This window comes from Micromonospora sp. DH14, from assembly GCF_029809455.1.
Taxonomy (GTDB): domain Bacteria; phylum Actinomycetota; class Actinomycetes; order Mycobacteriales; family Micromonosporaceae; genus Micromonospora; species Micromonospora parva.
In genome coordinates this window covers 1-48,865 of record NZ_JARVKT010000043.1, presented here as the reverse complement: position 1 = coordinate 48,865, position 48,865 = coordinate 1, and the positions used below count along the sequence as shown (strand labels likewise).

Below are 48,865 nucleotides of genomic sequence, written 5' to 3'. Positions count from 1 at the left end.
GACCGTGCCCACTCCGGGCGGTCAGGCTTGATCCCTGCGTGGGCACGGTCGGCCGCAGCCCTGACGTGGGGACCTGGGTGAGCCCGCGCCGGGTTTGGGTCAGCTCAGGGGTGACCGCCTCCGCATAGGCGCTGGTCAGAGCGGCGGCTGTTTCGGCGGGATCCTCTGCTCGCATGAGCGCGCCCAGGATTGCTACTCCGGTGGCTCCTGCCCGGATGCAGGCAGTCACCTGTTCTGGTCTTTCGATGCCCCCGAGGGCCAGCACGGGCACCGGGCTGCTTCGGACCAACGCCCGCAGCCCCGCAACGCCCACAGGTGGGCCGTAGCCCGGCTTGGTCTTCGTTAGCCAGATCGGGGAGACCGTCGCGTAGTGCTCGGTGGTCAGGCGGGCCAGCTCGGCCTGGTTGTGGCAGGAGCGGCCGACCAGCTGGTGGGTCGGCGGCGGGTACGGGCCGGCGGCGGGCAGGTGCACGGCGTCGCCGCCGAGCGGGTCGGGGCCGGCCACGACGAGGGTCCCGCCGACGTCGGTGAGGATCGCGCGCAGGTCAGCGGCGAGGGCGGCACGCTCGGCGCGCGGCAGGTCCTTCTCCCTCAGCACCACCCAGCGCACGCCCCCGGCCACGGCCCCCGCCACCACCCGCTCAAGCCCGCCAAGCGCGACGCGCCGGTCGGTGAGAACGACAACCCCCAACGGGATCTTGGAAGGAACGGGCCCCTCCAGGGGCAGATTCCTTCCAAGATCTGCTGACGGCTGAGGTGTGGGGTGGGGGGCCAGGTGGGGTGTTGAGGGGGCTCGTCTGGGCGGCGCTGTCACAGCTCGGGTCTTCCCTCGTCGGGGGTGGAGGCGAGCGCGTGGAAACGGCGCTCGATCCGGCCGGCACCGGCCGCCAGCCGGCCCGCCTCGACCGCGTACCGCATCGCGGTGGCCATCGCCACCGGGTCGGCCGCCCGGGTGACGGCACTCGCCAGCAGCACCCCGTCACAGCCCAGCTCCATCGCCAGGGCGGCGTCGGACGCGGTGCCGATGCCGGCGTCGAGGATCACCGGCACGTCCACACCCTGCCGGATGAGCCGAATGTGGTGCGGGTTGCCGACGCCGAGCCCCGAACCGATCGGCGAGCCGGCCGGCATCACCGCGGCGCAGCCCACGTCGACGAGGCGGCGGGCGAGCACCGGGTCGTCACTGGTGTACGGCAGCACGGTGAAACCGTCGGCGACCAACTCCTCGGCGGCGCGGAGCAGCTCCACCCCGTCGGGCAGGAGCGTCCGCTCGTCGCCGATCACCTCCAGCTTGACCCAGTCGGTGTCGAACGCGTCCCGGGCTAGCCGGGCCACCTTCACCGCCTCGGTCGCGGTGTGGCAGCCGGCGGTGTTCGGCAGCAGGCGTACGCCGCACCGGTCCAGCAGTTCCAGCAGGCCACCGGTGGAGCCCGGCGCGGTGCCCACCCGCCGCAGCGCCACTGTGACCAGCTCGGTGCCGGACGCCCGGATCGCCTGCTCCAACACGTGCAGGTTCGCGGCGCCGCCGGTGCCGAGGATCAACCGTGAGGTGAAGGTCGCCCCACCCAGCTCGAAAGGCACGCCGCTCACCCACCCTGCGCCGCGGTGAGCACCTCGACCCGGTCACCGTCGCGCAGCGTTCGGGCCGGCCAGCCGGTGCGCGGCACCACCTCGCCGTTGACCGCGACCGCCACCCCCCGTGGGTGCGGCACGATGTCGTCGACCAGGTCCGCCACTGACGCGCCGGCGGGAACGCTGCGCCCGGCCCCGTTCACCGTCAACTCCACGGGTTCCCCTCCATCGTCGGTCCAGGTCCGCCCACGACGGCACCGGTCGGGCCGAAGCGGTCCGCCCGCAAGGGCGTGAGCAGTGGGTCGGGTCCGCCGCCGAGCACCAGGTCGGCGATCAGGTCGGCGGTGATCGGGGTGAGCACGATGCCGTGCCGGTGATGCCCGGTGGCGGCCAGCACGTCCGGCCGGTCGGGCAGCGGGCCGAGGATCGGCGCGTTGTCCGGGGTGCCCGGGCGCAGCCCGGCGACCGCCTCGACCAGGTCGTACTCGGCCAGTTCGGGCAGCAGGTCGACCCCGGCGCGCAGCAGCCGCTGCACCGCGCCTGCGGTGACTGTGGTGTCCGACCGCTCCTCGACCGTCGCGCCGAGCACCACCTCGCCGTCGGCGCGGGGCACCAGGTAGACGTGCTCGCCGTCGGCGTACCCCCGGATCACGTGCCGGAAGCCCGGCGCGAGGCCGTCGGGCGCGCGGAGCCGGAGGATCTGACCCTTCACCGGCCGCACCGGCAGGCCGGTGAGCGCGGCGGCCCCGCAGCCGGCGGCGACCACCGTGACACCGGCGTCCAGATCGGACAGCCGCCGGACCGGTTGCGGCACGAGCACCACGCCGGCCCGCTGCGCGGCCGTGCGCAGCGCCGGCACCAGCAACCGGGGATCGACCTGGTGGTCGGTGGGCGCGAGCGCGCCGCCGCGCACCCGGGGGGCGAGCGCCGGTTCGCGGTCGCGCAGCTCGCTGGGGCGCAGCGGCGTCACCGGCAGGCCCAACCCCTGCTGGTACGCCCAGAGCCGGCGCGCCTCGGCCAGGTCGTCGCCGGTGAGGCCGACCATCACTGTGCCCTCGGTCCGGTAGCCGATCCCGACCCCGGTCGTCTCGGTCAGCTCGGCGGCGAACGCCGGCCAGCGCTCGGCGGACGCCACCAGCAACGCGGTCAGCTGCCGTTCGCCGAAGTACGCCTCGGCGACCGGGGAGAGCATGCCGGCGGCCACCGACGACGCCCCCGAGCCGGGTGCGGGATCGTGCACCGCCACCCGCAGCCCTCGCGCGGCGCAGCGCCAGGCGATCGCCAGCCCGATCGGCCCCGCCCCCACCACTGCCACGTCCGGCCGGACCCGGTCGCTCGACGGCGCTGACGGGAACCGGCCGGTCAGCACGTCAGGGCCTCGATCAGCGCGGCGGTCGCCCGTGCCGGGTCGGCAGCGGCGGAGACGGCACCGACCACCGCCACCCCGTACGCCCCGGCGGCCCGCAGCGCCGGCACCCGGGCGGCGGTCACTCCACCGATCGCGATGACCGGCACATCGACGGCGTCGACGACGGCGCGTACCCCGGCGGGCCCGATGGGATCCGGCAGACCGGTCTTGGTGCTGGTGGTGTGGCACGGTCCGACGCCGAGGTAGCTGGCTCCCGCCGCGACGGCCTCGCCCGCGGTGCCCGGCGCGCGGGCGGTGGCGCCCAGCACGCCGGTGGGGCCGAGCACCCGGCGGGCGGCGGCGACCGGCAGGTCGTCGGCGCCGACGTGGCCACCGGCGGCGCCCACCGCCAGCGCCACGTGCAACCGGTCGTTGACCAGGCAGGACGCCCCGTACGAGGTGCACAGCGTCAGCACCCGTCGGGCCAGGTCGTACGCCTCGCGGTCGGTGGCGGAATCCTCCACCCGGACCTGCACCACCAGCTCGGCACGGGCCGCGCTGAGGGCGGCCCGGACCACGGCGAGTGGGTCACGCCCGGGTCGGGTGTCGGTGATGAGATGCAATCGCCCCAGGGACGGCACGGCAACACTCCTCCCTGCGCCGGCATTACCCGGATCAGGTTCGACGGTCGGGGGCTGTCAGCCCCCCTCTCAGCCCGGTACACCGGGCTCCCGTGGGTTACTTGCGTGTCACCGTACGACAGATCCGCCGGACTGCCAAGGTGCCGGGTCGGCGGCGACCGGCAGGCCGGACCACATCAGAACGATCAAGATCCATGGGGCACTTCATGCGGTCCTGTTCGGAATGTCGCCCGCCGTTGCAGAACCGTTACCCGCCCGCATCTTGCCCGACATCGAGCCAGCCGAATTAATTTGTTCAGCGATTCGACAAAATGTCGGTGGGGGCACCCTGGCACGGCGTCACCACCGGCTCCATCAGGGACGGCCTTCGGCGAGCCGACTCCCGCGAGCTCTGTCACTACGACACAGGAGGCGGCGTGTCCCGTTCTCGTCGTGCCCGCGTACCCATCACCGCAACCCTGATCTCCCTGGCCATGGCCTCGACCACCCTGTTCGGCACGCCCGCCCAGGCGGCCGCCCAGGTCCCCCCACGGGATGCGAAAGCCGCAGCCCCGGTCAGCCAGGTGGCGCCGAAGGCGCCAAAGGCCGCAGCCGATCCCTACTCCGTCCTGATCTTCTCCAAGACCGCCGGCTTCCGGCACGACTCCATCCCCACCGGCATCGCCGCCATCCAACAACTCGGCGCGGCCAACGGATTCACCGTTGACAACTCCGAGGACGGCGCCGCATTCAACGACGCCAACCTGGCGAAGTACAAGGCGGTGATCTGGCTCTCCACCACCGGTGACGTGCTCAACGCCGAGCAGCAGGCGGCGTTCGAGCGCTACGTGAAGGCCGGCGGTGGTTACGTCGGCATCCACGCCGCGTCGGACACCGAGTACAGCTGGGCCTGGTACGGCGACCTGGTCGGCGCGTACTTCGCCAACCACCCGCAGAACCAGACGGCCACCGTCAAGGTGGAGGACCACGCCCACCCGTCCACCGCGGAGTTGCCGGACCGTTGGTCCCGCTTCGACGAGTGGTACAACTACCAGAGCAACCCCCGGCCGGACGTGCACGTGCTGGCCAGCCTGGACGAGAAGAGCTACACCCCCGGCGCCGGCGCGATGGGTGCCGACCACCCGGTCGCCTGGTGTCAGGACTACGACGGTGGCCGCTCCTGGTACACCGGTTTGGGGCACACCCGGGAGTCGTACGCCGAGCCCGGCTTCCTCTCCCACCTGCTCGGCGGCATCCAGAGCGCCGCCGGTGTGGTGGACGCCGACTGTGGCGCCTCGAAGACCTCCAACTTCGAGAAGGTCTCGCTGGACAGCAACACCAGCAACCCGATGGAGCTGGACATCGCCCCCGACGGGCGGGTCTTCTACATCGAGCGCGACGGTCGGGTGCAGATCATCAAGCCGGACACCGGCAACACCGTCACCGCCGTGGACCTGGACGTCTTCACCGGCAACGAGGACGGTCTGATCGGCATCCGGCTCGACCCGGGCTTCGCCACCAACAAGTGGGTGTACCTGTACTACGCCCCGAACGACGGGGTCACCCGCAACCTGCTGTCCCGGTTCACGGTGACCGGTGACACCATCGACCCGGCCAGCGAGAAGCAGGTGCTGCGGGTCGACACCCAGCGCAACACCTGTTGCCACGCCGGCGGCAGCATGACCTTCGACGGCGAGGGCAACCTGTACCTGGCCACCGGCGACAACACCAACCCGTTCGAGTCGAACTCGTACTCGCCGATCGACGAGCGGGCCGGCCGCCAGGACTACGACGCGCAGCGCACCTCGGCCAACACGAACGACCTGCGCGGCAAGGTGATCCGGATCCACCCGGAGGACGACGGGACGTACACCGTTCCGGCCGGCAACCTGTTCGCGCCGGGCACCGAGAAGACCCGTCCCGAGATCTACGCGATGGGCTTCCGCAACCCGTTCCGGATCGGCACCGACCCGAAGACGAACACCCTGTACGTCGCGGACTACGGGCCGGACGCCAACTCCGACAACCCGAACCGCGGCCCTCGGGGCCTGGTCGAGTGGAACATCGTGACCCCCGGCAACTACGGCTGGCCGTACTGCACCGGGACGAACGAGGCCTACAACGACTACACGTTCCCGTCCGGCCCGAGCGGCGCGAAGTTCGACTGTGCCGCGCCGGTGAACAACTCGCCCAACAACACCGGCCTGACCAACCTCCCGCCGGTCGTCCCCGCGACCGTCGACTACGGGTACGCCGGTGACGCGCGTTACCCGGAGATCGGCGGCGGTGGCGCACCGATGGGTGGCCCGGTCTACCGCTACGACGCGGACCTCAACTCGACCCGCAAGTGGCCGGCGTACTACGACGGCAAGGCGCTGCTCGGCGAGTGGAACCAGAACAAGATGTACACCATGCAGCTGACCCCCGACGGCAAGTCGTTGGTGGACATCAACCAGCTGCTCACCGGCATGAGCATGATCCGGCCGATGGACTTCGAGTTCGGCCCCGACGGCGCGTTGTACCTGATCGAGTGGGGCAGCGGCTTCGGCGGCAACAACGACAACTCGGGCGTCTACCGGATCGACTACACCGCCGGGGACCGCGCACCGATCGCTGCGGCGTCCGCCACCCCGACCTCGGGTGCGGCACCGTTGACGGTGACCTTCTCCAGCGCCGGATCCCGGGACCCGGACGGCGGCACGCTCACCTACGCCTGGGCCTTCGGTGACGGGCAGACCTCCACCGAGGCGAACCCGACCCACACGTACGCCACGGCGGGCAACTACACCGCCCAGCTCACCGTCACCAACCCCAAGGGCCGTACCGCGGTGGCCAACGTGCCGGTCACCGTGGGCAACACGGCTCCGACGGTGACCATCGAGTTCCCGCCGGACGGCGGGTTCTTCGAGTGGGGCGACCAGGTCCGCTACTCGATCAAGGTGACCGACCCGGAGGACGGGGAGATCGACTGTGACCGGGTGAACCTCCAGGTGCTCCTGGGTCACGACGAGCACGCCCACCCGTTGGAGCAGCACACCGGCTGCACCGGCACCGTCCAGACGTCGCTCGCCTCCGGGCACGGCGCCGAGGCGAACGTCTTCGCGGTCTTCGAGGCCACCTACACCGACGACGGTGGCGCCGGCGGCGCCAGCCCGCTCACCGGTCGGGTGATCGAGGTGCTGCAGCCCAAGCGCAAGCAGGCCGAGTTCTTCACCGCCACCGGGCGGGCACCGGTGAGCACCGGCGGCGGCGACGCCGGCGTGCAGCGGGAGACCGGCGCCGACACCGCCGGCGGCGGTCAGAACATCGGGTTCATCGAGGACGGCGACTGGTGGTCGCTCGCCCCGGCGGACCTGACGAACATCACCGAGATCCGGTTCCGGGCCGCCTCCGCCGCCGCTGGCGGTCGGATCGAGGTCCGCGCCGGTGCGGTTGACGGACCGGTGGTCGCCACGGCCACCGTGCCGGCGACCGGCGCGTGGCAGACGTACACGGACGTGAGCGCACCGGTCACCGGCGCCGCGAGCGGCTCGCTGTACTTCCTCGCCCGCGACCCGAACGGCGGATCGGGTTCGCTGTTCAACGTCAACTGGATGGACTTCGTCGGCCGCGGTGTCACCGAGAACGCGCCGCCGGTGGTCAGCGCCACGGCCACCCCGGCCACCGGCACCGCACCGGTCACCGTCGCCTTCGACGGCACGGCCACCGACGCCGAGGGCGACACCCCGCTGACGTACGCCTGGGACTTCGGTGACGGCGGCACGGCGACCACCCTGGACGCCAGCCACACCTACACCAGCGCGGGCACCTTCACGGCCACCCTCACGGTGACCGACAGCAAGGGCGCCAAGTCGTACGCCACGGTGCCGGTGCGGGTCGACGCGCCGGACACGTCCTGCTTCGGGGCGCGTTCGGACGACTTCAACGGCAACACGCTCGACAAGGACCGCTGGACCAGCGTGATCCGGGAGAACCAGCTCTACTCGCTCAGTGATGGCGCACTGCGGCTGCCCACCGGCGTGGGTGACCTCTACGGCGCACGCAACGACGCCACCAACCTGGTGCTCCAGGCGGCTCCGACCGGCGCGTGGGAGATGACCACCAAGGTCACCCTGCCGGTGACGGCCAACTACCAGCAGGCCGGCCTGCTGGTGTACGGCGACGACGACAACTACGCCAAGCTGGACCTGCTGTACAACGGCAGCCGGCGGGTGGAGTTCATCCGGGAGACGGCGGGCACGCCGCGCAACGAGTCCGCCGACGCCACCAACGCACCGGCGGGTGACACCGTGTACCTGCGGGTCACCAGCGACGGGACGAACCTGACCGCGTCCGTTTCGAGCGACGGCCAGACGTTCACCCCGGTCGGCCGTTCGGCCGCGCTCGCCGGCATCACCAACCCGCGGATCGGGGTCTTCGCGCTCAACGGTGGCACCGCGGCACCGGTTGTCGAGGCGGCCTTCGACTCGTTCCAGGTGACGCCGGACGCCCCGGCCGGGCCGGTCGACCCGTCGGACGAGTTCAACGGCACCACGCTGGACAAGTGCCGGTGGGACGCGATCCTGCGGGAGGACCCGACCGGTTACCGGGTCACCGGTGGCGCGTTGCGGATCGACGTGCCCAACGGTGACATCTACGGCACCGACAACACCGGGCCGAAGAACTTCATCCTTCAGACCGCGCCGTCGGGCGACTGGACCCTGGAGACGAAGGTCGACGGCAGTCTGCTGAACGAGCAGTACCAGCAGGCCGGTCTGCTCGTGCAGGCCGACGACGACAACTACCTGAAGTTCGACTTCATCGCGGACAACCAGGCCGGCTCGGCGGTGACGCGGCGGATCGAGTTCCGCAGCGAGATCGCCGGTGCGGTGCAGAACCCGCAGCCGGAGGTGACCAACCTGACCAGCGCCGTCTGGCACCTGCGGTTGGCGCGCGTCGGCAACACGTTCACCGCGTCGTACTCGGCGGACGGGACGTCCTGGACCGCGTTGGAGGCGCTGACCAACACCGCGGTGGGTGCCACCCCGAAGGTGGGGCTGTTCACCCTCGGTGCCAACCAGACGGCGTCGAAGACCGCCTCGTTCGACTACTTCCGGCTCAGCACGGAGGTGGCCGACGAGGCCGCACCGGTGACCACCTCGGCGGTTTCCGGCACCCCGACCGACGGGTGGTACACCGGACCGGTGACGATCACGCTCACCGGCGCCGACGAGGCCGGCGGTAGCGGGCTCGCCAGCACCGAGTACCAGCTGGACGGGGCCACCACCTGGACGGCGTACACCGCTCCGGTGGCGGTCAGCGGGGACGGCGAGCACGAGCTCCGGTTCCGCTCGACGGACAAGGCAGGCAACGTGGAGGCGACCAAGACCGTCTCGGTCAAGATCGACGCCACCGCGCCGGTGACCACTGCGACGTTCGCTCCGGCGAACGACGCCGGCTGGCACAACGGGACCATCCCGGTCGTGCTGGCCTCCACCGACGCCGGTTCCGGCGTCAAGACGGTGGAGTGGTCGTTGGACGGTGGCGCGTGGACGCCGTACACGACGCCGGTCGAGGTGACCGGTGACGGGCAGCACGAGCTGCTGTACCGCTCGACCGACAAGGCGGGCAACGCCGAGACGCTCAAGTCGGCGGTCTTGAAGATCGACGGCACCAAGCCGACACTGCTGGTCTCCGGTCTCGCCGACGGCCAGCTCTACGGTGACAGCCAGGACGTTCGAGTGTCCTGGCAGGCCGTCGACCCGACCTCGGGCATCGCGACCGTGGTCGGCCAGCTCGACGGCCAGGCGTACGCCAGCGGCACGCTGCAGGCCATGTACGACCTGTCGCTCGGCCTGCACGAGCTGACCGTGACCGCGACCGACAAGGCGGGCAACAAGACCACCTCGACGGTCCGGTTCTTCGTCACCACCTCGTTCCGGGACATGCAGAGTCTGCTGGACCGGTTCAAGGCGACGGGGCGGCTCTCGACCAAGGCGCACAAGCAGCTGTCGAACAAGCTCGACGCTGTGCGGGCGTCCGAGGCGGCCGGCGACGACAAGGCGGCCGTACGGCAGCTGACCGCGTTCCGGACGCTCGCCTCTGACACCACCCTGGTGCCCGAGGCGGAGGTCCGGGACGTCCTGATCCGGGACGCCGACGCCATGATCGTTCGGCTCGGCGGCGCGGCCAGCAAGGCCGGGGTCAAGGCGAACGACGGCGACTCGGTCAAGGGCACCGGACGGCTCGGTGGTGACGCCACCCGGCTGGCACCCGGTCGCCAGCTCTGATCCGACGAGGCCCCTCCCCGGCGCTACGGCGTCGGGGAGGGGCCTCCCTCATCGGTAGGGAGGGGATGTCCGTGACGGGTATCCGCAAGGTGTTGGCCGCCGGGTCCGTCGGACTGGCCCTGACCCTGTTCGCCGCCGCCCCAGCGGCGCACGCCGCGCAGGCGACGCAGGCCGCGCAGGCGACGCAGGCCGCGCAGGCCGCGCAGGCTGCTCCGGCGGGGCAGGCGGCCCGGGTGGCGCAGGCCGCCCCAGCGGCGCAAGCCGCTCCGGCGGCCCGGGCGGCGCAGGCCGACAAGCTCAAGCTCACGGTGGCCGGCGACGGCGCTCAGGGCGTCACCATCCAGGCCAGCTACACCGATGGCCGCCGGCTGGAACAGGTGGTGCGGCTGGTCCTCACCGCCACCGGCCCCGACGGGCAGAAGGTCGGGCCGGTGCAGTTGGAACCGCAGCCCGAGGGGCACGGCTTCTACAGCAGCGGCCCGGTGCTCTCCACCGGCACCTGGAAGGTGACGGTGAACTCCCCCGCCCCGTTGGCGGGCAAGGCCACCGCCACGGTGCAGGCCCGGGCGGCGCAGTCACCACCGGCGCCCGAGCCGGTCGCGGTGACCAAGCCAACGGACGGGGCAGGCGGGGCGGGCGCCGGCTGGTGGCCGTTCGCGGCGGCCGGCCTGGTCCTCGTCGCCGCGGCAATGGGGGTGGCCATGCTGTTCGGCCGCCGCCGCACCAACTGACGAAGACGATCTCGCCGCCGCACCGACGGAGCACCACGATCTCGCCGGGGCACCGACAGACCACGACGATCTCGCCGGCGCGGCCGACTGACCGACACTGACGACGAAACGGGCCGGGCCGCAACCAGCGGCCCGGCCCATCGTCATCTCACCCACCGAACCGGGGTTGGTCGGTCACCGCCAGCCCGCGCAGGCGTCACCTGGCCGCCCCGCCGGTCATGATCGACTCGACTTTCATGAAACCGCGCCTTCCCCGGCCCCAGGTCACCCCGACTTCCAGGAACACGAGTGGATCAGGGCGCCGCGCCGGCCGCACCGCCCCGAGCCCAGCCGCACCGCGAGCCAGGCCGCACCGCGAGCCAGGCCGCACCGCTCAGAGGATGGCGCGCAGCGCCGCCAGGTCGTCGTCGCTGGGCTCCCAGGTGCCGGCGGCGGCGTTGGCGCGTACCTGCTCGGGCGTGGTGGCACCGGCGATCACCGAGGTCACCGCCGGCTGGGCGGCCAGCCCACCGATCGCCACCTGGAGCATGCTCAGACCCCGCTCGGCCGCGTACGCCTCGATCGCCTCGATGGTGTCCCAGTCGGCCGCGGCGAGCCGCTCGGCGTACCGGCCACCGCCGGAGAGCCGGCTGCCGGCCGGGGGCTGCTCGCTGCGCTTGTACTTGCCGGTCAGCAGGCCGTTGGCGAGCGGGAAGAACGGCAGCATGCCGAGGCCGAACCGCTCGCACGCCGGGATCACCTCGGCCTCCACCGAGCGCTCCACCAGGCTGTAGTGGTTCTGCGCGCTGATGAAGCGCGACCGACCGTTGGACGAGGCGACCCAGTCCGCGTCGGCGATCTGCCAGCCGGCGAAGTTGGAGTTGCCCAGGTAACGCACCTTGCCGTCGCGGACCAGGTCGTCCAGGGCGGCGAGGGTCTCGTCGATCGGGGTGCCCGGGTCGGGCTCGTGCATCTGGTACAGGTCGATGTGGTCGGTGCCGAGCCGGCGCAGCGACGCCTCCACCGCACGGGCGATGTAGCGCCGTGCACCCCGCGCGCCGTAGTCCGGCCCGTTGAGGCCGTTCATGTCCATGCCGAACTTGGTGGCCAGCACCACGTCGTCCCGGCGGCCCTTGAGCGCCTGCCCGAGCAGCTCCTCGGAGCCGCCCTGCGGCTCGCCGTAGATGTCGGCGGTGTCGAAGAGGGTGATCCCGGCGTCCACTGCCGCGTCCACCACCGCCCGGGTGCCGTCGAGGTCGAGCTTGCGGCCGAAGTTGTTGCAGCCGATGCCGACCACGGACACCACGAGCCCGGAGTCGCCCAGCCGGCGATAGGTCATGTCAGTCACGAGATCCACCCTATGCCGGCCGGGTGCGGGCCGTCCCGGCGGAGGCTGAGCTGAGCACCTCGGTGAGCAGCTCACGGGCGGTTTCGATGCGGCTCGCCAGCCTGACCGGCCCTCCCGGGGCCACCGAGACGATGCAGACGCCCAGCGGCCCCCGGAGACGCTCGCGGAGCCTGGAGGTCAGCAGGTGCGGGTGTTGTAGGTGGCCCAGTAGGGGCCGCCGCCCTGAGGCGGGTAGAACCGGTAGTTTCCGTCGGGCGAGCGCTGCAAGACGAACTCGTGCGCGCTGTACGCGCTCCTGGAGCCCCGTGCCCCCCGGTACACCACGTACCGCCACCCGTTCTGGTCGTCGTTCTGCACGAGCCTGTCGCCGGCCTTCGTCCAGCTGTTCCGGCCAGCGGAGCCGTCCGCGCTGAGGCTCTTGTCCCGCTGGAAGTTCCTCGTTGCGGCATCGGTCTGGTCGCCGAAGATGCCATCGACCCCGGACGAGGGCAGGTAACCATTTGCCCAGAGAATGGTCTGCCACAGACAGGTGACGTTCGAGCTGCGGTGCGTTCCGACGTTGGCGACGCCCTCGTCATCGAAGTCGTCAGATACCGCACCGGTGCCGTAGACGTACGCCCTGCCGGTGTAGGAGCCGCTGGCCACAGCCGGCGTGGCGAGGGTGACGTTGATGCCGATGGCCAACGCCGCGCCGACTGCGGGGACGGCAGCCCGACGGAGCACGCGGCGGATGGAGTGGAGCGAAGACATGCATCTCCTTGCGTGGACAGAGGTGGATACCTCGATGGGCGATGGGACGGTTGAACGGTAGGGTGGGGCCGGTACATCCGCCGCACAATTGGCGTACAGGTCACCCGCCCGCCCCGTCATCCCAGGCGCGGTGCGTCTGGCGACGGATTGCAGCGCCCATCTGTGAGGTGCCTGGTTGCGTTTCGAAATCCTTGGCCCGTTCCGGGTGTACCGCGAGGGCCGGCTGGTTCCGCTGGGCTCGGTGAAGCAGCGTCTCCTGTTGGCCACCCTGCTGTTGCGTCCGAACGAGGTCGTCGGCACCAACGAGTTGGCCCTGATGCTCTGGGGCGACGAAGAGCCGGTGTCGGCGGCTGCGAACCTACGCACCTACGTGCGCGGGCTGCGGCAGTCGCTCAGCGACGGGGCGTCCTGGGACGGGATAACCGCAGTGGCGGGCGGCTACCGGCTCCGGGTGGGCCCCGACGAGCGGGACCTGGACCTTTTCGACACTGCGGCGGCCCGGGGGCGCGACGCTCTCGCCGCCGCCGATATGGACCTTGCCGAGGCCGAACTCTCCGCCGCGCTGGGAATCTGGCGCGGGGCACCGCTGTCGGGCCTGCCCCTGCGTTCAGCTCTGGCCAGGCGGGTGGCGCAGATCGAGGAGCGCCGGCTGCTCGTCGAGGAGGACTACGCCGACGCGGTGCTGGCGCTCGGCGCGCCGGCCGAGGTGGTACGCCGACTGCGGACCCTGCTCGACCGACACCCGCTGCGGCAGCGGGCGTGGGGCCAGCTGATGGTGGGCCTGTATCGCATCGGCGACGTGGCCGGCGCATTGGACGCCTTCCGGCAAGCTCGGCAGGCGCTGGCGGAGGAGACCGGCCTCGATCCCACGCCGGAACTCATCAAGGTCTACGACGACATCCTGCATCACCGACCGGGATTGGCAACGCAACCGCCATCGGGGTCGAACGGGCCGGCGCCGGGGCCGCACATCCTGCGCCCCGAGCAGCTGCCGCGCGCGGTACCGGAGTTCGTTGGTCGCAGCGCCGAGCTGGCCAGCCTCGACGCGCTACTGGGCGGCGAGGCGCAGAGGTCGACCACCGTGGTCATATCCGCGGTGTCGGGCATGGCGGGAGTTGGCAAAACCGCCCTGGCCTTGCACTGGGCGCACCGGGTTGCCGACCGCTTCCCCGACGGCCAGCTGTATGTGAACCTTCGGGGTTACGACGAAGCCGGCGTGGTGTCCCCGCTCGACGCCCTGTCCGAATTCCTCGAAGCGCTCGGCGTGCCCCACGCCCGGATACCCGCCGGCATGGAGGCCCGCAGTGGCCTCTACCGCAGCCTGCTGGCCTCTCGCCGGATGCTCGTCGTGCTCGACAACGCCCGCGACTCCGCCCAGGTTCGCGCCCTGTTGCCCGGTGCCGGCGGCTGCATGGTCGTGGTCACCAGCCGGGACCGGCTCGGTGGCCTGATCGCCGCCGAGTGCGCGGTGCCGTTGACGCTGGGCGTGCTCACGGCGGACGAGTCGATGAGCCTGCTCGCCGGTCGGATCGGGGCCAGCCGCCTTGCCTCCGAGCCGGCTGCGGTGGACGAGATCGTCGAGGCCGCTGGCCGGCTTCCACTGGCGCTGTCGATAGTGGCGGCACGCGTCGCCACCCATCCCACGTTTCCGCTCGGCGCCATCGCCGCCGAATTGCACTCCACCGAAGCCAGGCTGGACGTGTTGGCCGACGGTGACGTGCGGCGCGTCTTCTCCTGGTCGTACCTGGCCCTGGGGCAGGACGCGGCCCGGCTGTTCACTCTGCTGGGGCTGCATCCGGGCCCGGACCTGACCGCCGCCGCGGCGGCGGCGCTCGCCGGCGTGCCGACCGCAGCCGTTACGCCGAGACTGCGGGAGCTGACCCGGCTGAATCTGCTGGCCGAGCACGCGCCTGGCCGCTACGCCTTCCACGACCTTCTGCGCGCGTACGCGGCCGAGCTCGCGGAGTCGTCGGAGCGCGCCGACGAACGCACGGCCGCCCGGCAGCGCCTGTACGACCACTACCTGCACGCCGCCTATCCGGCCGCGCTACTGCTCCAGCCGCAGTGGCCCCCGATCGAGCCGGTTCCGCCGCTGCCCGTCACCGCCAGGCGGCCGGTGACCGATCACGGCGGCGCGCTCGCCTGGTTCATGGCGGAGCACCGGGTGCTGATTCGAATGGTTCGGCAGGCCGCCGAGAACGGGTTCGAAGCGTACGCCTGGCAGATCGCCTGGGCGTTGAACACCTTCGTCGCGCCGCGTGGCCTGTGGCAGGACCAGCTCGACATCCAACGGGTCGCGCTGGCCGCCGCAGAGAAGATCGACGACCTGGCCGGTCAGGCTGCTGCCAACCGGCTGCTCTCCCGGGCGCTGACCCGACTCGGCGACCGCGATGCCGCCGAGGACCGACTGAAGCGCGCACTTGAGCTGCACGAACGCCTCGGCGATCCGACTGGTCAGGCGCAGACGCTGCACAACTACTGTGAACTCTGCTATCTGGACGGCCGGTTCGAGGAAGCCCTCGCACACGGTCGCGAGGCGCTACGGCTCTACCGGCTGGTCGGTAACCGCTCGGGTGAAGCTCGGACACTCAACGCGATCGGGTGGCTGCTGGCCACCACCGGCGACTATGTCCAGGCCATCGAGAGCTGCACCGAAGCACTCGACCAGCAACGACGGAGCGACGATCGCAACGGCCAGGCCGCGACGCTGGACAGCCTGGGTTTCGCCTACCACCGCCTCGGTGAACGCGACCGCGCGGCCGACTGCTATGAGCAGGCGATCCAACTTTTCCGCGACTCGGCCGACCGCTACCACGAGGCAGAGACCCTCATCCGGCTCGGGGACACCCGGGAAGGGATGGGCGACCTGACCGCTGCTGCCGCCGCCTGGGACCAAGCCGTGCGAATCTACGAGGACGTGGGCGACCCCGCGGCCGAGGAGGGCCGCCAACGCCTCGAACGCCTGGTTGCGTCCTAGCCCGCCGGGTTCAGCTGTGCGGCAACTCGACGGCGTACAGCTGGTCGGGCAGGTCGGCCGGGATCACCCGACGTCCCAGACCGGTTCCGGGGTCTCCACCACCTCACTGTCGCCGCGGAACAGCACGAACCGGTCGAAGGAGCGGGTGAACCAGCGGTCGTGGGTGACCGCGATCACCGTCCCCTCGAACGCGTTCAGGCCCGCTTCGAGGGCTTCCGCGCTGGCCAGGTCGAGGTTGTCGGTGGGCTCGTCGAGCAGCAGCAGGGTCGCCCCGGACAGCTCCAGCAGCAGCACCAGGAACCGGGCCTGCTGCCCGCCGGAGAGCGTGCCGAACCGCTGGTCGCCCTGCGCGGCCAGCTCGTAGCGGCTGAGCACGCCCATCGCCGCGTGTCGGTCCATCCCGGTGCGGTGCTCGTCGCCCCGCCACAGGATCTCGACCAGCGTCTTGGACATCAGCTCCGGCCGGTCATGGGTCTGGGAGAAGTGCCCGGGACGCACCCGGGCACCCAACCGGGCCACGCCGTCGTGCGCCACCGGAGCGAGCGCGCCCGCCCCGTCGACCGGCCCGTTGGCCGGGTCCGGGTCGGTGCCGCCGCGGGCCAGCAGCCGTAGGAAGTGCGACTTGCCGGTGCCGTTGGCACCGAGCACCGCCACCCGGTCGCCGTACCAGATCTCCAGGTCGAAGGGGAAGGTCAGGCCGTCCAGCTCCAGCTGCTCGCAGACGACCGCGCGCTTGCCGGTCCGCCCGCCGGCCAGGCGCATCCGGATGTCCTGGTCCTTTGGGGGTACGGGCGGCGGCCCGGCCTCCTCGAACTTACGCAACCGGGTCTGCGCGGCCTGGTAGCGCGAGGCCAACCCGTCGTTGTACGCGGCCTTCTGCTTGTACATCAGCATCAGCTCGCGCAGCTTCTGGTGCTCCTCGTCCCAACGTCGGCGCAGCTCGTCGAGGCGGGCGTGCCGGGCCACCCGTGCCTCGTGCCAGCTGGCGAAGCCGCCCGGGTGCACCCAGGCACTGCCACCCTCGACGGCGACCACCCGGTCGGCACTCTGGGCGAGCAGCTCGCGGTCGTGCGAGACGTAGAGCACCGACTTCGTCGACTCGCGCAGTCGCGCCTCCAGCCAGCGTTTGCCGGGCACGTCGAGGAAGTTGTCCGGCTCGTCGAGCAGCAGCACCTCGTCCGGGCCGCGCAGCAGCAACTCCAGCGCGAAGCGCTTCTGCTGACCGCCGGAGAGGGTACGCACCGGCCGGTCCCGGACGGCGTCCCACGGCTGGCCGAGCACGATCGTCGCGACGGTGTCGAAGAGCACCTCGGCGTCGTACCCGCCGGCCTCGCCCCAGGCGCCGAGCGCATCGGCGTACGCCAGCTGGGCCTTGCCCGCGGCGTTGCTGAACTTGCCGTGGGCCTCGGCCGCCCGCATGGCCGCCTCGGTCTCGCCGAGTCGCCGGCCGGCGTCGCGCAGGGCCGGAGGGGCCAGCGACAACGCCAGGTCGGCGAGGCTCGACTCGTCGCCGATCATGCCGATGAACTGGCGCATCACGCCCAGCCCGCCGGCTCGTGCGACGACGCCGGTGCGCACCGGCAGGTCGCCGGCGACCATCCTCAGCAGCGTCGTCTTTCCCGCGCCGTTCGGCCCGACCAGGGCGACCTTGCTGCCCTCCCCGACCCGGAACGACACGTCGGCGAAGAGTTCCCGACCGTCGGGCAGGATGTGCCCGACCGCTGCCACGTCCACGTATCCCACGCCGGGATCCTGCCCCAGTGAGGGTCGGGGGTACATCCAATTACCGGGTGACGCGCAGCACCCGGAAGCCCTTCTGGCTGGCGTACCGCTCGACCTGCCAACTCTGCTCGGTGAGCCAGCGTTGCAGCGAGTCGCCGCCGAGGTGTCGGGCGACGACCAACCAGCCGACGCCGTCCGGGGCGAGTCGGGGCAGCCAGCGCAGCAGCAGGTCGTGCAGCTCGTCCTTGCCGATCCGGATGGGCGGGTTCGACCAGAGCTGGGCGAAGCGGAGGTCTTCCGGGACGTCGTCCGGTGCGCTGACCCGGACCCGGTCGGCGGCGCCGATCCGAGCCGCGTTGGCGGCGGTCAGCTCGCGGGCCCGGGCATTGACGTCGACGGCCCAGATGGTGCTGGCCGGCGCGAGGTCGGCCAGGACGCAGCTGATCGGCCCGAACCCGCAACCGAGGTCGAGCAGGTCGCCCACGGTGTCGGCGGCGGGCAGCTCGGCCTTGCGCAGCAGCACGGCGGTGCCCGGGTCGAGCCGGCTGGCGGAGAAGACTCCGCCGGCCGAGGCGAGCCGGTAGTCGCGGTCGGCGACGGAGAACTCGACCTCGCGCGCCGGGGCGTCGCTGGTGGGCTGAGCGGTGAAGTAGTGGTCGCCGGTCACCGGGCAATTCTCGCACCGGCCCGGGAAGGAGCGCCGGGGCGATCGGCCTTCTCCACGGACCTGGCCCGACCCACGCGCGCATTTCTTCGAAATTACCCCCTAAAGGGACAATCGCTCCTACTCTGGGCGACATGGTGTATCGGTACGAGTCCGATGAGGACGCTTTCGAGGATTACCCGGAGCCCGGATCCGACCTGTCGGTGCTCGGCGCCGGCCCGCCCCCGCCGGCCGGGCCGTCCCCATCGCGCTTCCCGACGCCGTCGTTGCCCCGGCCGAACCAGCTCTCGCTGCCCTCGTCGTCGCCCGCGCCGACCCGTGCCGATCTGCCGCAGTCCGCGCCGGTACGGGCCGATCTGCCACAGTCCGCGCCGGTACGGGCCGATCTGCCACAGTCCGCGCCGACTCGTGCCGACATCCCGCCCGCACCGCCGCGCAGCCAGATCTACACGTCGGCGACCCCGGTGGAGCCGAACGCCCGGCGCGGCGGCGGCCGACTGTGGCAGGTACTGATCGGCGGTGCTGCCGTCCTGGTACTGCTCGCCCTCTGCGGCCTCGGCGCCGCCGCGCTGCTCATCGACCGCAACGAGCAGCAGCCGCAGAGCAACCCGACGTACCAGCCGAACGCCGCCGCGCCGTCGGCCACGCCGGAACGGGTGGCCCTCGACTCCCGGGACACCGACCAGGCCCCGCTCACCGCCAAGGAACTCTTCCCCGGCAAGGAGCTGAAGCTCACCGACGGCCAGCCCAGTTACCGGGTGCTCAAGACCCAGTCCAGCGGCAGTTGCGCCGTCGCCGCCACCGACGAGGTGGCCGACCTGCTGGTCCGGCTCGGGTGCAACCAGATCGTCCGGGCCACGCTGAGCACGCCCGACGACGGGCACCTGGTCACCGCCGGCCTGTTCAACCTCACCGACAAGGTCAGCGCGGAACGGGCCCGGGACCGGCTCCGCCAACTGCTCGACGAACGGCAGGGCCGTTTCCGTGGCCTCACCGGCGACGACGGCGACGGCACCGACGTCCTGACCAATGCCCCGGCACGCGTCGGCTGGCAGGTCCGCGGCCACTACCTGGCGTACGCCCTGGTGGTCCGCAAGGACGGCGCGGCGGTCAAGGCGGGTGACGCCAAGGTCCGCGAGATCCTGTTCGACATGATCGAGCTGCACCTCAGCCGGGGCGTGCTGCAACAGCGCGCCGACGGTGGCACGGCCGCGCAACCGACGGCCGGGCCGACCGACAACAGCGGAAGCCAGGGCGGCAACGGCGAACTGCCGGGCGACTGACCGGTGCCCCGATGACGGGTGTGCTGCCGACAGGTGGCACACCCGTCGTCATTGGCGGTCCGGGCGGTCAGCCTTCGACCGGAACCCGCAACCGGCGGGTCAGGTCGGCGCGGCGCGCGTACTCGGCCGGATCGGACGGGTAGCCGACCGCGACCAGGGTCAGCCCGTGCGCGGGCGCCACCGTCACCTCGCTGGAGCGCTCCTGGCGGGTGAGCAGGCTCCCCGGCCACTCGACCGGGCGACGGCCGTCCCCGGCCACCAGCATCGCCCCCACGAGGCTGCGCACCATCGCCTGGCAGAACGCGTCGGCCTGCACGGTGGCGACCAGGATGCCGTCCGGGTCGCGACGCCAGTCCAGCCTGGTCACCTCGCGCAGCGTGGTCGCGTGCTCCTTGCGCCGGCAGTACGCGGCGAAGTCGTGCTCCCCCACCAGCCCGGCCGCGGCGGCGTTCAGCGCCGTCAGGTCCAACGGTTTCGGCCAGGCCAGCACCTCGTGCCGGCGCAGCGGCTCCGCGCCGAAGGGCGCATCGGTGACCCGGTACTCGTAGCGCCGGAAGGTCGCCGAGAACCGGGCGTCGAAGTCGGTCGGCACCTCCGTCATCGCCCGTACCCGCACGTCGGTGGGGAGCAGCCGGGCCAGGCGGCGCAGCAGTCGCCCCTCGTGCTGTCGCCACACCTCCACCGGCAGGTCCAGGTGGCACACCTGCCCGGTGGCGTGCACCCCCGCGTCGGTCCGCCCGGCCACCGTCAGCCCGGTGGCGGTGCCGACGCCGAGGACCAGGTCCAGGGTCTCGACGAGCACCCCCGCGACGGTGCGCCGGGTCGGCTGGGCGGCCCAGCCGGAGAAGTCGGCGCCGTCGTACGAGACGTCCAGCCGCAGCCGGATCCGCTCGTCCACCTCGTACCTCCTGTTACGGGTCGGGCCCGGCACCCCGATGGGGTGCCGGGCCCGACAATGCCCTTGATCAGGCCTTGTTCTCGGTGGCCTCGTCGCTGTCCTCGCGGGCGGCGGCGGTGTCACCGGACGCCGACACCGGCGCCTCGGAGTCCTGGTCGGCCGGAGCCGACTTCGGGGCCTCGTCGGCCGGGGCGAGCGCCTCGACCTTGTCCTGCTGCGCGGCCTTGCGGGCGGCGGTCTTCTTGTTCGCCTTCGGCTCGGCGACCTGAAGCTCCTCCACCAGCTCGATGATCGCCATCGGAGCGGCGTCACCCTTGCGCGGACCGGTCTTCACGATCCGGGTGTAACCGCCGGGGCGGTTGGCGTACCGGGGCGCGATCTGGTCGAACAGGGCGTAGACGACGTCCTTGTCCTTGACGACACCCAGCACCCGACGCCGCGAGGCGAGGTCACCGCGCTTGGCCTTGGTGATGAGCTGCTCGGCCAGCGGGCGCAGCCGCCGGGCCTTCGTCTCGGTGGTCTGGATCTTGCCGTGCTGGAACAGCGCGGTCGCCAGGTTGGCGAGCATCAGCCGCTCGTGCGAGGGGCTGCCGCCGAGGCGGGGGCCCTTGGTGGGCGTGGGCATTTTTGGTGCTCCTCAGTTGTGGCGGCAGCGCGGACTAGAGCTGCTCGGTCTCGCGGTAGTCGTCGGTGTCGTAGTCGGCCTCGCCGAAGGTGTCCACGACGTGCGCCGGGTCGAAGTTCGGAGCCGAGTCCTTCAGCCCGAGACCCATCCCGGCGAGCTTCATCTTGACCTCGTCGATCGACTTCTGACCGAAGTTGCGAATGTCGAGGAGGTCGGCCTCGGTACGCCCGATGAGCTCACCAACGGAGTTGATGCCCTCGCGCTTGAGGCAGTTGTAGGAGCGGACGGTGAGGTCCAGCTCCTCGATCGGCAGAGCGAGGTCCGCCGCCAGCTGGGCGTCCTGCGGGGACGGCCCGATGTCGATGCCCTCGGCGGTCTCGTCCAGCTCCCGGGCGAGCCCGAACAGCTCCACCAGCGTCGAACCGGCGGAGGCCAGCGCGGTACGCGGGCCCATCGACGGCTTGGTCTCGACGTCGATGATCAGCCGGTCGAAGTCGGTACGCTGCTCGACACGGGTCGCCTCGACGCGGTAGGTCACCTTCAGCACCGGCGAGTAGATCGAGTCGACCGGGATGCGGCCGATCTCGGCGCCGGACTGCTTGTTCTGCGCCGCCGTCACGTAGCCCCGGCCCCGCTCGACGGTCAGCTCCATGTCGAGCCGGCCCTTGCCGTTCAGGGTGGCGAGCTTCAGATCCGGGTTGTGCACCGAGACGCCGGCCGGCGGCTGGATGTCGCCCGCCGTCACGTCGCCCGGGCCCTGCTTACGCAGGTACATGCTGACCGGCTCGTCGTGCTCGGAGCTGACGCACAGCTCCTTGATGTTCATGACGAGCTCGACCACGTCCTCCTTGACACCGGGGATCGTGGTGAACTCGTGCAGCACACCGTCGATCTTGATCGAGGTGACGGCCGCGCCCGGGATCGACGACAGCAGCGTACGCCGCAGCGAGTTGCCCAGGGTGTAGCCGAAGCCCGGCTCCAGCGGCTCGATGGCGAACCGCGACCGGGTCTCGTTGATCGACTCCTCGGAGAGGGAGGGTCGCTGGCTGATGAGCATCTTTTCTCTTCTCTTCCGGGACGCCCGCTATTTGACGCCCACGACACAAACTGTTCCGGTGGCCCGCCCGAACGGGCGGGCCACCGCAACGAGCCCGACTACTTGGAGTAGAGCTCGACGATCAACTGCTCCTGGACCTGCGTGTCGATGACCTGCCGGGCCGGGAGGGAGTGCACGAGCACCTTCATCTGGCTCGGGATGGCCTCAAGCCACGCCGGAACCGTCTTCGAGCCGGCCTGAGCCTGCGCGACGATGAACGGGGTGAGCTCCTTGCTCTTGCCCCGAACCTCGATGATGTCGTGCTCCTTGACGCGGTACGACGGGATGTCGACCTTCTTGCCGTTCACCGTGAAGTGACCGTGCTTGACCAGCTGGCGGGCCATGTCCCGCGAGTGGGCGAAGCCGGCCCGGTAAACGACGTTGTCCAGCCGCGACTCGAGGATCTGCAGGAGGACCTCACCGGTCTTGGCCTGCTTGCCGACGGCTTCCTCGTAGTAACCGCGGAACTGCTTCTCCAGCACGCCGTAGACGCGGCGGGCCTTCTGCTTCTCGCGGAGCTGGAGCAGGTACTCCGTCTCCTTCGTGCGGCCGCGGCCGTGCTGCCCGGGCGGGAACGGCCGGGACTCGAACGGGCACTTCGGACCATCGCACTTGCTGCCCTTGAGGAACAGCTTCATCTTCTCCCGCCGGCAACGGCGGCAGTCAGCACCGGTGTAACGAGCCATCTCTCTCTACCTCTCAGACCCGGCGACGCTTCGGCGGACGGCACCCGTTGTGCGGCTGCGGGGTGACGTCGGAGATCTGCCCGACCTCGAGGCCCACTGCCTGCAGCGAACGGATGGCGGTCTCCCGGCCGGAGCCGGGGCCCTTGACGAACACGTCGACCTTGCGCATGCCGTGCTCCATGGCACGACGCGCGGCAGCCTCGGCGGCCAGCTGCGCGGCGAACGGAGTCGACTTGCGGGAGCCCTTGAAGCCGACCTGGCCGGCGGAGGCCCAGGAGATGACCGCACCGGTCGGGTCCGTGATGGACACGATGGTGTTGTTGAACGTGCTCTTGATGTGCGCCTGCCCGTGGGCGACGTTCTTGCGTTCCTTGCGCCGGACCTTCTTTACAGCGGCTCCGGCACGAGCCTTCGGTGGCATAAGTCTGTGCGCTCCTAGTTGACTTTCCGGACTGGGTTGCGGTCTGGCCCGCCTCGGCGGCGACCGACCCCGTCATCCGGTTAAGAACTACTTCTTGCCGGGCTTCTTCTTGCCGGCGACGGTCCGCTTCGGGCCCTTGCGGGTCCGGGCGTTGGTCTTGGTCCGCTGGCCACGCACGGGCAGGCCCCGGCGGTGCCGGATGCCGGCGTAGCAGCCGATCTCGACCTTGCGGCGGATGTCAGCGGCGACCTCGCGGCGCAGGTCGCCTTCAACCTTGTAGTTGCCCTCGATGTGGTCGCGGAGCTGCACGAGCTCCTCGTCCGTGAGGTCCCGAGCGCGCTTGTCCGGCGAGATGCCGGTGGCGGCGAGCGTCTCCAGGGCGCGGGTACGACCGACCCCGAAGATGTAGGTGAGCGCGATCTCCAACCGCTTTTCGCGGGGGAGATCCACGCCGACTAGACGTGCCATGTGCGGGCGTACTCCTCGTGATGTGTGGCGGAGGTGTGGACCCGTCCCACCCCGCTACCGGCCGTCCCGTCCTTCCGACGCGATCAGCGCCGGCGACCGGGATCGGTCGCTGCCCAAGCGGGCCCCGGCCTCCGACCGGGGGTCAGCCACGAGGGAGTACGCATCGCGTACCGCTCGCGGCTGGGACGAGCATGTGTGATGTGTGTGTCGCTGGGGATCTGCCGGGACCAACGCCACCCGGCCGCGCTCCGGCCGGACGGGCTGAGTCAGCCCTGGCGCTGCTTGTGGCGCGGGTCGCTGCAGATGACCATGACCCGGCCGTGCCGGCGGATAACCCGGCACTTGTTGCAGATCCTCTTGACGCTCGGCTTGACCTTCACGGTTGCCTTACTTCCCATCTGGCCCGGGGACGCGCGTTGCGCGACACCGGACGTCGAAGACGGACACGGGACTTCCCGGCCGTCGTCAGGACTACTTGTAGCGGTAGACGATGCGCCCGCGGGTCAGGTCGTACGGCGAAAGTTCGACGACGACCCGGTCCTCCGGAAGGATGCGGATGTAGTGCTGCCGCATCTTGCCGCTGATGTGAGCCAACACCTTGTGGCCGTTCGCGAGCTCCACCCGGAACATGGCGTTCGGCAGGGGCTCGATGACCCGACCCTCGATCTCAATGGCTCCGTCTTTTTTCGGCATGTCCTCCGCTGTCCTGACGTCGATTGCTCCGGGCGGCCCACAACGTCTTACACGGAAATCTGATCAGAATCAGAAGCCCGCGCCAGCCGCGGCTCCAGCTCCCACCGAAGCGCAGGGTGGGCATGCCGGAGTGGACGCTGTGCGCCGATCTGAAAGTGTACGCCGGCCTGCAGTCCGCCGCCAAACCGACCACCCCCCACCCCGCGCGTCGCCCCCACGGTCCCCACACTCAGTCCCGTTGATCATGAAGTTATCGCCACGAATCGCCGGAGCTGATGACAACAACTTCATGATCAACGCGTGAGGGATTAGGGCCGGACCGAGGGGCCCGGGGTTATTGGGGGGTGTCGGGGTTGATGGCGCGCTTTGCCTGTTTGCGTTCCTGGCGGCGCTGGCGCTTGATGGCCTCGCGCCGGGGCTCTCCCCCGACCAGTCCCGTGACGGTGCGGATCACCAGCACCGCGCCCCACGGCCCGGCCACCCAGGCCGGCCAGAAGTACTGCAGGTCCTGGCTGAGCAGTGACGTCACCGCCCAGATGGTCACCACGATGGCGATCACCCGCAGGTACGGGAACCACACCTCAGCCAACCAGCGGGCGGTGGTACCCCGGGTGGCCTTCTGACTGGACTGGTCACCCAGCAGGTCCACGGTCGGCGCGGCTGCCGGCGCCAGACCCGACCGCTGCGCCGGCGTCACCGGCGGCAGGTCGGCGAGCAGGACCTTCAGGTCGGCGTACGTGCGCGCGGCGTAGGCCCGCTGCAACCGCTCGTCGTACTCGTGCAGGTCCAGCCGGCCCTCCTCGAGGGCGACCCGCAACCGGTCGGCCACCGCCGCACGGTCCGAGTCCGCGGCTCGCATCCCGTCGCGCCCGTCCATGCCGGCAAGCATGCCACCGTCGCGCCAGTCCGCCCGACCCCCGACCCTGGTCGATCATGAAGTTGTTGCCAGATTCACCGACGCGTCGGGGCAACAACTTCATGATCAACGGAGCGGACCGACGGGCCCGGGGAGGGTCAGGGAGTTGTTGAGGCGGCGGGTTGGCGGGCGGTTACCAGGTCGCCCAGGCGGGCGCGACCTCCGTCGAAGGCGGTGAGCACCCAGACCCCGTCCGGCAGCAGCGCCATCGAGTGCTCGACGTGCGCGGCCACCGAGCCGTCCCGGGTGACGACCGTCCACCCGTCGGCCAACTCGACGGTACGCGGGGACGCCATGGTGATCATCGGTTCGATCGCCAACGCCATCCCGGGAACCAGACGGGGGCCCTTGCCCGGCCGGCCGTGGTTGAGCACGTGCGGGTCCTGGTGCATCTCGGTGCCGATGCCGTGCCCGCCGTAACCGTCGACGATGCCGTACCGCCCGCCCTTGCGGACAGCGGTCTCCACCGCGTGCGAGATGTCGGTGAGGCGGCCCCTGCCGCTCGCCGCGCCCCGGGCGGCGGCGGCGATGCCGGCCCACATCGCGTCCTCGGCGACCTCGGCCATCTTCAGCAGCGCCGGGTCGACGTCGCCGACCCCGACCGTGATGGCGGAATCGCCGTGCCAGCCGTCCAACACCGCGCCGCAGTCGATGGAGATCAGGTCACCGGCCTGGAGCACCTGCTTCGGCGACGGGATGGCGTGCACGATCTGCGCGTTGACCGAGGAACAGATCGAAGCCGGGAAACCGTGATAGCCCTTGAACGACGGAACGCCACCCGCCTCGCGGATGGTCGCCTCGGCGATAGCGTCCAGATCGGCGGTGCTCACACCGGGGGCAACAGCCTCCCGCATCCGGCGCAGCGCCTCGGCCACCACCAGCCCGGCAGCCCGCATCTTCTCGATCTGGTCAGGGGTCTTCAGCTGGATGTCCAGCTGGGGACGACGCATGGAGCGGTTACCTTTCGTTGCCGAACAGCGGGGCACATAACGCGTACCCCGCTGTTCGCACTCTATCCGCCGTGGCCCGGCCGGACCTCAGCCGCCGTAGGACCGCAGCGCGTCGATGGCCCGGGTGGTGACGTCCTCCACCGGGCCGGTGGCGTCGATCCCGACCAGCTTGCCCTGAGCGCCGTAGTAGTCGACCAGGGGTGCGGTCTTCTCGCTGTACTCACGAAGCCGCGTGGCGATCGTCTCCGGCTTGTCGTCGTCGCGCTGGAACAGCTCGGCGCCGCACCGGTCACAGATGCCCGGCCGGGTGGTGGCGTCGAACTCGACGTGCCAGATCTTGCCGCAGCCCCGGCAGGTACGCCGACCGGAGAGCCGCCGGATCACCTCGTCGTCGTCGACGACCAGCTCCAGGACCAGGTCCAGGGCGGTGCCCAGATCAGCGAGGAGCTTGTCCAGAGCGGCCGCCTGCGGAGTCGTCCGCGGGAAGCCGTCGAGCAGGAAACCCTCGCTGGCGTCGGGCTCGGCCAGCCGGTCCCGGACCATGTTGATGGTGACCTCGTCCGGGACCAGCTCGCCCGCGTCCATGTACCGCTTCGCCTCGACACCGAGGGGCGTGCCCTGGGTGACGTTCGACCGGAAGATGTCCCCGGTCGAGATCTTCGGCACCGAGAGGTGTGCGGCGATGAACTCGGCCTGTGTGCCCTTGCCCGCGCCCGGCGGGCCAACCAGAACGAGTCTCATCTACCGCAGGAACCCTTCGTAGTTCCGCTGCATGAGTTGGCTCTCGATCTGCTTCACGGTCTCCAGACCGACGCCGACCATGATGAGCACAGCGGTGCCGCCGAACGGGAAGTTCTGGTACTGCTGGTTGTCCAGCCAGATGAAGAAGAAGTTCGGCAGGATCGAGATCACGCCGAGGTAGAGCGCGCCCGGCAGGGTGATCCGGCTGAGGATGAAGTCGAGGTAGTCGGCGGTCGGCTTGCCGGGGCGGATGCCCGGCACGAAGCCGCCGTACTTCTTCATGTTGTCCGCGACCTCGGTCGGGTTGAACGTGATCGACACGTAGAAGTACGTGAAGAAGATGATCAGCAGGAAGTAGACCGAGATGTAGATCGGGCTGCTCGGGTTGACCAGGTTGTTCTGGATCCACGACTGGGTCTTGCCCGGGTCGGTCTGGTCGAAGAACTGCAGCGCCAACTGCGGCAGGTAGAGCAGCGACGAGCCGAAGATGACCGGGATCACACCAGCCTGGTTGACCTTCAGCGGGATGTAGGTCGACGTGCCGCCGTACATCCGCCGGCCGATCATCCGCTTGGCGTACTGCACCGGGATCCGGCGCTGCGCCTGCTCGATGAAGGTGACAGCGGTGATGACCACCAGGACCAGGGCGATGACCAGGGCGAACATGTCCCAGCCCTTGCTGGTCTTGATCTGCCAGCCCTCACTGGGCAGCCGCGCCGCGATCGAGGTGAAGATCAGGACGGACATGCCGTTGCCGACGCCGCGGTCGGTGATCAGCTCGCCGAGCCACATGACCATGCCGGTGCCGGCGGTCATCGTCATCACCAGGATGGACAGCGTCAGCCAGTCCGGGATGCCGGTGCCGGTCGGGATGATCGGGAACTGGTCGCACCGGTTCTGGAACAGCTGGCCGGAGCGGGCCAGGGCCACGAACGCCGAGGCCTGCAGCACACCGAGACCCAGGGTCAGGTAGCGGGTGTACTGGGTGATCTTCGCCTGACCGGCCTGGCCCTCCTTGCGGAGCTGCTCCAGACGCGGGATCACGACGGTCAGCAGCTGCAGGATGATCGACGCGGTGATGTAGGGCATGATGCCCAGCGCGAAGACCGAGAGCTGCAGCAGCGCTCCGCCGGAGAAGAGGTTGAGCAGGTTCACCACCCCGGTGGTGTCACCCTGGATGGTGTCGAGGCACTTCTGCACGTTGCCGTACGAGACGCCCGGGCTGGGGAGCGTTGCACCCAGCCGGTAGACCGCGATGATGCCTACTGTGAACAGCAGCTTCTTGCGCAGGTCAGGCGTACGGAACGCACTGAGAAAGGCGGACAGCAACTTCTTCCTCCTGCGCGAGGCGGGCCGCCGGTGATCCCTGGCGGGTCGGGGTGGATCACGGGCGAGTGCCCGCAATCCATGGCTGGGATGGGACTCTAACAGCCTCACCCCGGTCCGGGCAGATGCGCCCGACTACATAAATCGATTCCGATGTTACCGGGCGCTCAGGCCCCAGGCAGACCATGGCGCCCGCCAGTTGCTCTCAACTGGGCGGGCGCCATGGTCGTACGCCTTACAGCTCGGTGACGGAGCCACCGGCGGCGGCGATCTTCTCCTTGGCCGACGCACTGAACGCGTGCGCGGACACCTGGAGCGCCACACCGCCGAGATCCCCGGTACCGAGGACCTTGACCGGGTGACCCTTGCGGACCGCGCCGGACTCGACGAGCTCCAGCGGGCCGACCTGACCACCGTTCGGGAACAGCTCAGCGAGTCGGTCCAGGTTGACCACCTGGAAGACCACCTTGAACTTGTTCTTGAAGCCCTTCATCTTCGGCAGGCGCATGTGGATGGGCATCTGCCCACCCTCGAACGCCGCCGAGATGTTCTTGCGGGCCTTGGAGCCCTTCGTACCGCGACCGGCGGTCTTGCCCTTGGAACCCTCACCGCGACCCACACGGGTCTTCGCGGTCTTGGAACCGGGCGCCGGGCGCAGGTGGTGAACCTTGATCGTCATTACTCGACCTCCTCGACCTTCACGAGGTGGTTGACCGTGAAGATCATGCCGCGGATCTCGGGCCGGTCCTCCTTGACCACCACGTCGTTGATCCGCTTGAGACCGAGCGAACGCAGCGAGTCACGCTGGTTCTGCTTGGTCCCGATACCGGACCGGAGCTGGGTGACCTTCAGGCGTGCCATCAGGACGCCACCCCCGCCCGCGACGCCAGCATGGCGGCCGGCGCGACGTCCTCCACCGGCAGACCACGACGCGCCGCGACCTGCTCGGGGGACTCAAGCCCCTTCAGGGCCGCCACGGTGGCGTGCACGATGTTGATCGGGTTCGACGAGCCGAGGCTCTTGGAGAGCACGTCGTGGATACCGGCGCACTCCAGCACGGCACGCACCGGACCACCGGCGATGACACCCGTACCGGCCGAGGCCGGCTTGAGCAGCACCACACCGGCCGCGTCCTCACCCGTCACCGGGTGCGGGATCGAGGCGCCGATACGCGGAACCTTGAAGAAGTGCTTCTTGGCCTCCTCGACGCCCTTGGCGATGGCCGCGGGCACCTCCTTGGCCTTTCCGTAGCCCACGCCGACCGTGCCGTCGCCGTCGCCCACGATCACCAGGGCGGTGAAGCTGAAGCGACGACCACCCTTCACGACCTTGGCGACGCGGTTGATCGCGACGACCCGCTCAAGGTGCGGGGTCTTCTCGACGGGCGCGTTTCCGCGGCCGCCCTCACGGCGGTTGTCGCGGCGACCACCCTCGTTGCCACCGGACCCGCCGCCACGGCGCTGTTGACCTGGCATCAGCAGCCTTCCTTCTCTCTCGTGACGGGGTTGTTAGAACTCGAGCCCGGCTTCGCGGGCGGCGTCGGCAAGCGCGGCGACTCGCCCCGCGTACCGGTTGCCACCGCGGTCGAAGACGACCTTGGAGACGCCGGCGGCCTTGGCCCGCTCGGCGAGCAGCGCGCCCACCTTGCCAGCCAGGGCGCTCTTGTCGCCCTCCGCACCGCGCAGCGAGGCGTCCAGGGTCGACGCCGACGCCAGGGTGTGACCCTTGGTGTCGTCGACGATCTGGGCGACCATGTGCCGCAGGGAGCGGGTGACGACCAGGCGCGGACGCTCGGCCGTACCGCTGACGTTCTTGCGGACGCGGAAGTGTCGACGCGCACGCCCAACGGCGCGCTTGGCGGCGACACCGCGGCGGCGCTTGAGCAGCGTGGCGCTCACTTCTTACCTGCCTTTCCAGCCTTGCGGCGGATGACCTCGCCCTGGTACTTGACGCCCTTGCCCTTGTAGGGCTCCGGCGGGCGGATCTTCCGGATGTTGGCGGCGACCTCACCGACCTGCTGCTTGTCGATGCCAGCCACGTGGAACAGGGTCGGCCGCTCCACCGTGAAGGTGATGCCCGCCGGGGCGGGGACGACCACCGGGTGCGAGAACCCGAGCGCGAACTCGAGGTCCGAACCCTTGGCGGTGACCCGGTAACCGGTGCCGGCGATCTCCAGGCTCTTGCGGTAGCCCTCGGTGACCCCGACGATCATGTTGGCGACCAGCGTACGACTCAGGCCGTGGAGTTCCTTGGCCTTGCGCTCGTCGTTCGGCCGGTTGACGCTCAGCTCGCCGTCCTCGCCACGCTCGATCGTGATCGGCTCGGCGAGGGTGTGCTCAAGCTGGCCCTTGGGGCCCTTGACCTTGACGGTCTGCCCGTCGATCGTGATATCGACGCCGGCTGGTACCGGGATCGACTTACGTCCAATTCGCGACATTTCTACCTGTCTCCCGTTACCAGACGAAGGCGAGGACTTCCCCGCCAACACTCCGCTTGCGGGCCTGCCGGTCGGTCAGCAGCCCCTGGGACGTCGAAATGATCGCCACGCCCAGCCCACCGAGCACCCGCGGGAGCCCGTCCGACTTGGCGTACACCCGGAGACCGGGCTTGGACACGCGCTTGATACCGGCCAGGCTCCGCTCGCGGTTCTGGCCGTACTTCAGCTCGACGACCAGTCGCTTGCCGACGGCGCCCTCCTCGGGCTCCTCGACCGACCAGGTGGCGATGTAACCCTCGGCCTTCAAGACCTCGGCGATGTTCGCCTTGATCTTGGAGTAGGGCATCTTCACCTGATCGTGGTACGCCTGGTTGGCGTTACGCAGACGCGTGAGCATGTCTGCGATCGGGTCGGTCATCGTCATGGATTTCGTCAGCCTTTCTCGCCGGGGTTCCCGGGGCACCAGCCCCGGGCCTACGGCGAAGAGCAATACCTAATCGGTGCAGGAGTTCCCGGCCGACGGCCGGGACGCGGTCGCCCTTACCAGGAAGCCTTGGACACGCCCGGCAGCTCACCGCGGTGAGCCATCTCCCGGATGCAGACCCGGCAGAGCCCGAACTTGCGGTAGACCGCCTTCGGACGCCCGCACCGCTGGCAGCGGGTGTACGCGCGAACCGAGAACTTCGGCTTCGCGGCCGCCTTGATGATCAGCGCCTTCTTGGCCATCTCAGTTCTCCTTGAACGGGAAGCCCAGGAGCTTGAGCAGCGCCCGGCCCTCGTCGTCGGTCGTGGCGGTCGTGACCACCGTGATGTCCATGCCCCGCTGGCGATCGATCTTGTCCTGGTCGATCTCGTGGAACACCGACTGCTCGGTCAGACCGAACGTGTAGTTGCCGTGCCCGTCCAGCTTGCGCCCGTCCAGGCCGCGGAAGTCGCGGATACGCGGCAGCGCGATGGAGAGCAGCCGGTCCAGGAACTCCCACATCCGGTCGCCACGAAGGGTGACCTTCGCGCCGATCGGCATGCCCTCGCGGAGCTTGAACTGCGCGATGGACTTGGTCGCCCGCCGCACCTGCGGCTTCTGGCCGGTGATCGTGGCGAGGTCGCGGACCGCACCGTCGATCAGCTTGGCGTCGCGAGCAGCCTCGCCGACACCCATGTTGACGACGATCTTGACCAGCCGCGGCACCTGCATGGGGTTGCCGTAGCTGTGCTGCTCACGCAGCTGGGCCACGATCTCGTTGCGGTACCGCTCCTTGAGGCGCGGCAGGGTCTTTTCGGTAGCCGTGGTCATCACAGGTCCTTACCGGTGCTACGCGCGATGCGGACCTTCTGGCCGTTGTCGTCGATCCGGTAACCGACGCGGGTCGGCTTGCCGTCGGAGTCCAGGACCTGCACGTTCGAGACGTGGATCGGGGCCTCCTGAGTGACGATGCCGCCGGTCTTGGCGCCACGCTGGGTGGTGCTGATGCGGGTGTGCTTCTTGACCCGGTTCACGCCCTCGACCAGGACCTTGTCCTGCCGCGGGTAGGCCGCGATGACCTTGCCCTTGGCACCCTTGTCCTTGCCGGCGATGACGACGACCGTGTCGCCCTTCTTGACCTTCACGGTCACAACACCTCCGGCGCGAGGGAAATAATCTTCATGAACCGCTTGTCCCGCAGCTCCCGGCCCACCGGGCCGAAGATACGGGTTCCACGCGGGTCCCCGCCGTCCTTGATGATGACGGCGGCGTTCTCGTCGAAGCGGATGTACGAGCCGTCCGGACGCCGCTTCTCCTTCGCGGTGCGAACGACGACAGCCTTGACGACGTCGCCCTTCTTCACACCGGCACCCGGGATGGCGTCCTTGACCGTGGCCACGATGACGTCGCCGATGCTCGCGTAGCGCCGACCCGAGCCACCGAGAACCCGGATGCACAGGATCTCCCGAGCACCCGTGTTGTCGGCGACGCGCAGTCGCGACTCCTGCTGAATCACGTCTATCTCCTATGTCTGCCGGTTCTCCGGCCGCCGTAGCGGCCGGAGCCTGGCGGAACCAACGCCCGACGCAACGCCGGGCGAGCTCGAGCCTTCGCTACTTGGCCTTTTCCAGGATCTCCACGATCCGCCAACGCTTGGTGGCGCTCAGCGGCCGGGTCTCCATGATGAGAACCCGGTCACCGGTGCCAGCGGCGTTCTGCTCGTCGTGCACCTTCAGCTTGCTGGTACGGCGCATGATCTTGCCGTACAGCGCGTGCCGAACCCGGTCCTCGACCTCGACCACGACGGTCTTGTCCATCTTGTCGCTGACCACCAGGCCCTCACGGACCTTGCGGCGGGACCGCGCGGCGGCGGTGGCGGTCTCTTCGGTCATGATGCAGTCACCTCAGTCGGCGCGGCCGAGAGCCCCAGCTCGCGCTCGCGCATGATCGTGTAGATCCGGGCGATCTCCCGACGGATGACCTGCAACCGCCGGTTGTTGTCCAGCTGCCCGGTTGCGGCCTGCACGCGGAGGTTGAACAGCTCCGCCTTGGCCTCCCGCAGCTTCGTGACCAGCTCCTCCTCGGAGAGCTCACGCAGCTCGGTCGCCTTAACGCCCGCTGCCATCAGGATTCACCCACTTCGCGCGTAACAATGCGGCACTTCATCGGGAGCTTGTGGATCGCGCGACGCATGGCCTCTCGCGCGATCTGCTCGTTGGGGAAGGACATCTCGAAGAGAACCCGCCCCGGCTTGACGTTGGCAACCCACCACTCGGGCGAACCCTTACCGGAACCCATCCGGGTCTCGGCAGGCTTCTTGGTGAGGGCCTGGTCCGGGAAGATCGTGATCCAGACCTTGCCACCACGCTTGATGTGGCGAGTCATCGCGATACGTGCCGACTCGATCTGCCGGTTCGTCACGTACGCCGGCTCGAGAGCCTGGATCCCGAACTCGCCGAACACCACCCGGTTACCACCCTTGGACGCGCCACTGCGGTCCGGGTGGTGCGGCTTGCGGAAGCCCTTCGGGGGCTTGCGCGGCATCAGCATCTGTCAGCCCTCCTGCTGCGTTTCTGCCGGAGCAGCAGCGGCGGCGACAGCTGCGCTGTCGACCGGCTCGCCGCTCGGCGTCTCGGCCTGCTGCGCGATGGTGGTCGCAGCAGCCCGACCGGCCTCGGTGCCACCAGCCGTGGTGCCGGACGAACCCGACCGGCCACGGCGCGGACGCTCGGGACGGTCGCCGCGCTCACCACGACGCGGGCGGGACGGACCGGCCTCGGCCGGAGCCTCCCGGCCCGGGACGGCGTCGCCCTTGTAGATCCAGACCTTCACACCGATCCGACCGAACGTGGTACGGGCCTCGAAGAAGCCGTACTCGATGTTGGCCCGCAGCGTGTGCAGCGGAACCCGGCCCTCACGGTAGAACTCGGTCCGGCTCATCTCGGCGCCGCCGAGGCGACCCGAAACCTGAACCCGGATGCCCTTGCAGACCGGGTTCTTCATCGCCGACTGCATGGCCTTGCGCATCGCCCGACGGAAGCTGACCCGGCTGGACAGCTGCTCGGCCACGCCCTGCGCGACCAGCTGAGCGTCCGACTCGGGGTTCTTCACCTCGATGATGTTCAGCTGAACCTGCTTGCCGGTGAGCTTCTCCAGCTCGCCGCGGATCCGGTCGGCCTCCGCACCCTTACGGCCGATGACGATGCCCGGCCGGGCGGTGTGGATGTCGACCCGGACCCGGTCGCGGGTGCGCTCGATGTCGACCTTGGAAATCCCGGCACGCTCGAGGCCCTTGGACATCATGCGGCGGATCTTGACATCCTCGCCGATGTAGTCCTTGTAGAGCTTGTCCGCGAACCAGCGGGACTTCCAGTCGGTCGAGATGCCGAGCCGGAACCCAGTGGGGTGAACCTTCTGACCCATTACTCGGCGTCCTCCGTCTTGCTCTGCGCTTCGGCCGGTGCGGCCTCCGTGGCCGGGGCGGCCTTCTTAGCCGCGGCCTTCCTCGGTGCTGCCGGCGCGACCGCTTCGACCGCCACGGTGATGTGGCACGTGCGCTTGCGGATGCGGTAGGCCCGACCCTGGGCCCGCGGCTGGAACCGCTTCATCGTCGGGCCCTCGTCCACGAAGGCCTCGCTGACGAGCAGCGCGTCGGGGTCCAGCCGCTCGTTGTTCTCCGCGTTGGCGATCGCGCTAGCGAGCACCTTGTACACCTGCTCGCTCGCAGCCTGCGGCGCGAACTGCAGCACCGTGAGCGCCTCCTTCGCGGGCAGGCCGCGGACGAGGTTGACCACCCGGCGCGCCTTCATCGGCGAGATGCGCACGTGCCGCGCAACCGCCCGCGCGCCCGGAAGCACCGGAGCGTCGCCCTTTCCTGGCATCGCTGTAACCCCTTGTTCCCTCTATCCGTATGCCCGCGGCGTCAGCGCCGACGGCTCTTCCGGTCGTCCTTCTCGTGACCCTTGAACGTGCGGGTCAGCGCGAACTCGCCGAGCTTGTGCCCGACCATCGCCTCGGTCACGAACACCGGGACGTGCTTGCGTCCGTCGTGCACGGCGATCGTGTGCCCCAGCATCTCGGGGATGATCGTCGAGCGCCGCGACCAGGTCTTGATCACGTTCTTGGAGCCCTTGTCGTTCTGAACTTCCACCTTCTTGAGCAGGTGGTCGTCGACGAACGGGCCCTTCTTCAGGCTGCGAGGCATGTCTTATCTCCCTCAGCCGCGCTTACGCGTGGCGTAGCGACGGCGGACGATCAGCCGGTCACTCGGCTGGCCCTTACGGCGGGTGCGGCCCTCGGGCTTACCCTGCGGGTTGACCGGGTGGCGACCACCGGAGGTCTTACCCTCACCACCACCGTGCGGGTGGTCGACCGGGTTCATGGCGACACCACGGACGGTCGGGCGCTTGCCCTTCCACCGCATCCGGCCGGCCTTACCCCAGTTGATGTTCGACTGGTCGGCGTTGCCGATCTCGCCGATGCTGGCGCGGCAGCGCACGTCGACCCGCCGGATCTCACCGGACGGCATACGCAGGGTCGCGTACGCGCCCTCACGGCCGAGCAGCTGGATGCCGACGCCGGCGGAACGGGCCAGCTTGGCCCCGCCACCCGGACGCAGCTCCACGTTGTGGATGGTGGTACCGACCGGGATGTTGCGCAGCGGCAGGTTGTTACCCGGCTTGATGTCGGCGCCCGGGCCGGACTCGACGCGGTCGCCCTGCTTCATGTCCTTCGGCGCGATGATGTACCGCTTCTCGCCGTCGGCGTAGTGCAGCAGCGCGATACGCGCGGTGCGGTTCGGGTCGTACTCGATGTGAGCGACCTTCGCCGGCACGCCGTCCTTGTCGACCCGCTTGAAGTCGATCAGACGGTACTGGCGCTTGTGACCGCCGCCGTGGTGCCGCGTGGTGATCCGGCCGTGGGCGTTACGCCCGCCCTTCTTCGGCAACGGAGCCAGCAGCGACTTCTCCGGCGTGGACCGGGTGATCTCGGCGAAGTCGGCGACACTCGAGCCACGTCGGCCCGGCGTCGTCGGCTTGTACTTACGGATAGCCATTGTCTACACCCCTCAGCTGACCGGGCCGCCGAAGGCCTCGATGCGGTCACCGTCAGCCAGCTTCACGATCGCCCGCTTGGTCGCCTTGCGCTGACCGAAGCCGGTCTTGGTGCGCTTACGCTTACCCTGGCGGTTGAGCGTGTTGACCGTCAGGACGCGGACGTTGAAGATCTGCTGGATAGCGATCTTGATCTCGGTCTTGTTCGCGTCCGGGTGCACCAGGAAGGTGTACCAATTCCGGTTCAGCTCGCTGTAGCTCTTCTCCGAGACGACCGGCGCCACGATGATGTCGCGCGGGTCGGCGATGGTGCTCACTTGCCACCCTCCTCGGTGGTCTCGGCGGGCACGCCCAGGAACTCGTCCAGGGCGTCCTTGGTGAAGACCACGTCGTCGGCCACCAGCACGTCGTACGTGTTCAGCTGGCCGGACTCGATCAGGTGCACCCGCGGCTCGTTGCGCAGCGACACCCAGTTCAGTTCGTCGGTGCTGCTCAGCACCACCAGGACCCGACGGGCCTCGGTGAGCTTGGTCAGCGTGGCCAGGGCCGCCTTGGTCGACGGCTTCTCGCCCGAGACGAACGCCTCGACGACGTGCACCTGCCCGGCGCGGGCCCGGTCGGAGAGGGCACCGCGCAGAGCGGCGGCCTTCATCTTCTTCGGGGTCCGCTGGCTGTAGTCGCGCGGCACGGGACCGTGCACGACGCCACCGCCGGCGAACTGCGGCGCGCGGATCGAGCCCTGCCGGGCGCGACCGGTGCCCTTCTGCTTGTACGGCTTCTTGCCGCCACCGGCGACCTCGCCGCGGGTCTTGGCCTTGTGCGTGCCCTGTCGGGCCGCCGCGAGCTGGGCCACCACGACCTGGTGCATCAGCGCGACGTTGGCCTGCACGTCGAAGATGTCCGCCGGCAGCTCGACCGAGCCACTGGTGGTGCCTTCGACGGTGCGCACGTCAACGGTGGTCACTTGGCCGCACCGCCCTTCTTCACCTTGCTCTTGGCCGCGGTACGGACCAGAACGAGCGCGCCCTTCGGACCAGGAATGGCACCCCGGACGAGCAGCAGGTTGTTCTCGGTGTCGACCGCCTGGACGGTGAGGTTCTGCACGGTGTACCGCACGCCACCCATCCGGCCGGCCATCCGGGTGCCCTTGAAGACACGACCCGGAGTGGCGCAGGCGCCGATGGAGCCGGGCGAGCGGTGCTTGCGCTCGACACCGTGGCTGGCGCGCAGACCGTGGAAGCCGTGCCGCTTCATCGGGCCGGCGTAGCCCTTGCCCTTGGTCTTGCCGGTGACGTCGATGGTGACGCCGGCCGGGAACTCCTCGACAGTGACTTCCTGGCCGAGCGAGTATTCCCCAGCGTCGGTGGTGCGCAGCTCGACGATGTGCCGGCGCGGCGCCACGTCCGCCTTGGCGTAGTGACCGCTGATCGGCTTCTTGACCTTGCGCGGGTCGATGGTGCCGTACGCCAGCTGGACCGCGGAGTAACCGTCCTTCTCGGCGCTACGAACCTGGCTGATGACGCACGGGCCGGCCTCGACCACGGTCACGGGAACAACACGGTTGTTGTCCCAGACCTGGGTCATGCCGAGCTTGGCGCCCAGGATCCCCTTGACTTGCCTGTCCATTTGTCCGGTCCCTACAGCTTGATCTCGATGTCGACGCCAGCCGGCAGGTCGAGGCGCATGAGCGAGTCGACCGTCTTCGGGGTCGGGTCGATGATGTCGATCAGCCGCTTGTGCGTGCGCATCTCGAAGTGCTCGCGCGAGTCCTTGTACTTGTGCGGCGAGCGGATAACGCAGAAACGGTTGATCTCCGTGGGCAGCGGCACCGGGCCCGCGACCTGCGCCCCGGTGCGCGTCACCGTCTCGACGATCTTCCGAGCCGAGGAGTCGACGACCTCGTGGTCATAGGCCTTGAGCCGGATGCGGATCTTCTGTCCCGCCATGGTGGCTTCTGTTCCTTCTCTCGATGCCGCTGTGTTGCGGGCGCCTGTACCGGCTGGCACAGGCCCACTTCGCCGACCCCCGCGGTCGGGCGTGTCGCGCCCTCGGGCCGAGCTCCGCCCCGTGGTTCCGGAGTGGTGCTGACCGCGCGGTGGGTCAAGGCGCCGATCGCATTACCGCGACCTGAACGCCGTGCGAGGGTGGTTGGCGACTGGGCCGCCAACCACCCTACGCTCGACTGCCTCGCCACCCGGAGGTTCAGCGAAAGCCGAACACAGGCGACGAACTGTCGTTACGCAACCTGACTAGTATGCCGCACGACCGGCGGCGGGTCTAATCGGGGTTACCTAGCTCACTTGTTGATCTTGGTGACGAACCCGGCGCCGACGGTGCGGCCACCCTCGCGGATCGCGAACTTGAGGTTCTCCTCCATGGCGATGGGCTGGATCAGCTTCACCGACATGGAGGTGTTGTCACCCGGCATGACCATCTCGGTGCCCTCGGGGAGGGTGACGACACCGGTGACGTCAGTGGTCCGGAAGTAGAACTGCGGACGGTAGTTCTGGAAGAACGGGGTGTGCCGGCCGCCCTCCTCCTTGGAGAGGATGTAGACCGTCGCCTCGAACTCCGTGTGCGGGGTGTTCGAGCCCGGCTTCACGACGACCATGCCGCGCTCGACCTCGTCGCGCTTGGTGCCACGCAGCAGCAGGCCGACGTTCTCACCTGCGCGGGCGTCGTCCAGGGTCTTCCGGAACATCTCGATCGCGGTGACCTTGGTCTTGAAGCTCTTCTCCTTGATACCGACGAGCTCGACATCCTCGTTCGGCAGGAGAACGCCGCGCTCCACGCGACCGGTGACGACGGTGCCACGACCGGTGATCGTGAAGACGTCCTCAACCGGCATCAGGAACGGCTTGTCAACCTCGCGCTCCGGCTGCGGGATCGAGGTGTCGACAGCGGTCATCAGCTCCAGCAGCTTGCCGGTCCACTCGGGGTCACCCTCGAGGGCCTTCAGCGCCGAAACCCGAACGACCGGCAGGTCGTCACCCGGGTACTCCTGCGAGGAGAGCAGCTCACGGACCTCGAGCTCGACGAGCTCCAGGAGCTCCTCGTCATCGACCATGTCGCTCTTGTTGAGCGCCACGACGATGTACGGCACACCGACCTGACGGGCCAGCAGCACGTGCTCGCGGGTCTGCGGCATCGGGCCGTCAGTCGCCGCCACCACCAGGATCGCGCCGTCCATCTGCGCGGCACCGGTGATCATGTTCTTGATGTAGTCGGCGTGCCCAGGGCAGTCGACGTGCGCGTAGTGCCGCGACTCGGTCTGGTACTCGACGTGCGCGATCGAGATCGTGATGCCGCGGGCCTTCTCCTCCGGCGCCTTGTCGATCTCGTCGAACGGCGTGTAGGGGTTCAGGTCCGGGTACTGGTCGTGCAGGACCTTGGTGATGGCCGCCGTCAGCGTCGTCTTACCGTGGTCGATGTGACCAATGGTGCCGATGTTGACGTGCGGCTTAGTCCGCTCGAACTTAGCCTTCGCCACTGGTGTCCTCCTGTGGACTTCTTGGTTCGTACGCCCGGCGCGCCGGTCGGCGCTTAGGACTCTGTCGACAGCCTTTCCGGCCTGACGGCCGGAGAGCCTTTGTGGGTTCTGCGGCGATGAAGCCTACAGGCCCGGTCTCACGCGATCCGATCGTGGTGGTCGCGGGCGGGTGAAACCTCCCGCGACCAACCACGAATCACCTGCTCAGGGTGCTACTCGCCCGTCGCCTTGGCGATGATCTCCTTGGCCACCGAGGCCGGAACCTCGGCGTAGGAGTCGAACTGCATGCTGTAGCTCGCCCGGCCCTGGGTCTTCGACCGCAGGTCGCCGACGTAGCCGAACATCTCCGACAACGGCACCAGAGCCCTGACGATGCGGGCGCCACTGCGCTCCTCCATCGCCTGGATCAGGCCGCGGCGGGAGTTGAGGTCGCCGATGACGTCACCCATGTTCTCCTCAGGAGTGGTGACCTCAACGGCCATCATCGGCTCAAGGAGTGCGGGATCGGCCTTGCGGGCCGCGTCCTTCATCACCATGGAGCCGGCGATCTTGAATGCCATTTCCGACGAGTCGACCTCGTGGTACTGGCCGTCCAGCAGGGTCAGCTTCACGCCGACCAGCGGGAAGCCGGCGAGGATGCCGTACTGCATCGCGTCCTGCGCACCCGCGTCCACCGAGGGGATGAACTCCCGGGGGATGCGGCCACCGCTGACGGCGTTGGCGAACTCGTAGGTCGGCGAGTCGTTGTCCAGCGGCAGCGGCTCGACGCTCACGATCACGCGGGCGTACTGGCCGGAACCACCGGTCTGCTTCTTGTGGGTGTACTCGACCTTCTCCACCTTGCGGCGGATGGTCTCGCGGTACGCCACCTGCGGCTTGCCGATGTTGGCCTCGACGTTGAACTCGCGGCGCATCCGGTCGACCAGGATGTCCAGGTGCAGCTCGCCCATGCCGGAGATGACCGTCTGACCGGTCTCCTCGTCCAGCTTGACGCGGAAGGTCGGGTCCTCCTCGGCCAGCCGCTGGATGGCGGTGCTGAGCTTCTCCTGGTCGGCCTTGGTCTTCGGCTCGATGGCGACCTCGATGACCGGCTCCGGGAAGGTCATCGACTCCAGGATGACCGGGTTCGCCGGGTCGGACAGCGTGTCACCGGTGGTGGTCTGCTTGAGACCCTGCACCGCGATGATGTCGCCAGCCTGGGCCGAGCTGCGCTCTTCCCGCTTGTTGGCGTGCATCTGGTAGATCTTGCCGATGCGCTCCTTGCGGTCCTTGGTGGAGTTGACCACCTGGGTACCGGTCTCGACCACGCCGGAGTAGACCCGGACGTAGGTGAGCTTGCCAAGGTGCTTGTCCGTCTGGATCTTGAAGGCCAGACCGGAGAACGGCTCCGACTTCGAGGGCTTCCGCACCAGCGGGGTCTCACCGTCGGTGGCCGTACCCTCGATCGCCGGAACGTCCAGCGGCGACGGCAGGAAGTCGACCACGGCGTCGAGCATGGGCTGGACGCCCTTGTTCTTGAACGCCGAGCCGCAGAGTACCGGGTTGGCCTTGCCGGCGATGGTGGCACGCCGGATGGCGGCCTTGATCTCCTCGACGGAGACCTCTTCGCCCTCCAGGTACTTCTCCATCACCGCGTCGTCGACGTCGGCGAGGGTCTCCATCAGCTTCTCGCGCCACTCGGCAGCGGAGTCGGCCAGGTCGGCCGGGATCTCCTCAACCGCGTAGTCCTCACCCTTCTGGGTCTCCCCACGCCAGGTGAGGGCGCGCATGCCGATCAGGTCGACGACACCGATGTGGTCACCCTCGAGCCCAATCGGGATCTGGAGCACCAGCGGGGTGGCGTTCAGCCGGTCGATCATCATCTGCACGCAGCGGAAGAAGTCGGCACCGGTCCGGTCGAGCTTGTTGACGAAGCACATCCGCGGGACGTTGTACTTGTCGGCCTGCCGCCAGACGTTCTCCGTCTGCGGCTCCACGCCGGCGACACCGTCGTAGACCGCGACCGCACCATCCAGGACCCGCAGCGACCGCTCGACCTCGACCGTGAAGTCGACGTGGCCCGGCGTGTCGATGATCTGGATCGTGTGGCCCTTCCACTCACACTTGGTGGCAGCGGAGGTGATGGTGATGCCACGCTCCTGCTCCTGCTCCATCCAGTCCATGACGGCAGCGCCCTCGTGGACCTCACCGATCTTGTACGTGATACCGGTGTAGAACAGGATTCGCTCGGTGGTCGTGGTCTTACCGGCATCGATGTGCGCCATGATGCCGATGTTGCGTACGTTGGCGAGCGCGTCTGCGGCGGCCACTTCAATCCCTACTTATCGTCGTCTCGACTCAACTGGTGGCGGTTCCGGCGCCCGGAGGCGCCGGAACCAGGGTGTTACCAGCGGTAGTGCGCGAAGGCCTTGTTCGACTCGGCCATCTTGTGCGTGTCCTCGCGCCGCTTGACGGCGGCACCGAGGCCGTTGCTCGCGTCCAGCAGCTCGTTCATCAGCCGCTCGACCATGGTCTTCTCGCGCCGGGCGCGGGAGTAGGTGACCAGCCAGCGCAGGCCCAGGGTGGTCGCCCGGGTCGGGCGGACCTCGACCGGAACCTGGTAGGTGGCGCCACCGACCCGGCGGCTACGCACCTCGAGGGTCGGCTTGACGTTGTCCATCGCCCGCTTGAGGGTGACGACCGGGTCGGTGCCGGACTTCTCGCGGCAGCCCTCGAGGGCCGCGTACACGATGGACTCGGCGAGCTGACGCTTGCCGCGGAGCAGGATCTTGTTCACCAGCTGGGTGACCAGCGGCGAGTTGTACACCGGGTCAGCGACCAGTGGCCGCCGCGGAGCGGGTCCCTTACGCGGCATGTCAGCTCTTCTCCTTCTTCGCGCCGTAACGGCTGCGCGCCTGCTTGCGGTTGCGGACACCCTGGGTGTCCAGCGAGCCGCGAACGATCTTGTAACGCACGCCGGGGAGGTCCTTCACCCGGCCACCGCGGACGAGCACGATCGAGTGCTCCTGCAGGTTGTGACCGACGCCGGGGATGTAGGCGGTCACCTCGATCTGGCTGCTGAGCTTCACGCGAGCGACCTTGCGCAGCGCCGAGTTCGGCTTCTTCGGGGTGGTGGTGTACACGCGGGTGCACACGCCGCGCCGCTGAGGGGAACCCTTCAGCGCCGGGGTCTTGGTCTTGGTCGTCTTCGCCTGGCGGCCCTTTCGGACCAGCTGCTGGATCGTGGGCACCGGGTTTCTCCGCTCCCTTCGGCCGCATCCGCGGCCGCGCCGTCTGCTCGTTAGCCGGCCTGATGACCGGCTCTCCTACATTCCGACCAGGGCCACCTTGCGGAGACCCCGGCACCCGCGGTCGGGCGTGTCGCCCTCGTCACGGTCCCGTTGCCACGCTCTCGCGTGCGTACCGGGTTTTGTCACCGGCACGCGGGTCGCCCCGCCCCGGATCCTTGGCTTGTCGTGCCGCCGTCCGTAAGCCGGTAACAGCGCACGCACGAGTTGCCCGGGCATGCCCGGGCACAAGGGGAAAGAGTACCTACCACAACCGCCCAGGTCAAAACGGAATGGCCCGGCAGCAGTCTCACACCCGCCAGCCGTATCTCGTCCTGCCCGGTCGCCCGCGATGGGCACCTACGAATACAAGTGTACCGGCTCTCCCGCAGAAGCACCCATCGCCCCCGGGCGGACCGGAAGCCTTCCGCGGGAAACCCCCGTCAGGTGTCGGATCTGTCGGTGATCACTTTCAGGTCAGTGCGAGCAGCAGGGCCAGGCCCAGGCCCAGGGCACTGAGCACCGCCCCCACCGCGCCGCAGCTGATCCCCGCCATCGCCAGACCGCGCCCGGTGAACTGGACCGCGGAGGGCGCGGCCGGCCGACCGATCTGTCGCCGGCCGAGCAGCCCGACAGCGACCGCCGCACCGCCGGCGAACACACCCAGCGCGGCGAACGCTCCGGAGGCCCAGGCACCGCCGTCGTTCATGAAGGCCACTCCGAAGCAGATCACCAGTAACGACACCAGGACCGACGCGATCCCCGCCACCAGCGCTCCGATGGCCAGCCCGGAGGTGACCGGCGCCACGTCCAGGTGCACGACGCCGAACGGCGTGCCCGACACCGACTCCACCCGCTTCGGCGGCCGGCGTTGGTCGTCGGTGGGCGGCGCCACCGAGCGCCCCGGCGAGCCACCCCACCCGGGACCGTGCCCCGGCGGCGGACCCCATCCGGGCGGGCCGCCGGGCCCGGACGACGGCGGACCCCACCCGTGCGGCGCTCCCGGCCCCGACGACGGCGGACCCCAGCCGTACGGTGCACCCGGCCCACCCGGCGGCGGACCCCAACCGTGCGGCGTTCCCGGCCCCGACGGCGGCGGACCCCACCCGTGCGGCGCTCCCGGCCCACCCGGCGGCGGACCCCAACCCTGCGGCGCTCCCGGCCCCGACGACGGCGGACCCCAGCCGTACGGTGCACCCGGCCCACCCGGCGGCGGACCCCAACCGTGCGGCGCTCCCGGCCCGGATGACGGCGGACCCCAGCCCTGCGGCGTCGAGGTCGGCGTGCCGGAGACCGGGTGCGGCTGGCCGGAGCCGGGCGTCGAGGTCGTGCCCCAGCCGGGGTACGGCCCCGCAGCGGGTGGCGCATCCGGGGTGGGCACCGGAGGGTGCTCCGCACCGCCCGGGCCCGGCCGCGTCCAGTCACTCGGCTCGGAGGCAGGAGCCGGCGGGTCCGCAGGGCCGTCCGGTTCGTCCGCAGGGGGCCGCGCCGGTTCCGTCACGAGGTCCTCCTGTCGAAAGGCCGCCACCGCCACGCGGCGGACACCGGCCAGGCTACCGCCGCGAGCGCCGCCACCCGCGCCGGGCGCGGCCACCGGCGGCCTCAGTCCATGTTCGCCGGGTAGTCGTGGCCGAACGGCGCACCGGCCAACCGGACCACCCCGATGACCACCGCGGCCACCACGCTGACCGCGACCAGCACCAGACCGGTCCAGGCCATCCGCTCCCCCCGTCGCAGCCACACGCTGCCGGTCAGGAAACCCCCCGACGCGTACGCCTCGCGGCGTGCCTGCCGGGCCAGTTGCAGGGCCACGGTGGCCGGCACCACGCCACCGATGAACAACCCGGTCAGCATGCCGAGCAGGCCCAGCGCGAAGACCGCCCGTGCCTTCGTGGCACGGGCCGGGTCCGGGTCCAGCGGGTGACGCAGGTCCGGCTGGGCGACGGACACCTGCCCTGGTGCTGTCGTCATACCCCCATCATGCCGAACCCGGTCGCGGGGTGGGTGGGCACGGACACGACGAGGCCCCCGGCTTTCACCGGGGGCCTCGTCGGGTTACTGGTGCTTAGCGGTACGACCCGAAGTCGAAGTCGTCCAGCGGCACGGCCTGCCCGCTGGCCGGCCCGAACCCGTAGTCGGTCTCCGGGTAACCGGTCATCGAGTAGACCTTGGCCTTCGCCTCCTCGGTCGGCTCGACCCGGACGTTGCGGTACTTGCTGATGCCGGTACCGGCCGGGATGAGCTTTCCGATGATCACGTTCTCCTTGAGGCCGACCAGCGAGTCGCTGCGCGAGTTGATCGCGGCGTCGGTCAGCACCCGGGTGGTCTCCTGGAAGGAGGCCGCCGAGAGCCAGGAGTCGGTGGCCAGCGAGGCCTTGGTGATACCCATCAGCACCGGACGACCGGCGGCGGGCTCGCCGCCCTCCGAGACGAGTCGGCGGTTCTCCGACTCGAACAGCGCCCGGTCGACGAGCACACCCGGCAGGAACTCGGTCGAGCCGGAGTCGATGACCGTCACCCGCTTGAGCATCTGGCGGATGATGATCTCGATGTGCTTGTCGTGGATGAGCACACCCTGCGAGCGGTAGACCTCCTGGACCTCACTGGTCAGGTGGACCTGGACCGCCCGCGGACCCATGATCCGCAGCAGCTCGTGCGGGTCGATGGTGCCCTCGGTCAGCTTCTCGCCGACCGCGACGTGACCGCCGTCGTGGGTCCGGAGCTTGACGCGCTTCGAGATCTTGTCGTAGACGATCTCGTCGCTGCCGTCGTCCGGCACCACGATGATCTTGCGCGAGCGCTCGCCGTCCTCGATCCGGATCCGGCCGGGGGTGTCGGCGATGGGCGCCTTACCCTTCGGGACCCGAGCCTCGAAGATTTCCTGAACACGCGGCAGACCCTGGGTGATGTCCTCACCCGCGACACCACCGGTGTGGAAGGTACGCATCGTCAGCTGCGTACCGGGCTCACCGATGGACTGGGCGGCGATGATGCCGACCGCCTCGCCGATGTCGACCGACTTACCGGTCGGCAGCGACCGGCCGTAGCAGGCCGCGCAGACGCCGAGCTTCGACTCGCAGGTGAGCACGCTGCGCACCCGGACGGTCTCCACACCAGCGGCGACGATCTTGTCGACCCCGATGGAGTTGATGTCCTGACCGCGCTCGGCGACCACGGTGCCGTCCGGCCCCTTGATGTCGTCGGCGAGGGTCCGGGCGTGCACGCTGGTCTCGGCGTGGGTGTGGACGACGAGCTTGCCGTCCAGCTTCTCGCCGATCTGCATCGGGATCGCCCGGTCGGTGCCGCAGTCCTCTTCACGGATGATGACGTCCTGCGAGACGTCCACCAGACGACGGGTCAGGTAACCCGAGTCGGCGGTACGCAGCGCGGTGTCGGCCAGACCCTTGCGGGCACCGTGCGTGGAGATGAAGTACTCCAGCACGGACAGACCCTCCCGGTAGCTGGCCTTGATCGGCCGCGGGATGATCTCGCCCTTGGGGTTGGCCACCAGACCACGGATCGCCGCGATCTGCCGGAGCTGGAGCAGGTTACCGCGAGCACCCGAGTTGATCATCTTCCACAGCGGGTTCTCCTGCGGCAGCGCGGTGTCCATCTCCTTGGCGACCTCGTTGGTCGCCTTGGTCCAGATCTCGATGAGCTCGCCGCGGCGCTCCTCGGCGGTCATCAGACCACGCTGGTACTGCTTGTCGATCTGGTCGGCGTCCTTCTCGTACCGGGCCAGGATCTCCGCCTTACGCGGCGGCGCGATGACGTCCTCCATACCGATCGTCACGCCGGACCAGGTGGCCCAGTGGAAACCGGCCTCCTTGAGCCCGTCCAGGGTGGCGGCCAGCGCCACCTTGGGGAAGCGCTCGGCGAGGTCGTTGACGATCGCGGAGAGCTGACCCTTGCGGATCTCGTAGTTCACGAAGCGGTAGCCCTGCGGCAGCGTCTCGTTGAACAGCACCCGACCCAGGGTGGTCTCCACGGTCAGCGGGTCACCCTCGACCCAGCCCTCCGGGGCGGTCCACGCCTCGGCGCCAGCACCGTTGTCGACCCCGACCACGTCACGCAGGCGGATCTTCACCGGCGCCTGCAGGTGCAGCTCGCCGTTGTCGAAGGCCATCCGCGCCTCGGCGTCCGAGCTGAACGCCCGGCCCTCGCCCTTCTCACCAGCGGTGCGGTGGGTGAGGTGGTACAGACCGATGACCATGTCCTGGGTGGGCATGGTGACCGGCTTACCGTCGGCCGGCTTGAGGATGTTGTTCGACGACAGCATCAGGATCCGCGCCTCGGCCTGGGCCTCGGCGGACAGCGGCACGTGCACCGCCATCTGGTCACCGTCGAAGTCGGCGTTGAACGCGGTGCAGACCAGCGGGTGGATCTGGATGGCCTTGCCCTCGACCAGCTGCGGCTCGAAGGCCTGGATGCCCAGGCGGTGCAGGGTCGGCGCCCGGTTGAGCAGCACCGGGTGCTCGCCGATGACCTCTTCCAGCACGTCCCACACGACCGGGCGCTGACGCTCGACCATCCGCTTGGCGGACTTGATGTTCTGGGCGTGGTTGAGGTCGACCAGCCGCTTCATCACGAACGGCTTGAACAGCTCCAGCGCCATCTGCTTGGGCAGACCGCACTGGTGCAGCTTGAGCTTCGGGCCGACCACGATGACCGAACGGCCGGAGTAGTCGACGCGCTTGCCCAGCAGGTTCTGGCGGAACCGGCCCTGCTTGCCCTTGAGCATGTCGGACAGCGACTTGAGCGGGCGGTTACCCGGGCCGGTGACCGGCCGGCCGCGACGGCCGTTGTCGAACAGCGCGTCGACGGCCTCCTGGAGCATCCGCTTCTCGTTGTTGACGATGATCTCGGGCGCGCCGAGGTCGATCAGCCGCTTGAGGCGGTTGTTCCGGTTGATCACGCGGCGGTACAGGTCGTTCAGGTCCGAGGTCGCGAAGCGGCCACCGTCGAGCTGCACCATCGGACGCAGGTCCGGCGGGATGACCGGGACGCAGTCCAGCACCATGCCGAGCGGCGAGTTGCGGGTGTTCAGGAACGCCGCGACGACCTTGAGTCGCTTGAGCGCCCGGATCTTCCGCTGACCCTTGCCGGACCGGATGGTCTCCCGCAGGCTCTCGGCCTCGGCGTCGAGGTCCATGTTCTGGACCAGCGCCTTGATCGCCTCGGCGCCCATGGAACCGGTGAAGTACTCACCGAACCGGTCGCGCAGCTCGCGGTAGAGCAGCTCGTCGGTGACCAGCTGCTTCGGCTCCAGCTTGCGGAAGGTGTCCAGCACCTCGTCCAGGCGGTCGATCTCGCGCTGGGCCCGGTCGCGGATCTGGCGCATCTCGCGCTCTCCGCCCTCCTTGACCTTGCGCCGGACGTCCGCCTTGGCACCCTCGGCCTCCAGCTCGGCCAGGTCGGCCTCGAGCTTGGCGGCCCGCTTCTCGATCTCCGAGTCGCGGCTGTTCTCGGACTGCCGCTTCTCGGCCAGGATCTCGTTCTCGATCGTCGATAGGTCACGGTGACGCGACTCCGCGTCCACGCTCGTCACGACGTACGAGGCGAAGTAAATGATCTTCTCGAGGTCCTTGGGGGCGAGGTCCAGCAGGTAGCCCAGCCGGCTCGGAACGCCCTTGAAGTACCAGATGTGGGTCACCGGAGCGGCGAGCTCGATGTGCCCCATCCGCTCACGACGGACCTTGGAGCGAGTCACCTCGACGCCGCAGCGCTCACAGATGATGCCCTTGAACCGGACCCGCTTGTACTTACCGCAGTAGCACTCCCAGTCCCGCTGAGGACCGAAGATCTTCTCGCAGAAGAGCCCGTCCTTTTCCGGCTTCAGGGTGCGGTAGTTGATCGTCTCAGGCTTCTTGACCTCGCCGTGCGACCACTGACGGATGTCGTCAGCGGTGGCGAGACCAATGCGCAGCTCGTCGAAGAAGTTGACGTCGAGCACTATGTCCCCTATGTCGTCGTCTGTACTGCTAATTCTCGGGCGGGGTCGGGGGGCGGCGAGCTTGTCGCCGTCCTGGATCTTGCGCTTCTGGGCGACGTAGACCCGGACCAGCTCGTTGA

The 48,865-nt window shown here is 69.5% G+C and carries 53 protein-coding genes and 1 riboswitch; of the genes, 4 read left to right on the top strand and 49 right to left on the bottom strand.

What is annotated here, in order from left to right:
• The 5 genes from QCZ28_RS31840 to thiE all read right to left on the bottom strand — a co-directional run.
• Positions 1-697 (bottom strand): thiamine phosphate synthase (locus tag QCZ28_RS31840; RefSeq protein ID WP_347815145.1); only part of this gene is annotated, 697 nt, incomplete at its 3' end.
• Positions 698-810: 113 nt separating this feature from the next.
• Complete coding sequence (locus QCZ28_RS31835; RefSeq protein ID WP_279520034.1) at positions 811-1,590, bottom strand: thiazole synthase; 780 nt, start codon at positions 1,588-1,590, stop codon at positions 811-813.
• The gene (thiS, locus tag QCZ28_RS31830) at positions 1,587-1,787 is read right to left on the bottom strand and encodes a sulfur carrier protein ThiS (protein ID WP_279520033.1); all 201 of its coding nucleotides are present in this window, start codon (positions 1,785-1,787) and stop codon (positions 1,587-1,589) included. Before thiS ends, QCZ28_RS31835 begins: the two co-directional genes overlap by 4 nt.
• Entirely contained in the window at positions 1,778-2,938 is a 1,161-nt protein-coding gene (gene thiO / locus QCZ28_RS31825) for a glycine oxidase ThiO (protein WP_279520037.1), read from the bottom strand. Before thiO ends, thiS begins: the two co-directional genes overlap by 10 nt.
• Positions 2,935-3,561 (bottom strand): thiamine phosphate synthase, encoded by a 627-nt coding sequence (thiE, locus tag QCZ28_RS31820; RefSeq protein ID WP_279520032.1) that lies wholly within the window; start codon positions 3,559-3,561, stop codon positions 2,935-2,937. Before thiE ends, thiO begins: the two co-directional genes overlap by 4 nt.
• A riboswitch (TPP riboswitch) is annotated at positions 3,556-3,665 on the bottom strand. (Overlaps the previous gene by 6 nt.)
• Before the next feature lie 312 nt (positions 3,666-3,977).
• Between thiE and QCZ28_RS31815 the strand changes: the two genes are divergently transcribed.
• Together QCZ28_RS31815 and QCZ28_RS31810 are read left to right on the top strand one after the other, a co-directional pair.
• Positions 3,978-9,809: a ThuA domain-containing protein gene (locus QCZ28_RS31815; RefSeq protein WP_279520031.1), complete on the top strand. Its 5,832-nt coding sequence runs from the start codon at positions 3,978-3,980 to the stop codon at positions 9,807-9,809.
• Positions 9,810-9,880: 71 nt separating this feature from the next.
• Positions 9,881-10,540: a hypothetical protein gene (locus tag QCZ28_RS31810; RefSeq protein ID WP_279520030.1), complete on the top strand. Its 660-nt coding sequence runs from the start codon at positions 9,881-9,883 to the stop codon at positions 10,538-10,540.
• Between the two features lie 373 nt (positions 10,541-10,913).
• Here the strand turns inward: QCZ28_RS31810 and QCZ28_RS31805 are convergent, their stop codons facing one another.
• Both QCZ28_RS31805 and QCZ28_RS31800 read right to left on the bottom strand, forming a co-directional pair.
• Positions 10,914-11,876 carry an aldo/keto reductase gene (locus QCZ28_RS31805; RefSeq protein WP_279520029.1) on the bottom strand — a complete coding sequence of 321 codons (963 nt, stop codon included), beginning with the start codon at positions 11,874-11,876 and terminating at the stop codon, positions 10,914-10,916.
• 168 nt (positions 11,877-12,044) lie between these two features.
• Positions 12,045-12,617, bottom strand: coding sequence for a peptidoglycan-binding domain-containing protein (locus QCZ28_RS31800; protein WP_279520028.1), 573 nt, complete (start codon positions 12,615-12,617; stop codon positions 12,045-12,047).
• Positions 12,618-12,792: 175 nt separating this feature from the next.
• Between QCZ28_RS31800 and QCZ28_RS31795 the strand changes: the two genes are divergently transcribed.
• Positions 12,793-15,594, top strand: a complete 2,802-nt coding sequence (locus QCZ28_RS31795; RefSeq protein ID WP_279520027.1) for a BTAD domain-containing putative transcriptional regulator — start codon at positions 12,793-12,795, stop codon at positions 15,592-15,594.
• A 63-nt stretch (positions 15,595-15,657) separates the two neighbouring features.
• Here the strand turns inward: QCZ28_RS31795 and QCZ28_RS31790 are convergent, their stop codons facing one another.
• Both QCZ28_RS31790 and QCZ28_RS31785 read right to left on the bottom strand, forming a co-directional pair.
• Positions 15,658-17,337 carry an ATP-binding cassette domain-containing protein gene (locus tag QCZ28_RS31790; RefSeq protein ID WP_279520026.1) on the bottom strand — a complete coding sequence of 560 codons (1,680 nt, stop codon included), beginning with the start codon at positions 17,335-17,337 and terminating at the stop codon, positions 15,658-15,660.
• 40 nt (positions 17,338-17,377) lie between these two features.
• On the bottom strand, positions 17,378-17,983 hold the full coding sequence (locus tag QCZ28_RS31785; RefSeq protein WP_279520025.1) for a methyltransferase: 606 nt from the start codon (positions 17,981-17,983) through the stop codon (positions 17,378-17,380).
• A 131-nt stretch (positions 17,984-18,114) separates the two neighbouring features.
• Between QCZ28_RS31785 and QCZ28_RS31780 the strand changes: the two genes are divergently transcribed.
• Complete coding sequence (locus QCZ28_RS31780) at positions 18,115-19,263, top strand: hypothetical protein (protein ID WP_279520024.1); 1,149 nt, start codon at positions 18,115-18,117, stop codon at positions 19,261-19,263.
• Between the two features lie 67 nt (positions 19,264-19,330).
• Here QCZ28_RS31780 and truA read toward each other — a convergent pair whose 3' ends face one another.
• From truA to QCZ28_RS31580, 40 genes are all read right to left on the bottom strand, one after another.
• Positions 19,331-20,161: a tRNA pseudouridine(38-40) synthase TruA gene (gene truA / locus QCZ28_RS31775; protein ID WP_279520023.1), complete on the bottom strand. Its 831-nt coding sequence runs from the start codon at positions 20,159-20,161 to the stop codon at positions 19,331-19,333.
• A 67-nt stretch (positions 20,162-20,228) separates the two neighbouring features.
• Positions 20,229-20,786 carry a 50S ribosomal protein L17 gene (gene rplQ / locus QCZ28_RS31770; protein ID WP_030329923.1) on the bottom strand — a complete coding sequence of 186 codons (558 nt, stop codon included), beginning with the start codon at positions 20,784-20,786 and terminating at the stop codon, positions 20,229-20,231.
• A 34-nt stretch (positions 20,787-20,820) separates the two neighbouring features.
• Positions 20,821-21,843, bottom strand: coding sequence for a DNA-directed RNA polymerase subunit alpha (locus tag QCZ28_RS31765; protein ID WP_007465227.1), 1,023 nt, complete (start codon positions 21,841-21,843; stop codon positions 20,821-20,823).
• A 98-nt stretch (positions 21,844-21,941) separates the two neighbouring features.
• Positions 21,942-22,568, bottom strand: coding sequence for a 30S ribosomal protein S4 (gene rpsD / locus QCZ28_RS31760; protein ID WP_030329921.1), 627 nt, complete (start codon positions 22,566-22,568; stop codon positions 21,942-21,944).
• Positions 22,569-22,581: 13 nt separating this feature from the next.
• Positions 22,582-22,989 carry a 30S ribosomal protein S11 gene (gene rpsK / locus QCZ28_RS31755; RefSeq protein ID WP_007073011.1) on the bottom strand — a complete coding sequence of 136 codons (408 nt, stop codon included), beginning with the start codon at positions 22,987-22,989 and terminating at the stop codon, positions 22,582-22,584.
• A gap of 87 nt (positions 22,990-23,076) precedes the next feature.
• A complete protein-coding gene (gene rpsM, locus QCZ28_RS31750; RefSeq protein ID WP_030329917.1) occupies positions 23,077-23,457 on the bottom strand; it encodes a 30S ribosomal protein S13 in 381 nt (126 codons plus the stop codon).
• 266 nt (positions 23,458-23,723) lie between these two features.
• A complete protein-coding gene (gene rpmJ / locus QCZ28_RS31745) occupies positions 23,724-23,837 on the bottom strand; it encodes a 50S ribosomal protein L36 (RefSeq protein WP_043965539.1) in 114 nt (37 codons plus the stop codon).
• 91 nt (positions 23,838-23,928) lie between these two features.
• Positions 23,929-24,150 (bottom strand): translation initiation factor IF-1, encoded by a 222-nt coding sequence (gene infA / locus QCZ28_RS31740; RefSeq protein WP_007073013.1) that lies wholly within the window; start codon positions 24,148-24,150, stop codon positions 23,929-23,931.
• Positions 24,151-24,484: 334 nt separating this feature from the next.
• On the bottom strand, positions 24,485-25,027 hold the full coding sequence (locus QCZ28_RS31735; RefSeq protein WP_279520022.1) for a DUF1707 domain-containing protein: 543 nt from the start codon (positions 25,025-25,027) through the stop codon (positions 24,485-24,487).
• A gap of 137 nt (positions 25,028-25,164) precedes the next feature.
• A complete protein-coding gene (gene map / locus QCZ28_RS31730) occupies positions 25,165-26,016 on the bottom strand; it encodes a type I methionyl aminopeptidase (RefSeq protein WP_279520021.1) in 852 nt (283 codons plus the stop codon).
• An 87-nt stretch (positions 26,017-26,103) separates the two neighbouring features.
• On the bottom strand, positions 26,104-26,757 hold the full coding sequence (locus tag QCZ28_RS31725; RefSeq protein WP_088950228.1) for an adenylate kinase: 654 nt from the start codon (positions 26,755-26,757) through the stop codon (positions 26,104-26,106).
• Positions 26,758-28,086 carry a preprotein translocase subunit SecY gene (secY, locus tag QCZ28_RS31720; RefSeq protein WP_030329909.1) on the bottom strand — a complete coding sequence of 443 codons (1,329 nt, stop codon included), beginning with the start codon at positions 28,084-28,086 and terminating at the stop codon, positions 26,758-26,760.
• A gap of 232 nt (positions 28,087-28,318) precedes the next feature.
• Entirely contained in the window at positions 28,319-28,762 is a 444-nt protein-coding gene (gene rplO / locus QCZ28_RS31715; RefSeq protein ID WP_030329906.1) for a 50S ribosomal protein L15, read from the bottom strand.
• A complete protein-coding gene (gene rpmD, locus QCZ28_RS31710) occupies positions 28,762-28,944 on the bottom strand; it encodes a 50S ribosomal protein L30 (protein WP_030329904.1) in 183 nt (60 codons plus the stop codon). The genes rplO and rpmD overlap by 1 nt, the downstream gene beginning before the upstream one ends.
• Positions 28,944-29,558 carry a 30S ribosomal protein S5 gene (gene rpsE / locus QCZ28_RS31705; protein ID WP_018784559.1) on the bottom strand — a complete coding sequence of 205 codons (615 nt, stop codon included), beginning with the start codon at positions 29,556-29,558 and terminating at the stop codon, positions 28,944-28,946. Before rpsE ends, rpmD begins: the two co-directional genes overlap by 1 nt.
• A gap of 33 nt (positions 29,559-29,591) precedes the next feature.
• Positions 29,592-29,981, bottom strand: a complete 390-nt coding sequence (gene rplR / locus QCZ28_RS31700; protein WP_030329901.1) for a 50S ribosomal protein L18 — start codon at positions 29,979-29,981, stop codon at positions 29,592-29,594.
• On the bottom strand, positions 29,978-30,520 hold the full coding sequence (gene rplF, locus QCZ28_RS31695) for a 50S ribosomal protein L6 (protein ID WP_030329899.1): 543 nt from the start codon (positions 30,518-30,520) through the stop codon (positions 29,978-29,980). Before rplF ends, rplR begins: the two co-directional genes overlap by 4 nt.
• Before the next feature lie 16 nt (positions 30,521-30,536).
• Entirely contained in the window at positions 30,537-30,944 is a 408-nt protein-coding gene (gene rpsH, locus QCZ28_RS31690; protein WP_007465270.1) for a 30S ribosomal protein S8, read from the bottom strand.
• Positions 30,945-31,060: 116 nt separating this feature from the next.
• Positions 31,061-31,246, bottom strand: a complete 186-nt coding sequence (locus QCZ28_RS31685) for a type Z 30S ribosomal protein S14 (RefSeq protein WP_007465272.1) — start codon at positions 31,244-31,246, stop codon at positions 31,061-31,063.
• A gap of 1 nt (position 31,247) precedes the next feature.
• A complete protein-coding gene (gene rplE / locus QCZ28_RS31680) occupies positions 31,248-31,814 on the bottom strand; it encodes a 50S ribosomal protein L5 (protein WP_030329896.1) in 567 nt (188 codons plus the stop codon).
• Positions 31,814-32,134, bottom strand: a complete 321-nt coding sequence (gene rplX, locus QCZ28_RS31675; protein ID WP_007465276.1) for a 50S ribosomal protein L24 — start codon at positions 32,132-32,134, stop codon at positions 31,814-31,816. The genes rplE and rplX overlap by 1 nt, the downstream gene beginning before the upstream one ends.
• On the bottom strand, positions 32,131-32,499 hold the full coding sequence (gene rplN, locus QCZ28_RS31670; protein WP_007073026.1) for a 50S ribosomal protein L14: 369 nt from the start codon (positions 32,497-32,499) through the stop codon (positions 32,131-32,133). Before rplN ends, rplX begins: the two co-directional genes overlap by 4 nt.
• A 97-nt stretch (positions 32,500-32,596) precedes the next feature.
• Positions 32,597-32,875, bottom strand: a complete 279-nt coding sequence (gene rpsQ / locus QCZ28_RS31665; RefSeq protein ID WP_030329894.1) for a 30S ribosomal protein S17 — start codon at positions 32,873-32,875, stop codon at positions 32,597-32,599.
• Positions 32,872-33,108, bottom strand: a complete 237-nt coding sequence (rpmC, locus tag QCZ28_RS31660; RefSeq protein ID WP_007465283.1) for a 50S ribosomal protein L29 — start codon at positions 33,106-33,108, stop codon at positions 32,872-32,874. Before rpmC ends, rpsQ begins: the two co-directional genes overlap by 4 nt.
• Positions 33,108-33,533 carry a 50S ribosomal protein L16 gene (gene rplP / locus QCZ28_RS31655; protein WP_007465292.1) on the bottom strand — a complete coding sequence of 142 codons (426 nt, stop codon included), beginning with the start codon at positions 33,531-33,533 and terminating at the stop codon, positions 33,108-33,110. Before rplP ends, rpmC begins: the two co-directional genes overlap by 1 nt.
• Before the next feature lie 3 nt (positions 33,534-33,536).
• Positions 33,537-34,406 (bottom strand): 30S ribosomal protein S3, encoded by an 870-nt coding sequence (gene rpsC, locus QCZ28_RS31650; protein WP_007465294.1) that lies wholly within the window; start codon positions 34,404-34,406, stop codon positions 33,537-33,539.
• Complete coding sequence (gene rplV, locus QCZ28_RS31645; protein ID WP_007465297.1) at positions 34,406-34,864, bottom strand: 50S ribosomal protein L22; 459 nt, start codon at positions 34,862-34,864, stop codon at positions 34,406-34,408. Before rplV ends, rpsC begins: the two co-directional genes overlap by 1 nt.
• Before the next feature lie 41 nt (positions 34,865-34,905).
• Entirely contained in the window at positions 34,906-35,187 is a 282-nt protein-coding gene (gene rpsS / locus QCZ28_RS31640; protein WP_007465299.1) for a 30S ribosomal protein S19, read from the bottom strand.
• Between the two features lie 12 nt (positions 35,188-35,199).
• Positions 35,200-36,039 carry a 50S ribosomal protein L2 gene (rplB, locus tag QCZ28_RS31635; RefSeq protein WP_030329891.1) on the bottom strand — a complete coding sequence of 280 codons (840 nt, stop codon included), beginning with the start codon at positions 36,037-36,039 and terminating at the stop codon, positions 35,200-35,202.
• Between the two features lie 12 nt (positions 36,040-36,051).
• The gene (gene rplW, locus QCZ28_RS31630; RefSeq protein WP_007465304.1) at positions 36,052-36,354 is read right to left on the bottom strand and encodes a 50S ribosomal protein L23; all 303 of its coding nucleotides are present in this window, start codon (positions 36,352-36,354) and stop codon (positions 36,052-36,054) included.
• Complete coding sequence (gene rplD / locus QCZ28_RS31625; RefSeq protein WP_030329890.1) at positions 36,351-37,001, bottom strand: 50S ribosomal protein L4; 651 nt, start codon at positions 36,999-37,001, stop codon at positions 36,351-36,353. The genes rplW and rplD overlap by 4 nt, the downstream gene beginning before the upstream one ends.
• Positions 36,998-37,663: a 50S ribosomal protein L3 gene (gene rplC / locus QCZ28_RS31620; protein WP_030329888.1), complete on the bottom strand. Its 666-nt coding sequence runs from the start codon at positions 37,661-37,663 to the stop codon at positions 36,998-37,000. The genes rplD and rplC overlap by 4 nt, the downstream gene beginning before the upstream one ends.
• Positions 37,664-37,674: 11 nt before the next feature.
• Positions 37,675-37,983 carry a 30S ribosomal protein S10 gene (rpsJ, locus tag QCZ28_RS31615; protein WP_007073037.1) on the bottom strand — a complete coding sequence of 103 codons (309 nt, stop codon included), beginning with the start codon at positions 37,981-37,983 and terminating at the stop codon, positions 37,675-37,677.
• A gap of 350 nt (positions 37,984-38,333) precedes the next feature.
• Positions 38,334-39,527, bottom strand: coding sequence for an elongation factor Tu (gene tuf / locus QCZ28_RS31610; RefSeq protein ID WP_030329885.1), 1,194 nt, complete (start codon positions 39,525-39,527; stop codon positions 38,334-38,336).
• 212 nt (positions 39,528-39,739) lie between these two features.
• Positions 39,740-41,836, bottom strand: coding sequence for an elongation factor G (gene fusA, locus QCZ28_RS31605; protein WP_030329884.1), 2,097 nt, complete (start codon positions 41,834-41,836; stop codon positions 39,740-39,742).
• Positions 41,837-41,910: 74 nt separating this feature from the next.
• Positions 41,911-42,381 (bottom strand): 30S ribosomal protein S7, encoded by a 471-nt coding sequence (gene rpsG / locus QCZ28_RS31600; RefSeq protein WP_007465317.1) that lies wholly within the window; start codon positions 42,379-42,381, stop codon positions 41,911-41,913.
• A 1-nt stretch (position 42,382) separates the two neighbouring features.
• A complete protein-coding gene (gene rpsL / locus QCZ28_RS31595) occupies positions 42,383-42,757 on the bottom strand; it encodes a 30S ribosomal protein S12 (RefSeq protein WP_007465318.1) in 375 nt (124 codons plus the stop codon).
• A 508-nt stretch (positions 42,758-43,265) separates the two neighbouring features.
• Complete coding sequence (locus QCZ28_RS31590; protein ID WP_279520036.1) at positions 43,266-43,646, bottom strand: hypothetical protein; 381 nt, start codon at positions 43,644-43,646, stop codon at positions 43,266-43,268.
• A gap of 749 nt (positions 43,647-44,395) precedes the next feature.
• Positions 44,396-44,764, bottom strand: a complete 369-nt coding sequence (locus QCZ28_RS31585) for a hypothetical protein (RefSeq protein ID WP_210859764.1) — start codon at positions 44,762-44,764, stop codon at positions 44,396-44,398.
• Positions 44,765-44,858: 94 nt separating this feature from the next.
• Positions 44,859-48,746 carry a DNA-directed RNA polymerase subunit beta' gene (locus QCZ28_RS31580; protein WP_030329878.1) on the bottom strand — a complete coding sequence of 1,296 codons (3,888 nt, stop codon included), beginning with the start codon at positions 48,744-48,746 and terminating at the stop codon, positions 44,859-44,861.
• Between the last annotated feature and the right edge of the window lie 119 nt (positions 48,747-48,865).

Excerpts from the sequence above, each read along its gene's own strand:
- QCZ28_RS31585 (WP_210859764.1), bottom strand. The coding sequence starts at position 44,764 with ATGACGACAGCACCAGGGCAGGTGTCCGTCGCCCAGCCGGACCTGCGT.
- rplV (WP_007465297.1), bottom strand. The coding sequence starts at position 34,864 with ATGCCAGGAAAGGGCGACGCTCCGGTGCTTCCGGGCGCGCGGGCGGTT.
- rplB (WP_030329891.1), bottom strand. The coding sequence starts at position 36,039 with ATGGCTATCCGTAAGTACAAGCCGACGACGCCGGGCCGACGTGGCTCG.
- rpsK (WP_007073011.1), bottom strand. The coding sequence starts at position 22,989 with ATGCCACCGAAGGCTCGTGCCGGAGCCGCTGTAAAGAAGGTCCGGCGC.
- rpsJ (WP_007073037.1), bottom strand. The coding sequence starts at position 37,983 with ATGGCGGGACAGAAGATCCGCATCCGGCTCAAGGCCTATGACCACGAG.
- rpmC (WP_007465283.1), bottom strand. The coding sequence starts at position 33,108 with ATGGCAGCGGGCGTTAAGGCGACCGAGCTGCGTGAGCTCTCCGAGGAG.
- rplQ (WP_030329923.1), bottom strand. The coding sequence starts at position 20,786 with ATGCCCACGCCCACCAAGGGCCCCCGCCTCGGCGGCAGCCCCTCGCAC.
- QCZ28_RS31725 (WP_088950228.1), bottom strand. The coding sequence starts at position 26,757 with ATGAGACTCGTTCTGGTTGGCCCGCCGGGCGCGGGCAAGGGCACACAG.
- rpmD (WP_030329904.1), bottom strand. The coding sequence starts at position 28,944 with ATGGCACGCCTGAAGGTCACCCAGCTCCGGTCCGGTATCGGGACCAAG.
- rplC (WP_030329888.1), bottom strand. The coding sequence starts at position 37,663 with ATGGACAGGCAAGTCAAGGGGATCCTGGGCGCCAAGCTCGGCATGACC.
- rpsG (WP_007465317.1), bottom strand. The coding sequence starts at position 42,381 with ATGCCGCGTAAGGGACCCGCTCCGCGGCGGCCACTGGTCGCTGACCCG.
- rpsC (WP_007465294.1), bottom strand. The coding sequence starts at position 34,406 with ATGGGTCAGAAGGTTCACCCCACTGGGTTCCGGCTCGGCATCTCGACC.
- QCZ28_RS31800 (WP_279520028.1), bottom strand. The coding sequence starts at position 12,617 with ATGTCTTCGCTCCACTCCATCCGCCGCGTGCTCCGTCGGGCTGCCGTC.
- map (WP_279520021.1), bottom strand. The coding sequence starts at position 26,016 with ATGCGTCGTCCCCAGCTGGACATCCAGCTGAAGACCCCTGACCAGATC.
- QCZ28_RS31685 (WP_007465272.1), bottom strand. The coding sequence starts at position 31,246 with ATGGCCAAGAAGGCGCTGATCATCAAGGCGGCCGCGAAGCCGAAGTTC.
- rpsS (WP_007465299.1), bottom strand. The coding sequence starts at position 35,187 with ATGCCTCGCAGCCTGAAGAAGGGCCCGTTCGTCGACGACCACCTGCTC.
- rplF (WP_030329899.1), bottom strand. The coding sequence starts at position 30,520 with ATGTCGCGAATTGGACGTAAGTCGATCCCGGTACCAGCCGGCGTCGAT.
- rplP (WP_007465292.1), bottom strand. The coding sequence starts at position 33,533 with ATGCTGATGCCGCGCAAGCCCCCGAAGGGCTTCCGCAAGCCGCACCAC.
- rpsM (WP_030329917.1), bottom strand. The coding sequence starts at position 23,457 with ATGGCACGTCTAGTCGGCGTGGATCTCCCCCGCGAAAAGCGGTTGGAG.
- rplE (WP_030329896.1), bottom strand. The coding sequence starts at position 31,814 with ATGACCACGGCTACCGAAAAGACCCTGCCGCGCCTCAAGGAGCGGTAC.
- rpsQ (WP_030329894.1), bottom strand. The coding sequence starts at position 32,875 with ATGACCGAAGAGACCGCCACCGCCGCCGCGCGGTCCCGCCGCAAGGTC.
- rpsE (WP_018784559.1), bottom strand. The coding sequence starts at position 29,558 with ATGCCAGGTCAACAGCGCCGTGGCGGCGGGTCCGGTGGCAACGAGGGT.
- infA (WP_007073013.1), bottom strand. The coding sequence starts at position 24,150 with ATGCCGAAAAAAGACGGAGCCATTGAGATCGAGGGTCGGGTCATCGAG.
- rpsH (WP_007465270.1), bottom strand. The coding sequence starts at position 30,944 with ATGACGATGACCGACCCGATCGCAGACATGCTCACGCGTCTGCGTAAC.
- QCZ28_RS31765 (WP_007465227.1), bottom strand. The coding sequence starts at position 21,843 with ATGCTCATCAGCCAGCGACCCTCCCTCTCCGAGGAGTCGATCAACGAG.
- rpsD (WP_030329921.1), bottom strand. The coding sequence starts at position 22,568 with ATGGCTCGTTACACCGGTGCTGACTGCCGCCGTTGCCGGCGGGAGAAG.
- QCZ28_RS31780 (WP_279520024.1), top strand. The coding sequence starts at position 18,115 with ATGGTGTATCGGTACGAGTCCGATGAGGACGCTTTCGAGGATTACCCG.
- rplO (WP_030329906.1), bottom strand. The coding sequence starts at position 28,762 with ATGACGATCAAGGTTCACCACCTGCGCCCGGCGCCCGGTTCCAAGACC.
- QCZ28_RS31735 (WP_279520022.1), bottom strand. The coding sequence starts at position 25,027 with ATGGACGGGCGCGACGGGATGCGAGCCGCGGACTCGGACCGTGCGGCG.